This window comes from Paraglaciecola polaris LMG 21857 (assembly GCF_000315055.1).
GTDB classification, from domain to species: domain Bacteria; phylum Pseudomonadota; class Gammaproteobacteria; order Enterobacterales; family Alteromonadaceae; genus Paraglaciecola; species Paraglaciecola polaris.
In genome coordinates, this window is the sequence record NZ_BAER01000126.1 from 1 (window position 1) to 44,995 (window position 44,995).

General features: G+C 46.0%; 37 protein-coding genes. 24 read left to right on the forward strand and 13 right to left on the reverse strand.

The annotated features are described in order from the left end of the window. The first annotated feature begins 179 nt into the window (after positions 1–179). The 15 genes from GPLA_RS19990 to GPLA_RS20060 all read left to right on the forward strand — a co-directional run bounded on the left by GPLA_RS19990 (position 180) and on the right by GPLA_RS20060 (position 22,958). Positions 180–1,187 (forward strand): LacI family DNA-binding transcriptional regulator, encoded by a 1,008-nt coding sequence (locus GPLA_RS19990; RefSeq protein WP_007106824.1) that lies wholly within the window; start codon positions 180–182, stop codon positions 1,185–1,187. Between the two features lie 303 nt (positions 1,188–1,490). Next, entirely contained in the window at positions 1,491–4,385 is a 2,895-nt protein-coding gene (locus tag GPLA_RS19995) for a TonB-dependent receptor (protein WP_007106825.1), read from the forward strand. Between the two features lie 68 nt (positions 4,386–4,453). Further along, a complete protein-coding gene (locus GPLA_RS20000; RefSeq protein ID WP_007106826.1) occupies positions 4,454–7,288 on the forward strand; it encodes a discoidin domain-containing protein in 2,835 nt (944 codons plus the stop codon). Positions 7,289–7,378: 90 nt separating this feature from the next. After that, positions 7,379–8,248, forward strand: a complete 870-nt coding sequence (locus tag GPLA_RS20005) for a BadF/BadG/BcrA/BcrD ATPase family protein (RefSeq protein ID WP_007106827.1) — start codon at positions 7,379–7,381, stop codon at positions 8,246–8,248. Positions 8,249–8,279: 31 nt separating this feature from the next. Further along, positions 8,280–9,260 carry a N(4)-(beta-N-acetylglucosaminyl)-L-asparaginase gene (locus tag GPLA_RS20010; protein ID WP_007106828.1) on the forward strand — a complete coding sequence of 327 codons (981 nt, stop codon included), beginning with the start codon at positions 8,280–8,282 and terminating at the stop codon, positions 9,258–9,260. Further along, complete coding sequence (locus GPLA_RS20015; protein WP_007106829.1) at positions 9,260–11,014, forward strand: endo-beta-N-acetylglucosaminidase; 1,755 nt, start codon at positions 9,260–9,262, stop codon at positions 11,012–11,014. Before GPLA_RS20010 ends, GPLA_RS20015 begins: the two co-directional genes overlap by 1 nt. Continuing rightward, complete coding sequence (locus tag GPLA_RS20020) at positions 11,014–11,739, forward strand: copper homeostasis protein CutC (RefSeq protein ID WP_007106830.1); 726 nt, start codon at positions 11,014–11,016, stop codon at positions 11,737–11,739. The genes GPLA_RS20015 and GPLA_RS20020 overlap by 1 nt, the downstream gene beginning before the upstream one ends. A 97-nt stretch (positions 11,740–11,836) precedes the next feature. Further along, entirely contained in the window at positions 11,837–14,410 is a 2,574-nt protein-coding gene (locus GPLA_RS20025) for a beta-mannosidase (RefSeq protein ID WP_007106831.1), read from the forward strand. Further along, positions 14,407–16,197, forward strand: a complete 1,791-nt coding sequence (locus GPLA_RS20030) for a sodium:solute symporter family protein (protein WP_007106832.1) — start codon at positions 14,407–14,409, stop codon at positions 16,195–16,197. Before GPLA_RS20025 ends, GPLA_RS20030 begins: the two co-directional genes overlap by 4 nt. Before the next feature lie 8 nt (positions 16,198–16,205). After that, a complete protein-coding gene (locus GPLA_RS20035) occupies positions 16,206–18,434 on the forward strand; it encodes a GH92 family glycosyl hydrolase (RefSeq protein ID WP_007106833.1) in 2,229 nt (742 codons plus the stop codon). 78 nt (positions 18,435–18,512) lie between these two features. Next, positions 18,513–19,508, forward strand: a complete 996-nt coding sequence (gene nagB-II / locus GPLA_RS20040) for a glucosamine-6-phosphate deaminase NagB-II (protein WP_007106834.1) — start codon at positions 18,513–18,515, stop codon at positions 19,506–19,508. A gap of 376 nt (positions 19,509–19,884) precedes the next feature. Then, the gene (locus GPLA_RS20045; RefSeq protein WP_007106835.1) at positions 19,885–20,310 is read left to right on the forward strand and encodes a type 2 periplasmic-binding domain-containing protein; all 426 of its coding nucleotides are present in this window, start codon (positions 19,885–19,887) and stop codon (positions 20,308–20,310) included. 14 nt (positions 20,311–20,324) lie between these two features. Next, entirely contained in the window at positions 20,325–21,452 is a 1,128-nt protein-coding gene (locus GPLA_RS20050; protein WP_007106836.1) for a hypothetical protein, read from the forward strand. A gap of 188 nt (positions 21,453–21,640) precedes the next feature. Continuing rightward, on the forward strand, positions 21,641–22,708 hold the full coding sequence (locus tag GPLA_RS20055; RefSeq protein ID WP_007106837.1) for a hydrolase: 1,068 nt from the start codon (positions 21,641–21,643) through the stop codon (positions 22,706–22,708). Between the two features lie 13 nt (positions 22,709–22,721). Then, positions 22,722–22,958: a YheU family protein gene (locus tag GPLA_RS20060; RefSeq protein WP_007106838.1), complete on the forward strand. Its 237-nt coding sequence runs from the start codon at positions 22,722–22,724 to the stop codon at positions 22,956–22,958. A gap of 17 nt (positions 22,959–22,975) precedes the next feature. Here GPLA_RS20060 and GPLA_RS20065 read toward each other — a convergent pair whose 3' ends face one another. From GPLA_RS20065 to nudE, 3 genes are read right to left on the reverse strand one after another with little or no spacing between them, the layout of a single operon-like run. After that, positions 22,976–23,572: a YceI family protein gene (locus tag GPLA_RS20065; RefSeq protein WP_007106839.1), complete on the reverse strand. Its 597-nt coding sequence runs from the start codon at positions 23,570–23,572 to the stop codon at positions 22,976–22,978. Further along, entirely contained in the window at positions 23,569–24,405 is an 837-nt protein-coding gene (cysQ, locus tag GPLA_RS20070; protein WP_007106840.1) for a 3'(2'),5'-bisphosphate nucleotidase CysQ, read from the reverse strand. Before cysQ ends, GPLA_RS20065 begins: the two co-directional genes overlap by 4 nt. Then, on the reverse strand, positions 24,405–24,968 hold the full coding sequence (nudE, locus tag GPLA_RS20075; RefSeq protein ID WP_007106841.1) for an ADP compounds hydrolase NudE: 564 nt from the start codon (positions 24,966–24,968) through the stop codon (positions 24,405–24,407). Before nudE ends, cysQ begins: the two co-directional genes overlap by 1 nt. 94 nt (positions 24,969–25,062) lie before the next feature. Here nudE and yrfG point away from each other — a divergent pair, with 94 nt between their 5' ends. From yrfG to GPLA_RS20100, 5 genes are all read left to right on the forward strand, one after another. Continuing rightward, on the forward strand, positions 25,063–25,746 hold the full coding sequence (gene yrfG, locus GPLA_RS20080) for a GMP/IMP nucleotidase (RefSeq protein WP_007106842.1): 684 nt from the start codon (positions 25,063–25,065) through the stop codon (positions 25,744–25,746). A 165-nt stretch (positions 25,747–25,911) separates the two neighbouring features. Continuing rightward, on the forward strand, positions 25,912–26,445 hold the full coding sequence (ppa, locus tag GPLA_RS20085) for an inorganic diphosphatase (RefSeq protein ID WP_007106843.1): 534 nt from the start codon (positions 25,912–25,914) through the stop codon (positions 26,443–26,445). 117 nt (positions 26,446–26,562) lie between these two features. Beyond that, positions 26,563–27,786, forward strand: coding sequence for an MFS transporter (locus GPLA_RS20090; protein WP_007106844.1), 1,224 nt, complete (start codon positions 26,563–26,565; stop codon positions 27,784–27,786). Beyond that, a complete protein-coding gene (locus GPLA_RS20095; protein ID WP_007106845.1) occupies positions 27,783–28,244 on the forward strand; it encodes a DUF3299 domain-containing protein in 462 nt (153 codons plus the stop codon). The genes GPLA_RS20090 and GPLA_RS20095 overlap by 4 nt, the downstream gene beginning before the upstream one ends. Before the next feature lie 94 nt (positions 28,245–28,338). Further along, complete coding sequence (locus tag GPLA_RS20100; protein ID WP_007106846.1) at positions 28,339–29,958, forward strand: methyl-accepting chemotaxis protein; 1,620 nt, start codon at positions 28,339–28,341, stop codon at positions 29,956–29,958. Between the two features lie 19 nt (positions 29,959–29,977). Here the strand turns inward: GPLA_RS20100 and GPLA_RS20105 are convergent, their stop codons facing one another. Genes GPLA_RS20105 through uvrA form a run of 3 tightly spaced genes read right to left on the reverse strand, consistent with a single transcriptional unit; the run spans position 29,978 to position 33,924 of the window. Further along, the gene (locus GPLA_RS20105) at positions 29,978–30,679 is read right to left on the reverse strand and encodes a 2OG-Fe(II) oxygenase (RefSeq protein ID WP_007106847.1); all 702 of its coding nucleotides are present in this window, start codon (positions 30,677–30,679) and stop codon (positions 29,978–29,980) included. Then, entirely contained in the window at positions 30,672–31,079 is a 408-nt protein-coding gene (locus GPLA_RS20110; protein WP_007106848.1) for an acyl-CoA thioesterase, read from the reverse strand. The genes GPLA_RS20105 and GPLA_RS20110 overlap by 8 nt, the downstream gene beginning before the upstream one ends. Further along, entirely contained in the window at positions 31,069–33,924 is a 2,856-nt protein-coding gene (uvrA, locus tag GPLA_RS20115) for an excinuclease ABC subunit UvrA (protein ID WP_007106849.1), read from the reverse strand. The genes GPLA_RS20110 and uvrA overlap by 11 nt, the downstream gene beginning before the upstream one ends. Positions 33,925–34,205: 281 nt before the next feature. On the opposite strand from uvrA, the gene GPLA_RS20120 reads away from it, so the two are divergent. The 4 genes from GPLA_RS20120 to GPLA_RS23340 all read left to right on the forward strand — a co-directional run bounded on the left by GPLA_RS20120 (position 34,206) and on the right by GPLA_RS23340 (position 37,108). After that, entirely contained in the window at positions 34,206–35,549 is a 1,344-nt protein-coding gene (locus GPLA_RS20120) for an MFS transporter (RefSeq protein WP_040515524.1), read from the forward strand. Positions 35,550–35,823: 274 nt separating this feature from the next. Next, positions 35,824–36,417, forward strand: a complete 594-nt coding sequence (ssb, locus tag GPLA_RS20125; protein WP_007106852.1) for a single-stranded DNA-binding protein — start codon at positions 35,824–35,826, stop codon at positions 36,415–36,417. A gap of 197 nt (positions 36,418–36,614) precedes the next feature. After that, the gene (locus GPLA_RS20130) at positions 36,615–36,818 is read left to right on the forward strand and encodes a hypothetical protein (protein WP_007106853.1); all 204 of its coding nucleotides are present in this window, start codon (positions 36,615–36,617) and stop codon (positions 36,816–36,818) included. A gap of 140 nt (positions 36,819–36,958) precedes the next feature. Beyond that, a complete protein-coding gene (locus tag GPLA_RS23340) occupies positions 36,959–37,108 on the forward strand; it encodes a DUF2256 domain-containing protein (RefSeq protein ID WP_007106854.1) in 150 nt (49 codons plus the stop codon). Positions 37,109–37,332: 224 nt separating this feature from the next. Here the strand turns inward: GPLA_RS23340 and GPLA_RS20135 are convergent, their stop codons facing one another. From GPLA_RS20135 to GPLA_RS20165, 7 genes are read right to left on the reverse strand one after another with little or no spacing between them, the layout of a single operon-like run. Next, entirely contained in the window at positions 37,333–38,745 is a 1,413-nt protein-coding gene (locus GPLA_RS20135; RefSeq protein WP_007106855.1) for an aldehyde dehydrogenase family protein, read from the reverse strand. A gap of 10 nt (positions 38,746–38,755) precedes the next feature. Next, complete coding sequence (locus tag GPLA_RS20140) at positions 38,756–40,444, reverse strand: AMP-binding protein (protein ID WP_007106856.1); 1,689 nt, start codon at positions 40,442–40,444, stop codon at positions 38,756–38,758. A gap of 26 nt (positions 40,445–40,470) precedes the next feature. Beyond that, the gene (locus tag GPLA_RS20145; protein ID WP_007106857.1) at positions 40,471–42,777 is read right to left on the reverse strand and encodes a TonB-dependent receptor; all 2,307 of its coding nucleotides are present in this window, start codon (positions 42,775–42,777) and stop codon (positions 40,471–40,473) included. Between the two features lie 30 nt (positions 42,778–42,807). Further along, positions 42,808–43,263, reverse strand: coding sequence for a c-type cytochrome (locus GPLA_RS20150; RefSeq protein ID WP_007106858.1), 456 nt, complete (start codon positions 43,261–43,263; stop codon positions 42,808–42,810). A gap of 14 nt (positions 43,264–43,277) precedes the next feature. Then, entirely contained in the window at positions 43,278–43,835 is a 558-nt protein-coding gene (locus GPLA_RS20155; protein WP_007106859.1) for a methylamine dehydrogenase light chain, read from the reverse strand. Positions 43,836–43,849: 14 nt separating this feature from the next. Further along, positions 43,850–44,470 carry a redoxin family protein gene (locus GPLA_RS20160; RefSeq protein WP_007106860.1) on the reverse strand — a complete coding sequence of 207 codons (621 nt, stop codon included), beginning with the start codon at positions 44,468–44,470 and terminating at the stop codon, positions 43,850–43,852. A 5-nt stretch (positions 44,471–44,475) separates the two neighbouring features. Then, positions 44,476–44,994, reverse strand: a complete 519-nt coding sequence (locus GPLA_RS20165; protein ID WP_040515530.1) for a MauE/DoxX family redox-associated membrane protein — start codon at positions 44,992–44,994, stop codon at positions 44,476–44,478. Between the last annotated feature and the right edge of the window lies 1 nt (position 44,995).

Below are 44,995 nucleotides of genomic sequence, written 5' to 3' on the forward strand. Positions count from 1 at the left end.
ATGGTCACTTTAAGTGCTATTTCTGGTATATTTGTTATCGATTACAATAATTACTTTTGCTACTTTATTGATATTATTTACATATTCAGGTATTTAAATTAAGTAAGACTGTTGGTATGGCAGTGTCATAAAATAACCTCGGGCATGGATCAGCCTGTTTCTTGGAAGTGAAGTCGTAGATGACGAATATAAAAAAAGTAAGTGAACTCGCTGGAGTATCAACAGCAACGGTATCACGCACACTTAAAATGCCCGATATGGTCACTGCTCGCACCAAAGAAAAAGTAATGAAAGCCGTGCGAGAAGCTGGCTACAGACCAAGTTGGCTAGCAACTAGTGTGAAAACTGGACGCACAAACACCATAGTGGTTTTAGTGCCTAATTTGGTCAACCCGTTTTTTATGCGCATCATTGGAGGGATCGAGCAGGCTGCTCAAGAGCGCGGCTTTACGGTACTGCTTTGTGATACCCAAGGCGACAGCAAGCGCGAAAGTGATTACGCTTCTATGGTATTGACCAATCGTGCAGATGGACTGATTCAACTCGACCATTCGTTTCCCTTTTCTGACGACGACGCCAAATTGGCTGAAACCATTCCCATGGTCAGTGTCTGTGAGCGTATCCATTCTGAAAAAAAATATCCTGTAGTATCCCTTGATAACTATGCTGCCAGCCGAGCTTTGGTTCATCATTTGGTCAGTTACGGGCATACTCGGTTTGCCGTCATTGTGGGTCAAGTGGTCAGTCAAATACATAAAGATCGTCTCTCTGGGCTACGCAGTGTCTTGGCTGAAGAGGATATTGAGTTTGACGAAGACATGATCGTGGGACAGAGTTATAGCATTGAAAATGGCATTGAGAGTATGCGTCAACTACTGGCAAAACCGACTCGCCCTACCGCTGTGATTTGCTTTAATGATGATATTGCGATTGGTGCGATGCATGAAATCCACCGTCAAGGATTACATGTTCCTAATGATATTTCGGTGGTCGGTTTTGACAATGTTAAAGTCTCGGCATTCATGAATCCGCCATTAACAACTATAGATCAACCCGCATACGAAATGGGACGCAGAGGCATGGAAGTGCTTAGCGACCTCATTAATAGCATTCCCCTTACCCGAAGCAGCGAAATGTTGCCTTTTCAATTACTTGAACGTCAAAGTAGCGGTCCCGCCCCCGTTTAAATAAGGTTTAAGCTGAGTTTTATGACTGAAATAGGTAAATATTAAAAAGCCTTTTCAGTGCATGGTTGTTAATTTTTTGTATATTTTTTAACTTGTGTTGTTGACATGTGAAGTGTGGGGCACTATATTTTTCCAGTAAATTGTAATCGATTACATTTTGTTGGTGAGAAAATTACCAATGAAATGACCTATAGATAGCGTGAATAAAGAAAAAATAAGCAGTTACTGAAGTAGGCCGTGACTTATGTTCACGGTTACATTTAGTTAAAGCGGAAATATCCGATGGCGATTAGGAAAACACATATGAACAACACCAGTGACAAAATATTTGGTAAATCCATGCTGAGTTTAGCAGTTGTGTGTGCATTGGGCGTCGCGCCCTCGCATGCATTTGCGCAACAAGCAGATGATAACTCCAGCACAAGTGATGCAGAAACCGAAGTGATTCAGGTTCGTGGTATTCGCGCATCAGCAGCGGAAAACTTAGCCATTAAACGCTTATCGAATGCAGTGGTCGATGCGATTACGGCCGAAGACATAGGTAAGTTCCCAGATAAGAACGTTGCAGACTCTTTGCAGCGCGTCCCTGGTGTGGTCATTCAACGCAACGGCGGTGAAGGCTCAAGTGTGAGTATTCGTGGTCTATCCCCTAACCTAACGTTTACTCAGTTAAACGGAAACTTCATCGCGGCCTCTTCGGGTGACCCTTCTCGTTCGTTTTCTTATGAATTATTGCCGTCGAATTTAGTGGGCAAAGTAGAATTATTTAAATCGTCAGAAGCGCGTCTCGATGAAGGGGGTGTTGGTGGTACGGTTATCGTACATAGCCGCAAGCCACTGGATATGGAGAAAAATTCTGGTGTGGTCAGCCTAGAGTATACCTACGCAGATATTACCGATAAGTATGAGCCCCAGTTAAGTGGCATTTATTCGTGGAAAACAGATGAGGAAGACTTCGGCTTTTTGGTGGGTTTCACGCAACAAGACAGAACCAACCGTACGCAAACGTCTCGGGTTAACATTATTAACCAGAACTTCCAGTATACCGAGCGTCGAAATGGACAAGACGTAGAGGGCGGTGCCCAAGGCTATGCTCGTCAGAGTTTTGTACAAGAAGTACTAGAAGAAGACAGACAACGTACCGGTGTGCAATTCACCGCACAGTGGCGCCCTACTGATAACCTTGAAGTGGGTTTTAACTACTTTCAGTTTAAGTTGGGACTTGATTCCATTTTACATCAACTTGAATACCCTGAGTGGCACGATACCAACCAATATTGGACTGACATCTTTGTGGATGCGGATGCCGAATATGTTACTGGTATCGACTACAGTCGAGCGGTCTCAGGAGAAGCACTGGATACTCAAATTCCTCGGATGAACGGTGAATATATAGTGGAAGAATCCACTTCTGATACTTTCGATTTTTTCATGGAGTATGAAGGTAGCGATTTCAATGTGAAGTTTGTAGCCGGCCATACTGAAGCGGAAGGTGGACCGAGTGAAAAATACCGTGCAGCTTACTATTCTGGCGGTACAGCAGATTATTGGGGCTGGCGCTTTGAAGACAAAAACTTGATCACCAATATCGACCCTGAAATATTCAATCGCTTAAAAGCGGGTGAAGGCGGCCAAGCAGATATTGGTGCCACAGATTCTAGTTTTGTTGGTGGCACACAAGAAGAAGATTACGCTCAAATTGACACAGATTGGTTTGTGGACTGGGGCATAGTTGAGACCTTACGTTTTGGACTGAAATATCGTAAAGGCTCTATTCACCGTGATACACGTAACACTTACTATTTAGATAAAGACTTTGATGTAGCCGCGGGCGAAGCGCGCCCTGGTGGCATTACATTGGATGATGATTACTCTAGAAACGGCGGTATTCCGCTGTTAACGACCGTTATTGCTGATCAACCTTTAGGTAATCTTGGTGGTTCGATCAATACCAATATCTTCCCTGTGGTGAATTGGAATAAATACCAAAGCGAATTACAGAATAATTTTCAACGTTATACCCGTTTTGAGCCTGATTTCGTTTACGAAGTCGAAGAAGAAGTCAAAGTGGCCTATGTCCAAGCTGACTACAAATGGGAAAAATTCCGGGGTAACTTCGGGGTACGCTTTGTTGACACAGTGAATACCAATACCGCCAGTGATCGTCTCGTTTTTGCCTTAGACCGCGTTAATTTGGAAGGCGAAGACGTAGCGCAAGTGAATGGCATTGTGCGCGATATCATAGTCAATCCTAAAGAAAATTCTTATAGCCATGTATTGCCAAGCTTTAACATTGCTTGGGATTTAAATGATGATTGGGTATTACGCGGTGCGGCGGCAAAAGTGATTTCTCGTCCTGATTATGCCGATCTTGGTCAATTCCAAACGCTAACTTACCGTTCAAGTGAATGGGAGGCGGACTCTAGCGACCGTCCTGACTTTGATCCTATTCGTGACCGTGAAGGTTGGACCGGTGGCGGAGGTAATGCATCTTTACGTCCTCTTGAGTCCGTGCAATATGACTTGTCTTTAGAGTATTACTACGGCGAAGGCTCAGGCGTTAGCTTGGCGGTATTCTTGAAAAATATCGATAACTTTGTTGTGCCATTCGTACTGGATGTTAACACCAGTGTGCCAGACCAGACTTTCACCTTGGTCGAATCAGGTGGCGGCACGGTCAGTGTTGGTGGCGATATTGTGGTGCGCGATTTTGATACCTCTGCAAACGGCACAGACGCTGAATCTAAGGGTGTCGAGTTCTCATTCCAGCACTTCTTTGACAATGGTTTTGGTGTGTCGGGTAACTACACGCGCAATATCACGAGTGCTGCGACCGTTGAAGCTGACGGGCAAATTGTGGGTGAGTCACCCTTAACGGGCAGCTCTAAATATCAAGGTAACTTATCTGCCTTCTATGAAAACGATGACTATAGCGTTCGTATTTCGTATAACCGCAGAGGTCCGACTATTGGTGCCTTGGCTGAAGATTGGGATATAAACCGTTTCAGCGATACCTATGATCAGATAGACGTGAACGCCAGCTACAGCATTACCGAAGATATTACGCTGAGTGCATCGGTCATCAATCTGACCAAGTCAGAAGACTACGTCCATTTAGGGGATGACACGAAAGTACGATTTTTAACTAACTCGTACAGTGGTCGTCGACTCTTCGCCGGCATCAACTACAGATTTTAATGCGTGCAGCCAGTCCTAAAGGGCTGGTGCAATGGAACGTAATAGACAGATTGAATTGAGGAATAATAATGAAAAAGCTCACAATGAATAAAACCACAGCGGCTATGCTGATGGCAATGAGCACCTTGTACGGTTGCGGTGGCAGTGCTGATGACCCGAACCCTAATGACGCAGTAGACACTCGTGTTACGACTGCGGCTACCCTGACAGGTACTGCGGTAAAAGGCAGCTTAGACAGTGCTCAAATCAGCGTTGCCCAAATGAACAATTCTCCCATTAGCATCACCAGTGGTGAACTCACTGATGCCTCGGGAAACGTAAACGTGGTCGTTCAAAGCGACCTTGGTTTCGGCATCAACAGTCCTTTTAAGGTGTCGGTTACAGCCACGGATGCCACAAGTATGATGTGTGATGCTATCGATTGCGCCGGAGTTGATATGGGGCAAGAATTAAGTGGTGAGCCGTTAACTGGCACCGTGCTTAAATCTTTATCTTTTGTCAATGTGCCTTATGGTGCACAAGCCAATAGCAGTAACTTACCTTTTCAAGCCAACGCGCTGACGACCATAGCGACGCCGCTAGTTGAAAACGCGGTTGCCAATGGCGCGAATATCAGCCAAAAAGTATTGTTTGACTTGCAAGCGGTGACCGCCTCTGAACTGGCACTACGTGCCTTAGGCGTATCAGTTGCCAGTACTAACTTGTTCGAAACTAAATTAATTAGCGGTGAGTCTTACGCTAATTTTGTGGTGGGTGAAGACTGCACAACAGTGACCACTACTGATGCTGACGGTAACGATGTTGCGCTAGAAGAATGTACTGATGTACTTGCCTCGCCTGCCATTATCACAATGTCGCTAGCGAATGCAGCTTTTGCCAATATTGCCCAAACCGAGAGTTTTAACGAACGGTTTGACGCAGTCAATGTGGCTATTACGGCTGCTATCGAAGGCGACACGTTAGCCTTGACGCCAATCCGAGAGCGCCTGTTTGCTTCTGTCAGCGCAGTGCCGTTTTTGTCTGAGTTGGGTATTTCCCCTGAAAGCATTATCGATGTGGGGTTATCTTTTGCTATCGCAGATGAAAATAGCGGTCCGGTGCAAGAAGTCACGACCTTAGCTAATTTAGCCGGCGCGACTATTACTGGACGAGCCCGTATCAGTGATGGTGAAGCAGAAATCATGGCTTTCGATAAAGATCTGGACAGCAAGTGGTTGGATAACGGTGGTGTACCTAGCGTCGAAGAGCCATCTTGGGTTCAACTTGAATTTACCCAAGGACATGCTGTCAGCAGTTTGTTTATTACCAGTGCTAACGATGCGCCTGAACGCGACCCTGAAAACTTTGATTTACTCGCCTCAAATGACGGTGAAAATTGGGTTACCTTGGCCAGCTTTTTAGGTGAGTCATTTGATGAACGCTTTGAACGTAAAGAGTTTTCATTTTCTAATGGTTTAGAGTATTCCTTCTATCGCTTAAATATCAACAAAAATAAGGGTGATACTAGCTTAATGCAGTTGTCCGAAATTCAGTTGGTTGGCCCAATTTATGCGAGTACAGATCATACTGATCCTGTGGGAACCGGCGCGATAACAGGTCGAGCCCGTATCAGCGATAACGAAGCTGAAACCATGGCATTTGATAATGATGCGCAAAGTAAATGGTTGGATAACGGCGGGGTACCGAGTGTTGAAGAACCATCATGGGTCCAAGTGGATTTCCCTGAAGCAGTAGCGGTTAACGTATTAGCCATTACCAGTGCTAACGATGGTCCAGAGCGGGATCCTGAAAATTTCACCTTAGTGGGTTCTAACGATGGTGGTGTCACTTGGACAACGATCGGTGATTGGTTAGGCGAGTCGTTTGATGAGCGTTTTGAACGTAAATTATTTAGTGCCGATAACGCTTTGGCTTATAGCACCTACCGCCTAAATATTACCAAAAACAAAGGCGACAGCAACTTAATGCAATTAGGCGAGATTGAACTGATTGGGCCTAAAATCCCAAGTGTTCAACACAGCCATAGTGCAGGAGCGACTTACACTGAGCGCGCGCGCATCAGTGACGGTGAAGCAGGGGCAATGGCCTTTGACAATGACGTTCAAACCAAATGGTTAGATAATGGTGGTGCACCTTCTGTTGAAGAGCCATCATGGGTTGTGGTCAGCTTGCCTGAAGCGGCTGCAGTCAACACACTGGCCGTTACTAGCGCAAATGATGCTCCTGAGCGTGATCCTGAAAACTTCGCGGTGTGGGCGTCAAACGACAATGAAAATTGGACTGAACTCGCCAGCTGGTTAGGTGAGAGCTTCGACGAGCGCTTCGAGCGCAAGCAATACACCTTTGCCAATGACATTGGCTTTAACTTCTATCGTTTCAATATCACTAAAAATAAAGGTGATAACAGCTTGATGCAAATAGCTGAAATTGAATTGATTGGACCTCAGTTCACGTCTGTTGATGTTTCATCAACTGCCGGTACGACAATTACAGGTCGAGCACGTATCAGTGACAACGAAGCTGAAACCATGGCCTTTGATGACCTGCTTACGACTAAGTGGTTAGATAATGGCGGTGTGCCCTCTGTTGAGGAACCATCTTGGGTGCAACTTGACTTTGCTACCGCCAAAATCGTCAATAGTATTGCTATCACCAGTGCCAATGACGCACCAGAACGCGATCCAGAAAACTTCACGGTTGTAGGGTCAAATGACGGCGGAGCAACTTGGCAAGAAGTTGAGTCTTGGGTTGGCGAAAGCTTCGATAGCCGCTTTGAGCGTAAGTTGTTCGAAATGCAAAACGGTTTTGCGTATTCCAGCTATCGAATCAATATCACCAAAAACAAAGGTGACAGTAATTTAATGCAAATTACCGAAATTGAGTTGATTGGTCCCGCTGAGTAAACGTAAGTGAAACTCAAAAGCCCACTGACTATTTGGTGGGCTTTTTATTACCCTTAATATATTTCCAATAGACACATATAAATATTTACTATGCATGATGATTATTACCTTGGAATTGATGGCGGCGGTACGCAGTGCCGAGCCGCTATATACAGCTCAGACTCCATATTGCTTGGTTCTGGCATTGGCGGGCCAGCAAATCCCGTTAACGGTTTATCGTTAGCGCAAGACGCCATTTTACAGGCTGCTACGCAGGCGCTGGATGATGCTAAATTAAAGCATGTGGCGCTTAGCCAACTAAACGTGGGTGCCGGCATTGCTGGCTTGCACTTGCCCAGTATGCAGTTAGCCATGGAACTGTGGCAGCATCCGTTTAAATCATTTTACTGCACCACAGATTTGCATGCAGCGGTAACCGGCATGCATCAAGGTAAAGATGGCGGTGTCATTATTCTCGGTACGGGTTTCAGTGCCCTAGGTATGGTCAATGGTGTCCAGCATTCAATCGGTGGCTATGGGTTTCCAATTAATGCCGAAGGCAGTGGATCGTGGTTAGGTTTACAAGCGGTGAAGGCCGCCTTACTGGCTTATGATGACATAGGGCCAGCAACCAGCATGCTAAAGGCTATGACTCAGCAGGAAGACATATTATCCCTTGCTACCCGCTTAAATCAGGGCAGTTCAACGGAATTTGCTACCTTTGCGCCATTAGTGTTCGAGCATGCCGCTCAAGGCGATCTGCTTGCTAAGGCAATCGTTGAACAGGCAACAGAGTTTCTACAGCGAGTGATCCGAAAATTAAATGCAATGGGTGTCAGTGACATTGTGCTGGTTGGCAGCGTCGCCCATCGTCTGCAAAGCCGCCTAAAAGAGAATTTTTCCCACAGTATTGTTGCAGGTAAGGCGTCGGCTGAATTTGGTGCCATGCTGCTAGCTAAAACGAGTTTAACCGGTGTCTAGCCTACATAAGCAGCACAATAAAGGATAAAAAATGACAGCCACACGTAGAAGCTTTTTAAGATTTTCGTTTTTGAGCGGTATTTTTGCAACGCTAACCGCAAGTAGTCAATCGGTTCTGGCAGCTCAGAAGACAAACAAGCCAATAGTGATCTCGACTTGGGAACACGGGCTGGCAGCCAATAAAATCGCATGGCAGGTGCTCAATAACAGTGGCCGTGCCTTAGATGCTGTCGAGCAAGGTGTGCGTGTACCCGAAGCGGATCCTAACGTGCGCACAGTGGGTTACGGCGGTTACCCAGACAGTGAAGGTAATGTGACATTAGACGCCTGTATCATGGATGAGAACATGAATTGTGGCTCGGTGGCTTATCTACAGGGCATCAAGCATCCCATCTCTGTGGCACGAAAGGTGATGGAGGAAACCCCTCACGTCATGTTAGTGGGCCAAGGCGCCCAAGACTTCGCATTACAACAAGGCTTTGATATACAAGATTTATTAACACCACAAGCCAAAAAAGATTGGCAAGACTGGCGTGCATCCGGTCAGGGTAAAAAACAGATAAATATTGAAAATCACGACACCATTGGCATGTTAGCCCTCGACTCACAGGGGAATTTAAGTGGCGCCTGCACCACAAGCGGTGCGGCATACAAGTTACCTGGACGAGTCGGTGACTCTCCTATCATAGGTGCCGGTTTATATGTGGATAACGAAGTCGGTGGTGCCACCGCAACGGGGATGGGCGAACTGATGATGAAAACGGTCGGTTGTCATCTGGTCGTCGAATTAATGCGCCAAGGGGCATCTCCTCAAGAAGCGTGCAAAAAGGCGGTAGAGCGCATCGCTACCCGATTAGATAATTTTGCTGAGTTTCAGGTCGGATTTATTGCGCTTAATAAAGCCGGTGAGTACGGCGCATACTGCATTCAACCTGGCTTTAACTACGCGGTGCAGGACAGTAACGGTACACGTTTAAACGACGGCAAAAACTTATTAGGAGAGGTTTTGTAATGGGCAAAATTGCTGGGTTGTTATTGGTATTGTGCGCCCTTGCGGTTAATGCTGATGAGCTGACGATTCGGGCGAATGAAGCCCCGTTCGCGTTAACATTAGAGCAAGCAATGAACTGGGCACCTGAGCGTGAGTTTACCTCGCCGGCTAATATTTCTACTGTGCCATTAGCCAGACGTTACCCCGCTCAGCTTGACGACACCCGAGGGAGTTTAGATACCCGGGCCAAGGTGCTATATGCCCCAGATGGCATGAATAACTTCGCAAACTACTTAGTTACCCAGCCTAAATTTAATTTGTACAACTTTACTCACTGGTCACAAATCGACGTATTGAACTGGTTTGCGGGCACGGCGGACCATGTGGTGCAACTTCCGGCTAAACCCTGGGTTGATACTGCCCATAAAAATGGGGTGAAGGTTATAGGGTCAATTTTCTTGGCTATTGCTAAATATGGCGGTAGTCCAGACACTGCTGAGAAACTGCTCAAACAGGATGAACAAGGCCGTTTTGTCATGGCCCATCGTTTGGTGGATATTGCTCAGTATTATGGTTTTGATGGTTGGCTGATGAATCAAGAAACCAATCTCACTGCCATTAAAGATGCAAACAATGAGTTGGTTGAAGGTCAGCGAGACCCTGAGCGTGGCGCGGCCTTAGGCAAAAAAATACTGGCATTTATGCAATACCTAACCGCTATCGCCCCCCAAGGAATGGAAATCCATTGGTATGATTCCATGCTTGAAAATGGTGAGGTGCGCTGGCAAAACGAGCTGAATGACAAAAATAAGGCATTCCTCAGTCAAGGTGTTCACAGTGCCGATGCCATGTTTATGAATTACTGGTGGAATAAGCCCATGGTGGAGAGCTCTGTAGAGATTGCTCAGCAACTGGGGCGCTCGCGCTATGATCTATATTTCGGAGCCGACTTATGGCCCAGCCGTAATGCCCAGCGTGCATTTAGCCGCAGCCAGTGGCTAAATGATTTATTCGATACCGAATCGGGTCACGGGCTTACGTCCATTGCTTTGTTCGCACCGAACTTTAATTTCAATTTTGCGGGTGAAGACCACACTCCTATTTTTAGCCATTTTAAAGATAATGCCCAAGATCCCCTTAGCTTCTACCAGACAGAGCAACGCCTGTTTACTGGCGATGATTTGAATCTTGCCGTCAACGATGAAAAAAGTTGGCCTGGGATTGGCCGCTATTTGCCTGCTAAAACAACGATTTCAAACCTGCCGTTTATCACTCACTTTAATACTGGCCAAGGTAAGGTACTGATCGAGGATGGGCAAAAAACCGCCGATGGATGGACAGACATGAGCAAGCAAGACTTGCTACCCACTTGGCAATTTGCGGTATATGGCAGTCAGAACTTAGATCCACATTACGATTTTGAGCACGTTTATTCAGGTGGCAGTTCATTGGCTTTTGAGGGGAAATTGCAATCACAAGATGCGCGTATTCCTTTGTATCAAACCAATTTTGTTCTCGGTGACGAGCAGGTCGCTACGTTAACCATAAAAGGTGGTAGCCAAAGCATGTCTTTTTATCTGCAGGCGGCGAGCGGTGAACGCACTATATACGCCTTGTCGGACTATAGCCCTAAGAGTGAGCACCAAGGAGAATGGTACCGTTATTCCATTCCCCTTAATAAGCTAGCAGCACAGCATATTGTGCAATTAGGGGTGTCTTTCTCCGCTCAGTCGTCAGATGTTTCGGTTAATTTGGGCGAGCTGGCGATTAAGTGATGGTCGAAATTGAAATCTGCTTAGGTTGTGATGATAGCGCGCATATTGCCCAGCAAGTTAAGGCGGCATATTCGGGCGGTGCGACTCGGGTGGAGCTGTGCAGTTCAATGGAGCATGAGGGACTAACCCCCAGCACAGATGCTTTGCACAAAGCAAAAATAGCGGCGCCTGAAGGATTGCTTCTGCTGGCGATGATACGTCCCAGAGCCGGTGATTTTTGTTATTCGATGGGCGAAATAGAACAGATGAAGCGCGAAATCACCCTTGCTAGCCAAGCCGGTATGCATGGCGTTGTGCTCGGCGCCCTGACCAGGGCCAACGCGTTGGATATTCCAGCCCTTGAGCAACTGTTAGCGGTTGCCAGCGAAGCAAAGCTACAGGTGACATTTCACCGGGCATTTGATGCATTACGGACACCCGTTGCATCCATTATGGCCTTAGCCGAACTAGGCGTGCAGCGAATTTTAAGCGCTGGCGCACCTTGGGGGGCTGAGAGTAACGCGGCACAGCATGTGGGCTCCTTACAAAGCTATTTAGATGGTGCAAACGGATGCTTGGAGTTGGTTATTGCGGGCAGTGTCAATGCCACTAACGCGACGACCATAGCCGGAAAACTGACCTCGAGTGTTGGCTACTCTTTTCATGCTTATTCATCTGTGTTGTCCCATGGTCTAGTGGACGAAAGCAAAGTTAGGCAACTGTACCAAGCGGTGAACTACGCGTAGTGACAAACCGTTAATAAACAAACATTTTTATCGCGGGCGATTATTCATTGGGCGGGCCCGCGTTAGACATCTCGCCCCACTTTAAATACTGGTTTATATGATTAACAAACAAGATAAGACACAAATGACGACGCTGGCACTCAATGGGCAATGGCAATTTTGCCAGGCTGATGAACAGCAATGGCGAAGTGCCACCGTTCCAGGTTGCAACTTTACCGATCTATTAGCGCACCAATTAATTGATGATCCCTTCGTCCAAGATAATGAGTCTCATCTGCAGTGGATAGAAAAAAAGGACTGGCATTACCGTCGCGCATTTAATATTACGGCGGCGCAATTGGCGCACAGTGAAGTCAAGCTGGTGGCGTTAGGGCTAGATACATTTTGCGATATTTATCTTAATGGTCAGCCTTTAGCCAGCGGTCAGAATATGTTCGTGGGTCAACATTTGGCATGCAGATCTTTGTTAATCGTAGGACAAAATGAAATAGAAGTGCGTTTCCGCTCGCCCATGAACGAAGTGTATCCACAGTTTGTCGCCAATGGCTTTACCTACCCAGCCGAAAATGACAAAAGTGATGAGAAGCTCAGTGTTTTTTGTCGTAAGGCCCCTTGTCACTTTGGCTGGGACTGGGGACCAAAGTTTGTTACTTCGGGTATTTGGCGTGATATTTATTTGGCTTTTATTGATACGCTAGAAATAAAAGATGTGCATTTTGTGCAGCAATCTTTATCTGCTGAGCGTGCTCAATTCCGCTTCGATCTAGATGTTTCTGCAATGGCTGACTTTAGTGGTCAGGTCAGGGTAACCTGCGCCCAAGCGCCACAGTTAAATCAAACTCAGTCGATTAACGTTTTAGCGGCGTCGGCTGGGCAAACGATATCGCTGGATTTCTCATTAACAGATCCTCAGCGCTGGTGGCCAAATGGTGTGGGCGATGCTTTCATATATGATTTTAACTTTGAGCTGATAACCGACGAGAAGGTGCTTGCCGAGCACTCTTTAGCTATCGGCTTAAGGGAGATAGAAGTCGTCAATCAAACTGACGACATGGGTGAATCGTTTTATTTTAAAGTAAATGGCCATCCGGTGTTTATGAAGGGATCAAACTATATCCCTGATGACAGCTTTATTCATAGAGTGACAGCTGAGCGCCATCAGCAACTATTTGACGGGGTTGTTGCTGGCAACATGAATATGTTGCGAGTGTGGGGCGGTGGTATCTATCAAGACGATAAATTCTATGAGTTAGCCGATCGTAACGGCATTTTAATCTGGCAAGATTTTATGTTTGCCTGCACCTTGTATCCTGCCAATGAAGCCTTTTTACACAATGTAAAACAGGAAGCTGAATATAACGTTAAACGCCTACGGAACCACCCGTGTATCGCTATGTGGTGTGGCAATAATGAAGTGGATATGGCCATTGAAAAATGGCAGTGGGCAGAAAAATTCGCCTATTCAGATGAGCTTTACACCCGCTTGAAACAAGATTATATGTCGCTCTTTGATGACTGCTTGCCTAGTGTGGTGAGCGAGCTGGATAGTCAGCGTTTTTATCTGCGTTCTTCCCCCATAGGCTTTTGGGAAAATGATGAAGACAACAAGGCTAATCATCATTATTGGGGCGTGTGGCATGGGGAAGAGCCCTTCAGTGAATACAAAAAGCGTATTCCACGTTTTATGAGTGAATATGGCTTTCAATCGTTCCCCATTGCTGAGTCTACCCATCGCTTTACGCGTCCAGAGGACCGAGAGTTGGAGTCGACCGTGATGCAAGTGCATCAAAAGCACCCTAGGGGCAACAAGCTAATTCGTAGCTATATGGATGAAGAGTTTAATCCGCCAAAAGATTTTGAACAGTTGCTTTACCTCAGTCAGGTGCAACAAGCATTAGGGCTGAAAATGGCCTTTGAAGCCCACCGCGCGGCGATGCCTTTTTGCATGGGCACTTTATATTGGCAGTTGAATGACACATGGCCAGCGGCATCTTGGTCTGGTATTGACTATTACGGGCGCTGGAAGGCGTTACATTATCAGGCCAAACGCAGTTTTGCTCAGCAGTTGTTGGTGATTGAGCAAAACGATGACAGCCTAGATATTACCCTGATATCTGACCGCTTAACGTCCTTTTCGGCGCAATTGCACGTTAGTTTATATCAGTTTAATGGTGAGGTTCTGTGGTCCCATGAGCAAAGTGTCAAGGTAGCAGCCAATGCTTCTCAAGAGATCTTCAGTCTTGAATTTGCCAAGCTCGTTACAGCTCAGCAGCTTAGCCGCTCTGTGATGACTGCTAGTCTGGTTGATGTGAAAAGCGCACAAACTTTAGCGCAAAATACGCACTTTTTCGCACCGAACAAAGACTTGGCTTTGCAGTCAGCCAATATTGTATGCACAAAGGTGATAGCGCATGAGCAGTTAACGCTGACGTTTGACACGGATACCTTTGTTCGCCAGTTGTATGTCAGCGTCAGTGGGCATGATGGTAACTTTAACGATAACTTCTTTGATCTTATACCTATGCAGCCTAAGACCATTTGTTTGTCTTTGCCTAGAATGAATAACAAGGACATTACAGCATTAGTCGAGAAGCTGAGCTGGAGTTCGTTAATCGATAGTTTTGCGTCGCAACAGTCCGAGATTGAAAGTTCGGTTGGAATAAAACCATGATTTTAAGTTGGATCGATATTGTTGTCATCCTGGCCTATCTAGTGTCGGTTTTGTTGATCGGTTTATATATTTCTAAGCGTGCCAGTCGCGACATGGACTCCTATTTCTTAGGTGGAAAAACCATTCCTTGGTGGGCACTTGGGGTATCAAACGCATCTGGTATGTTCGATATAGCCGGCACTATGTGGCTAGTATCCATGTGTTTTGTATATGGTTTAAAGAGTGCTTGGCTACCCTGGATCTGGCCGATATTTAATCAAATATTTTTAATGATATATCTGTCAGTTTGGCTGCGTCGTTCAAATGTGATGACTGGCGCTCAGTGGATGGAGACCCGTTTCGGCACTGGCAAAGGCGCACAATTGAGCCAGATGGTGGTAGTGGTGTTTGCATTAGTCAGTGCAATTGGCTTTATCGCTTATGCTTTTAAAGGCATAGGTAAGTTTGCTGCGATCTTTTTTCCCTGGGAGATATCTCCGGATATCTACGCCTTGATTATATTTTCGGTAACGACCGTGTATGTGGTTAAAGGTGGTATGTACAGCGTCGTATTTACCGAAATTTTGCAATTTATCATTATGACTATTGCGGCGGTTTCGGTGGGGGTGATTGCCATGTATATGGTGTCACCTGAGCAATTAGCAGCTGCGACACCAGAAGGCTGGGACAGTCTGCTCTTTAGTTGGCAACTTGACCTAAACTGGCAAGGGCTAATCGATAGCGTCAATGTGAAGGTCGAAGAGGATGGTCTTGAACTATTCGGGTTGATGATCATGATGATGTTATTCAAAGGCGTGTTATCTAGCATGGCAGGGCCGGTGCCCAACTATGATATGCAACGTATTTTGGCGACTAAAAGCCCGAAAGATGCCGCCAAAATGAGTGGTTTGGTGTCTTTGGTGATGTTTTTCCCTCGCTACATGATGGTGGCGGGCCTGTCGATTCTGGCCATTGTATATATGGGGCCTGACATTCAAGCCCAAGGTAAGCAATTCGATTTTGAGCAGATACTGCCCTTTGCAATCAATAATTTTGTTCCTGTGGGGCTAACCGGTTTGCTCATTGCGGGGCTATTGGCCGCGTTTATGTCGACCTTTGCGGCGTCGGTTAACGCCGCCCCCGCTTATTTTGTCAATGATATCTATCGCCGTTATTTTCGCCCTGACGCCGACAGTCGCGCTTATGTGCGCATGAGCTACATCGTATCGGTGCTTCTGGTTGTGCTTGGTATGGGGTTAGGCCTGATGCTAGGCAGTATTAACGCCATTATGCAGTGGATTTTTGCTGCTTTATTCGGTGGGTACGCCGCAGCAAATCTATTGAAGTGGCATTGGTGGCGATTCAACGCCTACGGCTATTTTTGGGGCATGCTGGCTGGTCTCATTGGGGCCTTGGTGCTGCCCATTGCATTACCTGATACTCAGCCACTTATGGCATTCCCACTACTGTTACTTTTCGGCCTAATCGGCTCGATTGCCGGCACTTTGTTAACACCGGTGGAATCTGATGAGGTGCTCTGTGAATTCTACCGTACCGTTAAACCCTGGGGGTTCTGGGGGCCGATCCGGGACAAAGTGATGGAGCAAGATCCTGATTTTGTGCCAAACAAGGAGTTCTCACGGGATCTGGTTAACGTAGTGGTCGGTATTGTTTGGCAGCTCGCCCTAGTGGTGATGCCTATTTATTTGGTGATCCAGCAGTGGTGGTCAATGTTGGCCGCCTTTGCTGTCATTGCTGTCACAAGCTGGGTCTTGAAAAAGAACTGGTTAGATAAACTTCCTGAGTGAGTTGTAGTATGAAAAAACATATTTTAGCAGGCGCATTCTCTGTATGCGCATTTGGTGGACTAACAAGTTGTGCTACCAGTACGGTTGACGATAACAATCTTGAGCCGGTTGTTAGCTCGTTTGATATTCAAACATTGGGTTATGTGGACCCTTTCATTGGCACGGGTGGACACGGGCATACCTTCCCGGGGGCCGTTGTGCCTTTTGGTATGGTGCAACTTAGCCCAGATAACCCATCTAAAGGTTGGGATTGGACTTCAGGTTATAACTACAGCGATAACCAGTTATTAGGTTTTAGTCATACCCATTTGTCAGGCACGGGTGTAGGTGATCTACTCGATGTATTGGTCATGCCGTTTCGTGGTGAATATAACCAGCGAGCAGATAATGACTTAGGTCGAATTGTCAGTGAGTACTCACACGAGAACGAGTCGGCGTCTCCTGGTTTTTATCAGGTTTCGTTACCTGATGAGCAAGTTGAAGCTGAATTAACGGCTACCGAGCGCAGCGGTGTGCATCGCTATACGTTTTCAGGCCATGACGATGCTAAGGTATTAATCGATTTGGGCTATGCCCAGAATTTTGATAAATCTGTTGCCACGTTTATGCGCGTGTTAGATGACCATACTCTAGTGGGGTATCGCATATCTACCGGTTGGTCAGACTTTCAGCCTACCTATTTTATTGCCCAGTTTAATCAGCCTTTCAGCTATCAGTTTTATCGGGAAGGAGAGCCCCAAGCTGGCCCTTTTATTAATACTGAAAAGAGTGAAGTGGTATTAAATTTCGGTGATATCGCCAATCAACCCTTAGTTGCTAAAGTAGCGTTGTCCTACGTGAGTATTGATGGTGCTAAACAGAATTTAGCGGCTGAAGTACCTCATTTCGACTTTGATAACATCAAACAAAAAGCCCAACAACTGTGGGCTGTTCAATTGGCTAAATTTAAGGTAACGGATAATGATGAGCAGGCGAAGCGTAAGTTCTACACGGCTTTATATCATTCATTTTTAGCACCACAAACGTTCAACGATATAGATGGTAGCTATTTTGGAGCCGATGGCAGTGCCCATAATAGCCAAGAGTTTAAGCGTTACTCGTTATTTTCATTGTGGGACACATTCCGTGCGTTACACCCCTTGTTAACCATTTCAAATGGCGAGCGGGTGAACGATATGGTGAGCTCCATGATGGCTTTTTACGACGAAACAGGCTTATTACCCTCATGGGATCTGATGGCTAACGAAACCGACGTAATGATCGGTTATCACGCCGTTCCTGTCATTGTTGACGCATACTTTAAAGGCTTGACCAAGGTTGCGCCTGAACAGCTTTTTCAAGCATTAAAAGCCTCAGCTATGCAAGAGCGCTTCGGTATCGATTTGTTTGCTAAATATGGCTACGTACCGTCAGATTTAGAGGTTGAGGCGGTATCAAAGACCCTCGAATACGCGTTTGACGACTGGGCGATTGCCCGTCTAGCAAAGGCGCTGAACAAAGAAAAAGATTATCAGTATTTCAGCCAGCGAGCACAGTCGTTTAAAACACTTTTTGATAAACAAACAGGCTTTATGCGCGGTAAAACTAAAACCGGCGATTGGGTGCAAAACTTCAGCCCAACGCACGTGGATCATCGAACCACTGATTACACCGAAGCTAACGCATGGCAGTACACTTGGTTTGTGCCCCATGATGTTAATGGATTAATGGCGTTATTTGGTGGCGAAGCACCATTCTTGGAAAAATTAGATACCTTGTTTAGCACAGATTCATTTATGGAAGGTGACGTATCTCCTGATATATCTGGTTTGATTGGCCAATATGCTCATGGAAATGAGCCTGTGCATCATGTGCCTTATATGTACTCACTGACATCGCAAAAATGGAAAGGCGAACAACGTATCAAAGAAATTCGCGACACCATGTACCGGGATGATCCTGATGGGCTTTCGGGTAATGATGATGTAGGCCAGATGTCAGCTTGGTACGTGTTTAGTGCCTTGGGATTTTATCCTTTAAATCCGGCCGATGGCCAATACGTATTAGGCACGCCTCAATTTGAGCAAGTGGATATTCAACTTCCGAAGAATAAAACGTTTACAGTAAAAAGCGTGTTATCAGGCGAAACCTCAGATGGTTATGTCAAGCAGGCGACACTAAACGGCAAGCCGGTAAATATGAATACAATTAGCCATAACGATGTGATGCAGGGCGGTGAGCTAGTCTTCACTTTCTAACCCCCAGGCTATACTTTTAAGGTGGCCATCCGTGCCACCTTCCTTTCTTTCTCAAAGACCACTTTTTTGGAGAAGTCGATGACCAGTATTATGGCAACCGAAGCCGCGTCTGCGCCTGCGTTACTCGCAGAGCAACTCAAGCTGAATAAAGTTATTTGTCAGCGTCTTGCTGATAAAATACGCCAGTTTAATCCAAGCGTCGTATACATAGTAGCAAGGGGGTCTTCGGACCATGCGGGTGTCTTTGCCAAGTACCTGATTGAAATTGAATTAGGCATACCAGTGGTTGCTGCTGCGCCTTCTGTGGTGACTATTTTTCATAAGCAACTCAAGCTGAGCAATGCCTTGGTGATTGGTATTTCGCAGTCAGGACGCAGTCCAGACATAGTGCAACATATGCAGATGGCAAAAGATGCGGGCGCCTTGTGCGTAGGCTTGGTTAATGATGAAAGCTCCCCGCTGGCGGCATTGGTTGATGAGCTATTGCCTTTGCGTGTTGGGCAAGAGATCGCGGTTGCTGCGACCAAAAGTTATCTAGCGTGTTTGAGTGCATTATTGCAATTGGTGGCTTACTGCAAAGATGATGCAGGATTAATCGCAGGAGTTGAAAATATACCTCAAGCTCTGGCCGAGGCCGTTGATGGGCCAGCGCAGCTCAAGGTGTCAATGTTTAGAGATACGGACAAGTGTATCGTGTTGGGGCGCGGTTTTGGCTATGCGATTGCCAAAGAGATAGCCTTAAAACTTAAAGAAGTGTGCGCCATACAAGCCGAAGCGTTTAGCAGTGCTGAATTCGTGCATGGCCCAGTTGCCTTAGCGCAAAAGCCGTTACAGGTATTAAGCCTTATGTTAAGGGATGAGTCCTTTGAGGCTCATCAACAACAAGTCGATGATCTAGTTCAGCGCGGAGCGGGTGTGGTGACACTGAGACAATTTCCTAACAGATTACATCCGCGCATTGCCGCCTTAGTATTAATGCAGCGTTTCTATCTAGATATTGCGGATATTTCACTGCAGTTGGGCTGTGATCCTGACACGCCTAAAGGTTTAAATAAGGTCACTCTCACCGTTTAATTTACGGGAAATTTGTTATGCCTATTTCGGGTTACCTGTTAGGCATAACAAAACAGCGCAAAATTTTTCACTTTTCTTACTGGCATTCGACGTTTTCTGTGTTTCCTCAAAGCGCTTGTTGTACACCTGCTTATTGCAAATTCGCGGGTGAAATCAAGATTGCAACTTACTGATAGTCAGTGATATTTGAATTTCACGTGTCATTTAATTATCTTTTTACGATGCAGTTTTTTGCTAAAGATAATGATCATAAGGGATTAAATAATATACCTAGGTGTGCCCAGTGATACGGCTTAGGGCTGGATATTTGTTACAAAATCTATACCGTACGCGCTCCGAAAATTTACCTTCGTAAACATCACTTACCGGACACACCATGTTGAAACACACAGTTAAAAAAATTGCGCTAACAGCCGCATTTTTGTTAGGCAGTACTTCAGTTTTTGCTGAGGTTGTTGTTATCGTGCATCCATCTAATAGCGCTAGCATTGATGCCAAATCTACCCAACGAATTTTTCTAGGCAAAGAGAAGAAATTTTCTACTGGCAAAGAAGCCATTCCAATCAATCAGGCTGCGGGTACTGCTAGCCGTAATAGCTTTGATAATGACACCCTTGGCAGAAATTCTGCCCAGGTGTCTGCTTATTGGTCCAAGCTGGTTTTTACCGGAAAAGGTATACCACCAAAGGAAGTGGCTGATGACGCCGAAGTTATCGCTATGGTAGCGGCTAATCCAGATGCGATTGGTTACGTGGACAGTGGTTCAGTTACCGCTTCAGTTAAAGCAATTGCACTAAATTAGTTAAGGATTCGATAATGAACAATTTCAGCAAAACAGTGGTATTGCTAACATCTTTGGGTTTCGCAGCGGCAACCAATGCGGAAGTCAGAATCAATGGATTCGCTAATTTAGTGGGCGGGATCACCAGCAGCGACGATGCATTGTATGGTTATGATGATTCATTCTCGTTTAAGTCAGAAAGCTCGTTTGCTTTACAAGTTAGTGCTGACATTAACGATAAAATGACGGCGACCGGCCAAATCATCGCCCGTGGTGAAGACGATTATGACGCCGAATTTGAATGGGCATACTTTACCTTTAACGCGACTGATCATGTGAGTATTTCTGCGGGGCGTTTACGCCTGCCCTTATTCAAATACTCGGCATCTCGGGATGTTGGTTACTCCTATCATTGGGTGAATACCCCTCGGGCAGTTTACGCTGTGCCCTTTAATAACCTAGATGGTGTGCGTGTTGATTATGCTAACTATGCAGGCGACTGGGAGTACAACTTACAACTTGCGGTCGGTACCTTCAGTGGTGACAACGATCTCGGTGATGTTGAAGGGAAAAACGTTATCGTGGGCACGGCAGAAGTACAAAAAGACTGGTTTAAAGCGCGAGTGGTTGCTGGACGTGGTAAAACAACAATCGATGCGGATGCGGTGAGCAATATCATCAATGCGTTGGCGCAAATATCTCCTGAGCTGGCAAACGACTTAGACCTTCGTGATGACAGCGGTTTATTCTTAGGTGTCGGTTTAGAAGCCGATTTCTACGACTGGTTCATCAGTGGTGAATTTACCTCTATTAATGCTGAGGATTCGTTTTCTCCTGAAGATAAAGCCTTTTATATCACGGCCGGCCTGCGCTTTGGCGCATTTACGCCATCGGTGACTTATGAAAAACTCGATGGTCGTGGTGAGATCCGCTTCCTAGACAAGGTTGCTGCATTGCCAGTGGCGTTCCAACCTGCGGCGACCGCCGCTGTGGTGGGATTACAACAGGCCGTGGCGGACGAGTATGAGGTGTTAACACTGGGCGTACGTTACGACTACGACACCAATATTGCCCTTAAGGCTGATATTAGCTCATACACCAGTGATATTGACGATAGCTTAGATTCCGGCTTATTGCGCTTTGCGGTCAACTACATTTTCTAAGTGGATAGCACTCTATAAACGCTCCGCAAGGGGCGTTTTTTGTTTTAACCCTGACGGCTAATACACTCGTTTGGTATTCTGCATACATGAGTCAGAACAAGGGTAAAAGTAGCTTGCTTACATATATCTAAGTACTTGGTATACTCAGGGTAATGACACTTTGCAAACTGGAATGCATACTTTACTCAATGCCTCAGCCTTCGTCTTCTTCCTGCTCGCCAGAGCAATTGATACCCGCTACTGAAAATCACCTATGTGGCGAGATTATTAAAAGCGCTTTCTCGCCGCTTTGGTGGGCTAAAAATCGGCATGTTCAAACGATTTGGCCGCGCTTCTTCCAGCGTCGCTTAAAGGTACATTGGCAAAAAGAACGTTTGATCTTGCCTGACAGTGACTTCGTGAATTTAGCGTGGAGCGGTGAGCGTAATAATATTAAGGAAAGTAAAGGCTTGGTGGTTATCTTTCACGGTTTGGAAGGTTCGAATAAATCCCACTATGCAAACGACATGACCGCCAACCTGGTTGCCCAGGGCTATGTGGTGGTGTTAATGCACTTTCGTGGTTGCGGTGGTGAGCATAATACCCTGCCCCGAGCGTATCATTCAGGTGAAACTCAAGATGCATGGTACTTACTAAATTGGTTAGCCGAACTCTACCCAAATGTAGCAAAGGTGGCGATGGGTTTTTCGTTAGGCGCCAACATGCTGCTAAAGCTATTAGGTGAAAAGCCACAACAAAGCATTTTACGTGGGGCAATTGCTATTTCACCCCCCTTTAAGTTGGCTGAATGCTCGTTGAGTATTAATCAAGGCATGTCGCGCATGTATCAGTCTTATTTGCTCAAAAGTATGGTGAATAATCTGGTGGATAAAATGCGCACGGTAGATTATTCCGACCACCTAGAAATCGATGATGTCAAAGCACGAAAAATAAAGAGCTTTAAAGATTTTGATCAGCACGTAACAGCTCCTCTACATGGCTTTGTTAGCGCTGATGACTATTATGAAAAATGTAGCGCGATTAATTTTATGCACAGTATTGCCGCGCCTACCCTCATTATTCACGCTAAAGATGATCCGTTTATGAGCGAGTCTGTGTTACCAAAAGCCCATGACCTATCGCCAGCGGTGCGTCTTGAACTCAGCGACAAAGGCGGTCACGTTGGCTTTATGCAAGGTACACCATGGCAGCCGCGTATTTGGACACATGAGCGTGTTAACCAGTATTTCCAGGAGATTTTGCGCGAGAAAGCGTGAGACACAATAATTTATGATCATACCTATTAACGAAATCAGCACTGATGCTTTAAGTAATTTGATTGAGGGCTTTGTACTACGTGAGGGTACTGAGTATGGTGAAGCTGACTGCAGTTTAGCGGATAAAGTTGAGCAGGTGCGGGGGCAGTTGCTATCAGGTGAGGCGTTGCTGGTGTATTCGGAGTTACATGAAACGGTCAATATCATCCCCAAAGATCAGCTTTCGCTGACCGATGAGGCAATGGAGTAAAGACGTCTTTGCGCGAGTTACATTAATTCGATGAAGGTTAGATTAAAGGTAACGGGAACTGTTGGGCTGATGTTCGACAACTTAGCGACATTTTGTAACCAGTCGATGCCGGATTGTAAGCCGTAATCTCCGGCACTTATGAGCACAGGTTTCACACTCGTTGCCACAAAGCGGTTGTGATCCGTTTTGGTTACTTGCACTGCTACCTGCACGTCGTTTTCTTGTCCTAAGAGTGTCAGCTTGGCGGGAATAGTAAACGTACCAGACTGGCCTTTAGTAAAGTTAACCATCTCTTTGGGCAGGCTGGCTGTTAAGGTCGCTTTGGGGAAGTTATCCACCATAAATAATTTATCACGCATGCGCGTGTTACGAATATCAATGCCCGTTTCTACTGATGACAAATCAATATCTACCGTTAACTGCCCAGCACTGGTCAGTGAGCCATTCAGCTGGGAAAAATGATGAATTTCGCTGACATTGACGTTTTTAGTCGAGATGAAATTTAACTGTGAGTCTTTGTTAAGCAGTTGCCAATCGGCAGATGCATTTGCACATAATAGTAAGCCTGACAGTGCGGCTAATTTGAGTAACTTGGCATGCTTGATCAGTTTCATTTGTTCTCTCCTGTGGTGTATTTCACTATGGTTTGCCAATTTACGCTTTGATCGCCCATGACGATAAAATCAGGGTTGGTCACAGAGTTGCGTTGGTTGTAACTCAGGGGCGAAAAATCGTGGGCTAATATACTGCCACCGGCTTCCGTTACAATACATTGGGACGCCCCAGTATCCCATTCTCCGGTAAGACCTACCCGTAAAAAGACGTCCGCTTTGCCCTCAGCAATAAAACACGATTTAAGCGAGCAACTGCCGGTCGGATAGGTTTGGTACGTGCGGTGATTACTCATACTTTGCATGACTTTTTCCCGAGCTTGTCGTCGGCTGATGGCGATCATGACTGCATCATTCTCAAGGTCATCAAATTTGCGCACAAAAATCTGTTTACTCTCCGACAGACTTTCTTTAAACGCGCCATTGCCTTTTGAGGCAAAATACAAGGTTTCCCCCGGAGGCCAATAAATCACCCCTATGATAGGTTGATTGTTTTCAACAAGGGCGATATTGACCGCAAAATCACCACTTCTGGCGATAAACTCTTGTGTGCCATCAATGGGGTCAATCAGCCAGTATCGATGCCAGTCTTTGCGTTGGGCTAATTCACCGTTTTCAGACTCTTCCGACATGATAGGAATATGCGGTGTTTCACGCTGCAAGATCGCCAGGATAATTTCATTGGCCTTGTAGTCAGCAGATGTCACCGGGGAGTCATCTTCTTTCTGATAGCTTTGAAAGTCACCACTTTCATAGATTTCCATGACAACTTTACCGGCTTCCTTAGCAGCAGTTTTGGCTATTTCGAGTAACGCAGATATTTGGTCGGTGGGCATTATTGTTCCTTTAACCACTTTTGGGCCAGAAAAAGCGCTGTTATACAGCGAGCTTCGATAAAGTCATCCCGAGCAAGTAGCGCATCAAGATCGTGTATCGACCATGGAATGACATCTAACGGCTCGGGTTCATCGCCGGGTAAGGTTTGTTCATAGAGATCTTTGGCAATGAATATATCCATGTGGGCGTTAAAAAATGCTGGAGCCATACTGACATTGTGTAAAAAATGCAGTTGCTTTGCACCGTAACCCACTTCTTCTTTTAGCTCACGGTTTGCTGCCTCAATTGATTCTTCACCAGCATCGATCAGGCCTTTGGGGAAACCCAGTTGGTAAGAATGCATTCCAGCGGCATATTCACGGACCAATAAGAATTCATGTTCATTGATAAAAGGGACTATCATCACTGCGCCGCGTCCGCCGCCAGCCATACGCTCGAAAGTGCGCAATTCGCCGTTAGAAAACTCAAGGTCAACTTGTTCAACGGTAAATAACCCGCTTTTGGCAACGGTACGTCGTTGATGAATTTGTGGGAGTGGTTTGTTGGGGTCTATTTTGATCATCTTCCTATCACGTTATCATAGCCTCACTAATTGCACCAATGACGCGTAAACTACTGTAACTACGAATATAACGCTTAACTTAAGGACATGCCACTTGCCTGACTTACCTTGGAACAAAATTAAAACCGTTTTACTCGATATGGACGGTACTCTGCTCGATTTACACTTCGATAGTCACTTTTGGTTAGAGCATTTACCGCGAAAATATGCCCGGGCTCAGGGGATAAGCGAAGCCCAAGGCAAAGAATATATGATGGCTGAATATCGCCAAGTGTTTGGCACCATAGATTGGTATTGTTTGGACTACTGGGCTGACAAATTGAAGTTAGATATTATGCAAGCTAAACGCGAGGTCGAGCACTTGATTAGTCTGCGTGATGACAGTATCCCATTCATGGATGCCCTTAAAGCATCTGGGCGAGAGGTCATTTTAGTGACAAACGCCCACCCAGATAGTTTGTCATTGAAAATAGAGCACACCGCTCTTGATAGTCATATCGACACGCTTATTTCGACCCATGAATTTGGTGTAACTAAGGAATCTCAGGTGTTATGGCAGAAGCTTCAACAGCGTCTTGGTTTTGTTTCTAAGCATACTTTGTTTGTGGATGACAGCATGCCTATTTTGCAGTCAGCCAAAGATTTTGGTATCGCTCACTTACTTGCGGTGAGTAATCCTGATAGTCAATTACCGATAAAAAATGTTACACAATTTTTGGCAACCCATGATTATCGCACCATGCTCAGTGATATTGAAAATAATCCGTTCACTGGATAACGTTCTTGAGTGAAAGTTAATGATCAGTCGCAATTATTTAGACTTTTTGCATGTTTTTGCGGAATAACGAGTAAAAGCGGTGCTTAATTGCCTTTGTGGCGTTTCATATTGCGGTTGATCACCCTATAATTCGTGCCAATTTTCATCAATCTATAGGTCAAGTCTATGAGTCTTAACGATGTTCCCGCTGGTAAAAACTTACCAGAAGAAATTAATGTAATCATTGAAATCCCTGCACATTCAGATCCCGTTAAATATGAAGTGGATAAAGACACAGGTGCTATCTTTGTCGACCGCTTTATGGCGACGTGTATGCATTACCCTACTAACTATGGGTATGTGAACAAGACCTTGTCTGAAGATGGCGATCCTGCTGACGTATTGGTCATGGCTCCGTTCCCATTGTTAGCGGGTTCAGTGATTAAATGTCGTCCTGTTGGTGTATTGAAAATGACCGATGAGTCAGGTACGGATGCGAAAATTTTAGCGGTGCCGGTTGATAAATTATCGACCATTTATCGTGGTATCAAGGATATTGACCAAGTCGATGAATTGACCTTGAATCAAATTGAGCATTTTTTCTCACATTACAAAGATTTAGAGCCAGGTAAATGGGTAAAAATCGATGGTTGGGAAAATGCAGAGTCAGCTAAAGCTGAACTTGTAAGCAGCGTAGAACGTTACAATAACGAAGGCTAATTCTCCTATTTTACAAACTGCGAGTTTATCTCTGAAAGCCGACTGTCTGTCGGCTTTTTTATTTGTCCTCAGTGACGTCTATGAGACACTAAGCCTCTTTTGAGCCGACTACATCCCATGAAATCCAATCGTTCCTTTAGCGCTAATCCACAATCTTTCTTACTGGCTATGGCCTTTGTTATGCCCTTGGTTTTTTCGGTGTGGAATGCGCTATTGAATAACTTTGTGGTAGAAAAAGCGCACTTTGATGGAGCGCAAATAGGCATGCTGCAAAGCTTGCGCGAAGTGCCCGGTTTTTTGGCGTTTAGCGCGGTATTTTTGTTGTTGGTATTAAAAGAACAAACCCTGGCGTTAGTCTCGTTGGCGGTGATGTGTATTGGTGTTGCCATCACGGGATGGCTGCCTTTTGAGCTTGGCTTGTATTGCACTACTGTGTTGATGTCTATTGGGTTTCATTACTTCGAGACGATCAATCAATCACTCACCTTACAGTGGTTAGATAAGGATAAAAGCGCCCATTTTATGGGGCAGCAGTTGGCCGTGAAGAGCTTCGCCTCGTTACTCGCCTATGGTGCTATTTGGCTATTGATGGAATGGGCAGGGCTAGCCTACGCTGCCATGTACATGTTGGCGGGCGGTGTTGGTTTGGTCGTTGTAATCTTCCTGTGGTTTGGATTTGACAAATTTACCCAATCTTCGGTACAGCATAAGCATATGTTTTTGCGCAAGCGTTACTGGCTTTATTACGGATTAGTATTTTTTAGCGGCGCTAGGCGGCAAATTTTTATGGTTTTCGCCTCATTTATGATGGTGGAAAAGTTTGGCTATTCAGTGGGGGATATCAGCCTGTTGTATATGCTCAATTATGTGTTTAATTTATTTTTCGCCCCGAAAATAGGCCGCTGGATCCATAAAATTGGTGAGCGCCGTGCTTTGTGTATCGAATATTCGGGTTTAATCGCGGTATTTAGTGGTTATGCATGGGTTGAGAATAGTCAGCTAGCAGCTGGGCTGTACGTTATCGATCACTTGTTTTTTGCAATGGCGATTGCGGTTAAAACCTATTTCCAAAAAATTGCGGATCATAAAGATATTGCCTCTACAGCTGGGGTCAGTTTTACCATTAATCATATTGCGGCCGTGGTGATCCCTGCATTCTTGGGGGTCGTATGGTTAACCTCACCTTCTTCAGTATTCTATATTGGGGCGGGGTTTGCAGTATGCTCTTTGATTCTGGCGTTGAATATTCCTGTGATGCCAACGAATGGGAATGAAGTGAGAGTAAATATGTTACGTTGGGCAAATTCGCCCGTTGAGATAGCTGTTAAGGAGCGTTCATGAAGTATGTAGTGTTATTGTTGGCAATAAGTTCGTTTGCCGCTTTGGGCCAACAGCCGCAAGAGTTATTTTGGGAAGATATGATCCCTAAAAACTATATAGCTCCCCAAGAAGATGTGAACCACGATGGCAGCATGATCCAGCAAAGTTTAGATGCACCTGTGGTGAATGAACTGGATGGTAAATTGGTTAAAATCCCGGGTTTTGTGGTACCGCTAGAAGGCAGTAGTGACACCACCACTGAGTTCTTGTTGGTTCCGTATTTTGGTGCCTGTATCCATGTTCCACCCCCGCCACCCAATCAAATTGTTTATGTGAAGTTTTCTACCGGTGTGCCGATAGATAACATATACGATGCGGTCTGGGTTACTGGCACTCTGGCCACACAAGTTTGGCAAGGTGACTTAGCAACGGTCGGTTATACACTGCAAGGCATTGAAGTGACACCTTACGATGGCTAGCCCGAATAAACCGAGTCTGCGCGGCTAAGCGTCATTTTTTAACTACACTTGCAATGACAATCCAAAATATTCCTTGGAATTAAAGGCCAATTAAATGAGTTTCCTAACAAAAATGTCGATTGCACAAAAGCTGTATTTGATTCCGATCATTGGCTCAATTGGTTTTTTGGTTTATTTATGGGTCACCACTCACACAGCAATGAATAATATTGAATTGCTTGAAGATGCTGAAAAGGTGCAATATCCAGCACTAGAGGCCACCAGTAGCGCGCTGGTTAAGATGGAAAAGGTAAAAGACATCCTTAGCAGTGCGGTGACCACCGGCGATGAGGAGGGCTTGGCCGCTGCGAAACAGCAGGCCGCGGAAACCAAAATATTGCTGGATAAAATTATCGCAATCGAGCCCAGTCTGAGTACTGAAGCCAATCGTATTCGCCAATCGTTTAATGCCTACTTCGACCTAGCTTATAAGGTGTCTGAATCCATGGTAAACAATACCGCTGACTTTTCTAAAATCGGCGATTTATCTACCAGAATGAATAACAATTATGACGATGCTACGTCTGCCCTGAGTGCCTTCCGAGATGCTCGTGTGAACGGTTTTAAGCAAGCGATTACCGAATCAAATGAAGCGCTAAAAAATATGTTGTCTGTGGGGGCGATCATGGCGGGTGTAACCATAGTTTTGTTATTTGCTACCGCGGTACCCATTGTGACTGGTATTCGCAGCAGCATAGATCAGGTGGTTAGTTCACTCAAAGATATCGCGCAAGAAGACGGAGACTTAACCGTACGTATTCAAAGCCGGAATCAAGACGAAATAGGAGATCTGGTACATTGGTTTAATCAGTTTATGGAAAAGCTGCAAGGGGTGGTAAAAGACATAGTGAATGCGTCTTTGCCCTTGTCCCAGTTAGCGCAAAACTTAAATCAGTTAACCGATGACACCAACCGTACTATCGATATTCAGCAAAGTGCAGCCAATCAAGCCAAGTCAGCAGTAGACGACATGGCACGCAGCGTCAATGCGGTAGCAGAAAGCGCAGCGGAAGCTGCGAATGCCGCAGGCGATGCCTCTTCCGCCGCTGATGATGGCCAAGCTGTGGTTAATCATACGGTGCAAAGTATTCGTGAGTTGGCCGCCAACGTGGACAGTTCTGCCGAGGTTATCAAGCAGTTAGAGGCGGATTCTAAACAGGTTGGTGTTGTGCTAGACGTGATCAAAGGAATTGCTGAGCAGACCAACTTGTTGGCACTCAATGCTGCAATTGAAGCCGCTCGGGCAGGTGAACATGGACGTGGATTTGCCGTGGTAGCCGATGAGGTGCGAACCCTTGCTTCTCGCACCCAGCAATCAACGGAGCAAATTCAGAAGACGATTGAGCAACTGCAAAACGCATCCCGTTCGGCCGTTAGTGTTATGGCTAAAGGAACCGAGCAAGCTACGAGCAGTGTTGAAACGGCGAATAAAGCCGGTGCAAGTTTGACGGTTATCACGCAAACCATCAGCCGTATTACGCAAATGAATGACCAAATCGCCCATGCGACCGGCGAGCAGCAAAATGTTGCTGGGGTGATTAGCCACAACGTCGATGAAATTCATCAACGTACTGAGGAAACAGCACAAAGTTCAGGTCGGTTAGCATCCGTGAGTAGTGAGCTTGCTCAGTTGGCTAAGCATCTTGAAGGGATCACGCAGCAGTTTAAGGTGTAAAGGCTTCTAGCACGCCATTTTAGTTGAAAATGGCGCTTGCCTGATTGAACAACACCCATGACGTGAGTATGTATTTATCATTTGAAATGGGCACTTGCCCTCTGTGGGTGTGGGTAAAGTATGCGGGTGCTATGACCATAGTGCCTTTGCGTGGCTGAATACTCAGGTCCTGATAATAAAAATCCGTTGTGCCACCTTCTTCCACATCATTTAAATAAAACATAAACAACAAGATACGATGCAAGGCGTCTGTACTGTTGGTTTGCGGGAAGACCTCGGAATGCCAATAAGGATAACCACCTTGCTGACGCTGGTACTTTTGGGCGTTTATGTCACCTAATCGAAATAAGTAGGTCATCAAATTGGCTAGATTTGGCAGCCCCACCTCGTTAAAATTTTCTTGGGTGAGCTTAACGGGTTGGCCGGTTTCTGGGTGTTTAACGGTCAGGCCAATGGGGCCGATTAAGGCGAAGAAGTATTGCTCGAAATAGCGCAATATATGTTGCCCAACTACGGGCAATAACGCCTGACACGGTGCTTCGAATTCAGGATGCTGAATGATTGAAACATCGACACTGCGTTTTTTATCAATATCTATGCCCCCGCCCGTGCGACCAGGTTGAGTGTGTTTGCTGGCGTCAAACTGAGTGACGAACTGATCACACAGCTCGTCACTGATGGCATGCTCGATAACCTGAATAAAGGTCTCGGGCTTAGCCATTCACGCCTCTAGGAATGGCATGTTCGGTAAGTTGCGCGCGAATATCATCGCTGATTACCACAGATCGTTTATCTGCATAGTTATACTGAACCATGGTTGTTGTGCCAGTGGCGCGCTTGGTTCCGCTTTGCCACAGTTCTTGATACGCATCAAACGAGCTACCACCGATACGGCTGATATAGGTGCGAACCTGAACAGGATGGCCGTAATGCATTTGATCGAGAAAGTCGACTTTATAACTGGCTAAAATAAGTGGCCAGTTTTGTAGATCTAGATTTGGACTAAAGATCTTAAAAATGGGCTCCCGAGCCATTTCGAACCAATCAACCAACACTGTGTTACTCACATGGGCTAAGGCATCCGTTTCGCAAAAGCGTACATTAAATTCTTCAAGTAACATGGTTCAATTCCTTGTTTTTGGTTGATAGCAAAGGTTTAAGAAAGCGTGCTGTGTGAGACACCTCAACTTCGCAGACTTGTTCTGGTGTGCCTTGAGCAATAATTTGGCCCCCGCCTGAGCCGCCTTCTGGACCAAGATCGATGACCCAGTCAGCCGTCTTAATGACATCTAGGTTATGCTCAATAACCACTACTGTGTTGCCGTGGTCACGCAGACGATGCAATACCTGTAACAGTTGTTTAATATCGTGAAAATGCAAGCCTGTTGTGGGCTCATCTAATATATATAAGGTTTGACCCGTATCGCGTTTTGATAGCTCTTTGGCGAGCTTTACACGCTGAGCTTCACCACCAGAAAGTGTGGTTGCGGCTTGGCCAAGACGCACATAAGACAAACCGACTTCTTTTAATGTTTGCAGTTTGCGGGCAATGGCTGGGATAACGTCAAAAAATTCCCGGGCATCTTCTACGGTTAAATCTAAAACTTGATGAATATTCAAGCCTTTATATTGGATTTCCAAGGTTTCTCGATTGTAGCGCTTGCCTTTACATACATCACAGGGCACGTAAACATCAGGTAAAAAGTGCATTTCAACTTTTATGACCCCATCACCCTGGCAGGCTTCGCAGCGCCCGCCCTTTACGTTGAAGCTGAAACGACCGGGTTTATAACCACGGGAGCGTGCTTCTTGGGTGCCTGCAAATAGTTCACGTACTGGGGTGAAAATCCCCGCATAGGTTGCTGGGTTTGAGCGCGGTGTGCGGCCGATGGGACTTTGATCGATATCGACCACCTTGTCGAGCATTTCCATACCGGTAATCGTTTTGTACGGAGCGGGTTCGCCTGTGGTGGCACCGTTTAGTTCGCGGTGGGCAATACGATAAAAGGTATCGTTGATCAGGGTTGATTTACCTGAGCCAGAGACACCTGTCACGCAGGTCATCAAACCAAATGGAATACGCAAGTCTACATCTTGCAAGTTATTACCGGACGCACCGCACAGTTCAATCCACTTGTCTTGGTCAATCTCGGTGCGTTTAGCAGGTATGGCAATACATTCACGACCCGATAAGTATTTACCCGTCAGTGAATGCTCACTTTTCATTATATCTTCAATGGTACCTTGGGCGACTATTTCGCCCCCATGCACACCCGCACCAGGGCCGATATCTAGCACGAAGTCAGCAGCACGAATGGCGTCTTCATCGTGTTCAACCACTATTACAGTGTTACCCAAATCTCGTAAATGCTCCAAGGTGGTCAGCAAACGTTCGTTATCTCTTTGATGCAAACCGATAGACGGTTCATCAAGAACATACATGACCCCGACCAAACCCGCACCGATTTGACTGGCAAGGCGAATACGTTGTGCTTCACCGCCAGATAATGTGTCGGCGCTACGTGATAAAGACAGGTAGTTTAAACCTACGTTGACTAAGAAATTCAAACGGTCATTAATTTCTTTAAAAATTTTATCCGCAATCTTTTCGCGTTTGCCGGTCAGTTCTATTTCGCTGAAAAACTGCAAGGTTTCTGCAATAGACATGGCGGTGATCGTAGGTAGCGCGGTTTTACCAATAAAGACGTTACGGGCTTCGAGCCGTAATCGGGTACCGTTGCAGCTAGTACAATGTTGTTGGCTGAGGTATTTGGCTAGTTCATCTCGCACTGCGTTTGATTCAGTTTCTCGGTAACGGCGCTCCATATTGGGGATGATCCCCTCAAAAGGATGCTTGCGTTCCATGATGTCGCCGCGATCATTGATGTACTTAAAGTTAATTGACGTGCCTTTGCTGCCGTTTAACACTAAATCTTTGGCTTCGTCATCCAATTCAGCGAAGGGCTTGGCTAAATCAAACTTGTAATGATCGGCCACGGCTTGCAACATCTGGAAATAATAATAGCTGCGTTTATCCCAGCCACGAATGGCACCACCAGACAAACTTAGCTCGTCATTAGCAATAATACGTTGGGGGTCGAAAAACTGTCGTGTACCTAAGCCATCACAGGTTTGGCACGCACCTGCAGGGTTATTAAAAGAGAATAGTCTTGGCTCGAGTTCTGCCATTGAATAACCACAATGGGGGCATGCGAAATTAGATGAAAAGACCACTTCTTCTTTTTGCGGATCATCCATATAGGCAATTTTGGCGGTACCAGCGGATAGATTGAGCGCTGTTTCAAATGACTCTGATAAACGAAGCGCTAAGTCATCCCGTACTTTGAAACGGTCAATGACCACTTCTATATTGTGTTTTTTATGTAAGTCTAGCTCAGGGGGATCGGATAAATCACACACTTCGCCATCGATACGTGCGCGAATAAAGCCTTGTGCCGCAAGACTTTCTAAGGTTTTAACGTGCTCACCTTTACGATCTTGTACCACAGGGGCCAATAACATAAGTTTTTCGTCAGGCGGCATCGCCATTACACGGTCGACCATTTGACTGACCGTTTGCGCGTCTAAAGGTACATGGTGAGTGGGGCAACGAGGTTCACCGACGCGGGCATAGAGCAAACGCAGATAATCGTATATTTCAGTAATGGTGCCCACAGTTGAGCGTGGATTATGGGACGTGGATTTTTGCTCAATTGAAATAGCAGGTGACAAGCCTTCGATGTGATCCACATCGGGCTTTTCCATCATGGATAAAAATTGTCTAGCGTAGGCTGATAAAGACTCAACATAGCGACGTTGCCCCTCGGCGTAAAGGGTGTCGAATGCCAGTGATGACTTACCTGAGCCAGACAAGCCAGTGATCACGGTAAGTTTGTCTCTCGGAATATCTAAATCGATGTTTTTTAGATTGTGAGTGCGCGCGCCACGTACAGCTATTTTATCCATTATTGACCAAAGTCGACCTCAAAAGAGTGAGTATTACATACTTGATATAAGAGCTCTATGTGGTTGAACAATTATACTTTCAATACTCAGATGATTATTGGCTAAAAGATACGGACTTGGGCTTGAATAAGATCGCTTGTTAAATTTGTAAGTTCTTGTTTGTAACAGGTGCATATCCCTGAACTTATGTTATTTTCACGCCTCATAGTTGCGGTCGTTGCACGAGATATAATTATGCTAAACTTCAGCGCCTTTTAATCCTCAATTGAATAGTTACTGATTTGAACAGAACAGAAATTCGCGCTTCTTTGGCTTTGGCTGCCGTTTACGTCCTGCGTATGTTGGGATTATTTATGGTAATGCCAGTTCTCGCCATTCTAGCGATTCATTACCCAGATTACTCTGCCTTAATGCTTGGCCTCGCCATTGGTGGCTATGGGCTGACTCAAGCTATTTTGCAAATCCCCATGGGAGTGCTGTCCGATAAAATTGGTCGCAAGCCAGTGATCATAGGTGGTTTGCTGATGTTCGCCATCGGCAGCGGGGTTGCAGCGAATGCTGACAGCATGCTGTGGATAGTGATAGGTCGATTTTTACAAGGTGCCGGGGCTATTGCCGGCGCGATCATGGCCCTAGCAGGAGACGTGAGTCGAGAGCAACAGCGGCCAAAAGTAATGGCGATCATCGGTATTGCTATTGGCTTTTCCTTCTATATAGCCTTATTGATTGGACCTGTGATTGCCGATCGTTATGGGCTGCATGGTATTTTTGCTATTACAGGCGTACTGGCTATTTTATGTATTCCTCTGGTGATTTGGGTTGTGCCCAGCGCCATTAATTATGCCCCTAAAGGCGATACCTTACCGGTATTGACCGACGTCAAAACATTATTTTTTGACCCACAATTACGTCGTTTGAATATTAGTGTGTTGTTGCTACACATGATGATCACTGTGTTATTTGTACAAATGCCCATATTGCTCAGTGCCTTAGGTTGGCAACTAGAACGCCATTGGCAGTTGTATTTACCCATACTCAGCGCATCGGTAGTCGGTTTGATCGCGCTCATGGTGCTGACCAAAAAAATGAGTCAGGCAGCCGTTATTCGATTATGCATATTACTGTTAGGCGGGGCGTTGATTGGACTGCATTTTGCGCATGGTACTGTGTTGGCCGTCATGATATTTGGCTGGTTATTTTTTACCGGCTTTAATTTTCTCGAAGCAAGTTTTCCAGCATTGGTGTCAAGTATTGCCCCTGCGGGTAAAAAAGGCTCTGCTATGGGTATTTATGCCAGCTTTCAGTTTTTAGGTGCCTTTTTAGGCGGCACCCTATCAGGCTTGGCCAGTGAGTTCATAGGCGCCCAGTGGGTGTTTGTGATTGCCGGGGGCGTGTGCGCAGTGTGGTGGTTTGGTTTACGTAAACTCGATGGACGTGAGCGAATGAAGCGCTATACCCTCAAACCTGACTTTACTCGTTATTCGGCGCAGACCATAGGCGAACAGCTCGCGACCCTAGAAGGGGTTGTTGATGTGACTGTAGTACCAGATGAAGGGGTAGTTTACATCAAAGCAGATGGTAAAGTATTTGTGTTAGATAAGGCGCAAATCTTAGTCAACGGCTGACAATAAATGAACATGGATCAAGGGCAAATTTCCAAGGAACTATCTTATAAATAACGTTATAATGTGTCCCACAGTGAAAATCATTTTTGTTCGATATGACATTGAGATTTTGCGCTAAGTGGTGATGTAAAAAGCACATTTGGCCAATTTGGCAGTACGTTTAAATGATCACTAATTAATTGAAAAATAGACATATCCATATATAAAATCAGGCTGTTATCGAAGCAATACATGTTTTGAAACCTGATCTTTAGGACAGAAAATAGGAGTTAAAATGGCGAGCAAAGGCGTAAACAAAGTCATATTGGTGGGCAATTTGGGACAAGATCCCGAAGTACGTTATATGCCAAATGGTAATGCGGTAGCGAATTTAAGCATCGCGACCAGCGAGAGCTGGAAAGACCAACAAGGGCAGATGCAAGAGCGCACCGAATGGCATCGCCTAACTATGTATCGCCGTTTAGCCGAAGTTGCTGGTGAATACTTGCGCAAAGGGTCACAAATTTACGTTGAAGGTAAATTGCAAACCCGTAAATGGCAAGACCAACAAGGTCAAGACAAGTACACCACTGAAATCATTGTTGACCAAATGCAAATGCTAGGCGGCAAAGGCGGCGGTCAGTCTGAAGGTGGTTTCCAAGGACAGCAACGTCCTGCAGCGGCTCCTCAGCAACGCCCGAATCAAGGTGCACAGAGTTCAGGTGGTCAACAGCCAGGATATCAACAGACCCCTAATCAAGGTTACAATCAAGCGCCTCAAGGCGGTCAGCCAAATCAAGGTTTTAACCAAGCCCCTCAAGGTGGCCAAAACAAACCAGCACCCATGGCTGAACCTGACTTTGATTTTGATGATGATATTCCCTTCTAGGCTCCGGGTTGTCTTTTTTGTAAAGACGTTTTGAATGTGTTTATATAAAGCCTCGTATTTACGGGGCTTTTTTTCGCCTATTATCTGGGCTGGTGCGTCATTTTGTCGCATGACTTAACGACTGACATTGCACTACACTTGCTGCCGTTTTAGACACTTTTGGCTGCTCTGGTGGTTATATCTTTGGAATACACACCATGTCCCAGTTGAATTCAGGCTCACCTTTTAACGTAAGGCAGCTTTATTTAGCCCGTGAAGCGTACTTTAATCCGTTTTTTACCATGGTTGATGTGAACCCATATACTGGTGCATTGCTTGACGCGCAAGACTTGCCTTCACGACTAACCAACCAAGAACGATTGGTGCGACATTCCGTTACTTCTTTGAATAACATTCATTAATCACATACCCCGAGAAAATAACTGGCTACCTGAATGTCGTAGTGGGCGTTCAGGTACCCAGTTTCATTTCAAATGTCGAACTGACGTTTTTCGTTTGAGCTAGAAGGTATGTATTAACGGCTTTTTAGCAGGCAATCACCATGAAAAAAATAAATTTACCCAGCAAAATGTGCCCTGTTTGTCAGCGGCCATTTGCATGGCGCAAAAAATGGCAAAAGGACTGGGAGCAAGTAAAGTATTGCTCGAAGCGTTGTGCAGGGAATCGAAAGCAGCTCAATGAAAATGAGTAATCATGTAGACCATTATTTTCATCAATTGAGGCTCAGCTTTGTCTGGGACGACTTGGCAGCGTGTGTTGCTTGAGGATCCGTTTACTTTCTTGTTGGGCATAATCACGTTTTTGAAACGCCTAAAGGGTGTCACTCGCTAAGATGGGATCAGCTTAATCAAGGCAAGCTGAATAAGCCGCCCCTATTGGTATAGGGCGGCGGCAGTACGAGTTATGTTTTAGGTATTAAAATGTTTGCTTGGCCATATTAATGACATGCACTTGGGTGTATTCCAGCAGGCCTTCTTGAGCAAACTCCACGCCTATTCCTGATTCTTTGGAGCCTCCAAATGGTACAGTGGGGCCAAAGGCTAAATGTTGGTTTATCCAAGTTGTGCCGCATTCGAGGCGTTTGGCTACTTCGTAGGCCTTATCTAAATCGTTAGACCACACCGAACCGCCTAAGCCAAATACTGAATTGTTAGCGCGCTCGACTGCTTCGTCGATGGTTTTGTATTTGATCACAGGCAGAATAGGACCGAAAGGTTCTTCATCAACCACTTTGCAGCCATCGGTGATATCGCGCACTATGGTGGGGCGCATAAAAAATCCTGGGCCGTTTAGCACTTCTCCGCCAGCGGCAATCACGCCGTTTTCTTTGGCATCGGCTAAGTATTCTTGCACCTTGCTAAACTGCGCTTTGTTTTGAATAGGGCCAAAGGTCACGCCTTCATCTAAGCCATTACCGACAACGGCACTGTTAGCGAGTGCGCTGAGCTCGTTGACCACAGCATCGTATATATCTTCGTGTACATATAAGCGTTTAAGGGCGATGCACACTTGACCACAATTCATAAACGCCGTGGCGAATATAGCGGGTGCGACTTTCTTCGGATCCACGTCAGGTAAGACGATACCTGCATCATTGCCACCTAGCTCAAGTGTCAGGCGTTTAAGCGTATTTGCTGACGCTGCCATGATTTTTTTACCTGTTGGTGTTGAACCGGTAAAGGCCACTTTATTAACATCGGGGTGAGAGCTCAGTATGTGTCCTAAGTCATTGTTATCCGTGATGATATTAACGACACCCTTAGGGAATATCTGCTGGCAGATTTCAGACAACTTAAGCACACACAAAGGGGTGGATGCCGGGGGCTTTAATATAAAGGTATTTCCCGCCAATACCGCAGGTGCGAGTTTGAAACTGCCTATCATTAACGGGAAGTTCCAAGGCACCACGCCAGCCACCACACCGAGGGGTTTACGGTGTAATTCGACTTTAGCGGTGGCATCATCTTGATAGGTTTCAACCGGCAACTCACTTTGGGCAAAATAGCGAATAAAGGCGCAACTAAAACCCACTTCAGCGGTGGATTCAGCAAGAGGCTTGCCTTGCTCTTGGGTCAATATTTCAGCAAATTCCTGGGTTCGTTGCTCAAGGGCATCGGCCAGTTTAAGTAAGCAGTCTTTGCGGGTCTGCATATCGGTTTTTTGCCATTGTGGGAAAGCCGCTTTTGCCGCTGCGATAGCTTGTTCAAATTGGCCTTCATCGGCACAGGTGACGCACTGAAAAACTTCTTCAGTGGCTGGATTGATTACCTCTAATGGACGGTTACCTTGCACTAATTCGCCGTTTATTAGCATTGAAAATGATTGCATAACTGATCCTCTAACGTGTAGGGGAAGCCTGGGAGATTTCAAGCTCCATGACTTCGCGCATTTTGAATTTTTGAACTTTGCCGGTGACGGTTAAAGGAAACTCTTCGACAAAACGTATGTGTTTAGGAATTTTAAAATGGGCAATTTGATTCTTACAGTAGGCGGTAATTTCACTTACACAGGCACTGCTGCCAGGCTTAAGACATATCCAAGCGCATACTTCTTCGCCGTAATCACTGTGGGCAATGCCAAACACTTGGATGTCTTGCACCGCTGGATGAGTATATAAAAACTCTTCAATTTCCTTGGGATAGATGTTTTCACCGCCACGGATGATCATGTCTTTGCTTCGCCCCACGATAGTGACGTAACCGTCTGCATCCATGACACCGATATCCCCAGAGTGTAACCATCCACCTGGGTCTATGGTTTCGGCAGTGCGCACCGGATCGTTCCAGTAGCCGCGCATGACTGAGTAGCCGCGTGTGCACACTTCGCCACGTTCACCGACCGGGATAACCCGATTCTGTTCATCGACTAGTTTGACCTCAATACGTGCCATCACTCGGCCTACGGTTTCAACACGTTTCTCGATGGGATCCTCTGGTAGGGTAAGGTGATTTAACGGGCTTAACTCCGTTTGGCCGTAGCCAATTAATACATGCTCCATATGCATTTCATTGATCACGCGCTTCATTACTTCCGCTGGGCATAGTGAGCCCGCCATGATGCCGGTGCGTAAGCTAGACAGGTCAAAGTCTTTAAATTTTGGGTGATCCAACTCTGAAATAAACATGGTCGGCACCCCATGCAGTGCGGTGCAGCGTTCTTTTTCAACCACTTGAAGCGTGGTTAACGGATCAAAGGCGTCATTGGGGTACACCATAGTTGCCCCATGCGCGATGCAAGACAAATTACCTAATACCATACCGAAGCAGTGGTACAGAGGGACCGGAATACATACCTTGTCCGGTGGTGTCAGGCGCATACCCTCGCCGGCTAAAAAGCCGTTATTTAAAATATTACAGTGGGTCAGTGTGGCGCCTTTGGGCTGACCTGTGGTGCCACTGGTAAATTGAATATTGATAGGGTCGTCAGGCAATAACAGACCGACAATACTTTTAAGCTTTTCCTGTTCTGCTGGTCCGCCCATTTTTGTGACCTGGGCATAATTAAGCATGCCTGGCACTGCGTTGTCGCCCATTTTTATGATGTTGCGTAAATGGGGAAAAGCGTCGCTTTGGATGTTATCTGCCGGGCATTGCGCTAGTTCAGGCAACAATTCTTGCAGCATGTCTGGATAACAACTGCTTTTAAATTGCTCTGCGCAGACTATGGCTTTGCATTCTACTTTGTTCAGGGCATATTCCAGTTCACGTATGCGATAAGCAGGATTAAGACACACCATAATCGCGCCGATTTTCGCCGTGGCGAATTGGGTCACCGTCCATTCGTAGGAATTCGGTCCCCAAATACCGACGCGGTCGCCGGTATTAATCCCCAGTGCAAGTAACCCAGCGGCTAACTCATTCACTTTTTGCTGCAGCGTTGCGTACGTCCAGCGAATACCTTGATGGGCGACCACCAGGGCTTCGTTATCAGGCTGGGCGTGGCTAATGTGATCGAAATATTCGCCAATGGTTTGGTAAATCAGTTGTGAGTCGGATTTACCACATATATAGCTTTGTTTAAGCGCCATAAAATTTTCCTAATTTATCGTGTTCTTTATTCAAATTTGTAGGTAGCGCTTACACCCCACCACCTTGGTTTACCGTAATAATTTTCGACCATTCCGAAGCCGCCTGCTTCAGGGCCGCCAGCCAGGTCAAAGGCCATAACGCGGTATTCTTTATCCAATAAATTGTCTACAAAGCCTGCTAGAACCAATTTGCCGTCGTCTGAGGTATATGAAACCCGAGCGTTGAACAGGGCATAACCACTTTGCTCACCCACAGGTGAGTTCTTTAATTGAAAAAAGTGTTCGCTCATATATACGAAGTCAATTTGCGCAGCAAGTTCACCGTCAGCCAGTTGCCAGCAGTATCGAGCGAGGCCGTTAATGTTCCACTCTGGGGTCACCACTGCGCGGCGATCGACCAGTTCACCACTGGGTAGTTGGTAAGCATCTTCTACGTTGTTGTCTATGTAACTTACGCCCAATAGCAGGTCGAGGTTGTCTACTGGGTTTGAGGTAATTTCTAGCTCTGCACCACTAATACTGGCGTCGGTGTTAAATACAAAGGTGGTAAGGCCTTCTAAACGAAAAGCTTGATAATCGTCGTAGTCGTAGTAATACATCGCCCCATTTACACGGGTGGTTGAGTTAAGCTGATGTTTGATGCCGAACTCATAGGCATGCAGGGTTTCTTTATCAAACTTCATTTCTTCAGGCCCGCCCGTTGCTGGGTTGCCATCAAGAAAATCAGAGATATCTAGCGGAGCATTGTAACCACCACTTTTAATGCCGCGGTTGTAACTTAAATAGAATAAAGTGCCCCTCGCCGGACTGAAATCGACTTCGGCTTTGGCCGTTACGTAATCGTCGTCTAGGCTGGCGAAATCAAACGTGTCATCGTTAAATACAAATAAGGGGCCGCCAAAACCCAGTGGATCAGCATCAACAATGTTGGCTGCGGAAGGATTTAAACCATTGGCTATTTCAACGTAGTTTTGCGAGTAGTCCATGGACTTTTCTTCGTTAGCCCAGCGTAAGCCACCAATGACAGTCCATTGGTCATTCAAGTCATATTCTACTTGGGCGAAGACCGAATAGGTTTCGGTCGTGGTATCAAAGGGTGTCCAAATCGTGACAGGGCCCCCTGTTACGGGTCCCGTTCCTGCACCCGGGCCAGCCAATTGATCTACAAAGCCGCGTACTTGGCCACCATTTGCAAAGGTACCGTCAATGTCGAGATAATATAGACCCGTCACCCAACGGGTGTTGTCACTTTGCCCGTTCAAACGTAACTCTTGTGAAAACTGATCCACGTCGGATTGCAGAAAAAAGTTGTAGTAGTCTAAAGGGGAAGCATCAGAATCTTCGATATAATCTTTTTCTAGGCTCCAAACATCTGTGATGGCGGTGAACAGAATGTCACCAAAATCCCATTGCAGATTACTGGTGATGCCCTGACTTTCCACTTTGTTAAAGCCGATTTTATCGTAAGAGCCCGTGTATACCCCGTTATCTGGCTCTTGGTAGCCTGAAGTGGTCAAGTTTGGCCCATCGAAGTGCTCACCTAACCCAGTAGCAGGATTGACTCTGGCACTGGTGTGCTCGAAAAATCCACTGTCTATGTCTTGCTCACCACTTCTGGCGCTGATCAACCATTCGATGTCGTCGGTGACTTCAAGTAAAAATTGCAAGCGTGCAGCCCAATCGTCACCGTTGTTAAGATCTTTGCCTAGGGTGTTGTTGATATAGGGGTCGTGATTGTTGGTGGTGAATGAGAAGCGGGAGAAAAGGGTGTCGGTGAGTGCGCCGCCTACGGCACCTTCGGTGAGGACTTGGTTGTAGCTACCTAATGTGAGCTTACCGTATCCCTCGAAGGTATCTGTGGGCTTGCGTGATATGTAATGAACCAAGCCCCCCGTCGCATTTCTGCCAAATAAGGTGCCTTGAGGGCCTTTTAATATTTCCACTCGTTCGATATCGAACAATTGAAACCCTGCCCCAGAAGAGGCGCTAATGTAGGCTTCATCTAAATAAACGGCCACCGGAGATTCCTGATGATCACCTGAAAAATCATTCTGTGCTACGCCTCGAATATTGATGTAAAACGCAGATGGGCCATTGGGTTGAATAGCCGTTACGCCGGGTGCCATCGCAGTGACTTCTTGGGCGTTGTCATAACCCAAAGCGTCAATTTGCTCGCCACTAAAAGCGGTGATCGAAATCCCTACTTCCTGAACGCTTTGTGTGCGCTTTTGTGCGGTCACTTCAATGACCTCTAATACGTCAGCATATGCACCGACGCTTGCGAGGCCAAGCATGACCGCGGTCGATATTGTTGAGTAGCTCAGTGTTTTCATTGTGTCTCCTAGGTGCGAATCCAGTTGTGTTTAATTATTTTTTTTATACTCTTGTATTCGGGCAACCAGCGCTTTACGCGTGTCGCCCAATTCGCTACGTAGAACGTACTGTCGTAATCGTTCCACCTCTTTTTCATCGAACTCTTTAAAGTCATCCGGTAGCTGATCCCCACTAAAGGTGCGTAGCATCCAGTTGACGATTTTGGCTAACTCTTTACTTTTTATTGGCGCGGTAGATACCCCTGGCACTTGAATGAGGAACTCTCGCCCGCCTTCGACTGCAGCAAAATAGCCCAGGGCATTGCGCATATCTGGTATCCGTGGATCTCCGCTGCCACGGCCGTCCGCTGTATGACAGCCACTACAAAACAAGGTGTATTTCATTTTGGTTTGCGCGTCATTGGCGTGACTGGTAACAGGCAGCAACATAAACAGGCACAGCGTCAAAACTGATTTCACTGCCTTGAGTCGGGACGTTTTAAGCATGGTTGTTCTCCCGACTAGGGCTCAATCGATGTGCCGAGGATCACTGCCGTTGAGCACACGTATGTTTCACTCGATGCGCCCACGCACCAGTTGGTATCGTTGTTGGTGAATGCTCGGTACATAGGGGTGTCATCTTCGTTGCGGTTACAGAAACAACGACCGCAGGCTGCTTTACCACAACAGTCGTTATACGAAATGATGTAGTGCTTGTTATCGGCTGGATTGAGGCAAGTACCTATCCACGTGATTGGTGACATTTCAGTGCCTGGCGGGCAGGCTGATTGTGAGCCGCCACAGCAAGAACATAAAAACCCGTCGATCCCACAGTAGCGCCAGTATTCACATGTGGTTGGGTCGCCAGGATCTGCCGCATTATCATTCGACTGAGGCGCGACACCAGGGTAGTGCGCCCCAGCTGAGGCTCCGCCTCCGGCCGCTTTAGCAACCGGTAATGCTGGGATCACCGAAACGCCTACTACCGCTTTACCCACATTAGATAAGAAGCTACGTCTTGAGCTGGTGCGAGCAATATTTCGTGTTCTTTTTTCAAAAAATTTATCAAACCATTTCATAGTGAATACTCTCGTTAAGCCTGTTTATAAAGGGTGCGTTCGGGGTTGCTTTGCTTTTCAAGAAACTCTTGAATCGACGCGACATTTAAGTCTTGGGCATTGAGTAGGCTTTCGATGTGCTCTCTGGAATTGACCAACCCCATTGACGAAATAATGCCGCTTTTGTTGATTAGCGTGGCGTAAGGTAAGCGGCTGACACCATACTTTTTGCCTACTTCTTCAGACAATACATAAGGGAAGCTCTGTAACTTTTTCTCTTTGATAAAGGCTTGATGATCTGGGCCTTCGCCGTCGCTGACCAGTACCACGTCTAAATGAGAACGCTCAGCGTGGGACAACGAAGTGATAACAGGCAGGTACTCTTTGCACACAGGGCAGTCTGGCGATAAGAAGAACAGCAAAGTGTTTTTCAGGGCAGGTTTACCTAGGTTTAACTTTTGCTTGCTCAGGGTTTTGACTGAAATTTCTGGTGCTTTATCACCGGCCTTCAATTGTTGATTCATTGCCAAGGCACCAGCGGGAGCTATACGTTCATACAACACGCCGACCTGACGGGCCAAGGCGTAAACGACTACGCCAAGCGCGATAACCAGTACCCATAAAAGGGCGAAAGTGAATAGGAATAAATTTGACATAGTAGTTACCTCTTAAGGGCGTTGATGTGGGATTGATTACGAATTAACTGATGTGCAATCACACCGACCAGTAACACGACAGCGCCAAACAACAAGCTGATGAGTACATCTGAGGTGTGGGTGAGTGCGCCAGCTTGTAGGCTTAGCGCGGCAGTAAGGTGCAGCAATAAAATGCCAGCGTTGCGCCATAAAAGACTGGCGCTCAGGCCTTGTTCTTGGCTACCGAATAAACAACCACAGTCGAGGTCTCGATTACCGCTGACAATATTGAGTCCAATAAGGGCGGTATATGCCGTTAACAAAAGACCGGCAAGTGCTAACGCAAGCAGTTGATAGCCTGAGAGTAACAGCAAGATCGCCGCTACCACTTCGGCTAAAATTACGCCTGCTACCAATAGCTCAGGTTTGATGGGTATGACCCATTTGTATTGACCTAAGGTGTGGGTAAAGCGTTGTACATCAGCCAGTTTGTGTCCTGCACTGGCCAGCCAAAATACACTGAGTAAACCGAGTAATAGGTTGATT

Excerpts from the sequence above, each read along its gene's own strand:
- GPLA_RS19990 (WP_007106824.1), top strand. The coding sequence starts at position 180 with ATGACGAATATAAAAAAAGTAAGTGAACTCGCTGGAGTATCAACAGCA.
- GPLA_RS19995 (WP_007106825.1), top strand. The coding sequence starts at position 1,491 with ATGAACAACACCAGTGACAAAATATTTGGTAAATCCATGCTGAGTTTA.
- GPLA_RS20000 (WP_007106826.1), top strand. The coding sequence starts at position 4,454 with ATGAAAAAGCTCACAATGAATAAAACCACAGCGGCTATGCTGATGGCA.
- GPLA_RS20005 (WP_007106827.1), top strand. The coding sequence starts at position 7,379 with ATGCATGATGATTATTACCTTGGAATTGATGGCGGCGGTACGCAGTGC.
- GPLA_RS20010 (WP_007106828.1), top strand. The coding sequence starts at position 8,280 with ATGACAGCCACACGTAGAAGCTTTTTAAGATTTTCGTTTTTGAGCGGT.
- GPLA_RS20015 (WP_007106829.1), top strand. The coding sequence starts at position 9,260 with ATGGGCAAAATTGCTGGGTTGTTATTGGTATTGTGCGCCCTTGCGGTT.
- GPLA_RS20020 (WP_007106830.1), top strand. The coding sequence starts at position 11,014 with ATGGTCGAAATTGAAATCTGCTTAGGTTGTGATGATAGCGCGCATATT.
- GPLA_RS20025 (WP_007106831.1), top strand. The coding sequence starts at position 11,837 with ATGATTAACAAACAAGATAAGACACAAATGACGACGCTGGCACTCAAT.
- GPLA_RS20030 (WP_007106832.1), top strand. The coding sequence starts at position 14,407 with ATGATTTTAAGTTGGATCGATATTGTTGTCATCCTGGCCTATCTAGTG.
- GPLA_RS20035 (WP_007106833.1), top strand. The coding sequence starts at position 16,206 with ATGAAAAAACATATTTTAGCAGGCGCATTCTCTGTATGCGCATTTGGT.
- nagB-II (WP_007106834.1), top strand. The coding sequence starts at position 18,513 with ATGACCAGTATTATGGCAACCGAAGCCGCGTCTGCGCCTGCGTTACTC.
- GPLA_RS20045 (WP_007106835.1), top strand. The coding sequence starts at position 19,885 with ATGTTGAAACACACAGTTAAAAAAATTGCGCTAACAGCCGCATTTTTG.
- GPLA_RS20050 (WP_007106836.1), top strand. The coding sequence starts at position 20,325 with ATGAACAATTTCAGCAAAACAGTGGTATTGCTAACATCTTTGGGTTTC.
- GPLA_RS20055 (WP_007106837.1), top strand. The coding sequence starts at position 21,641 with ATGCCTCAGCCTTCGTCTTCTTCCTGCTCGCCAGAGCAATTGATACCC.
- GPLA_RS20060 (WP_007106838.1), top strand. The coding sequence starts at position 22,722 with ATGATCATACCTATTAACGAAATCAGCACTGATGCTTTAAGTAATTTG.
- GPLA_RS20065 (WP_007106839.1), bottom strand. The coding sequence starts at position 23,572 with ATGAAACTGATCAAGCATGCCAAGTTACTCAAATTAGCCGCACTGTCA.
- cysQ (WP_007106840.1), bottom strand. The coding sequence starts at position 24,405 with ATGCCCACCGACCAAATATCTGCGTTACTCGAAATAGCCAAAACTGCT.
- nudE (WP_007106841.1), bottom strand. The coding sequence starts at position 24,968 with ATGATCAAAATAGACCCCAACAAACCACTCCCACAAATTCATCAACGA.
- ppa (WP_007106843.1), top strand. The coding sequence starts at position 25,912 with ATGAGTCTTAACGATGTTCCCGCTGGTAAAAACTTACCAGAAGAAATT.
- GPLA_RS20090 (WP_007106844.1), top strand. The coding sequence starts at position 26,563 with ATGAAATCCAATCGTTCCTTTAGCGCTAATCCACAATCTTTCTTACTG.
- GPLA_RS20095 (WP_007106845.1), top strand. The coding sequence starts at position 27,783 with ATGAAGTATGTAGTGTTATTGTTGGCAATAAGTTCGTTTGCCGCTTTG.
- GPLA_RS20100 (WP_007106846.1), top strand. The coding sequence starts at position 28,339 with ATGAGTTTCCTAACAAAAATGTCGATTGCACAAAAGCTGTATTTGATT.
- GPLA_RS20105 (WP_007106847.1), bottom strand. The coding sequence starts at position 30,679 with ATGGCTAAGCCCGAGACCTTTATTCAGGTTATCGAGCATGCCATCAGT.
- GPLA_RS20110 (WP_007106848.1), bottom strand. The coding sequence starts at position 31,079 with ATGTTACTTGAAGAATTTAATGTACGCTTTTGCGAAACGGATGCCTTA.
- uvrA (WP_007106849.1), bottom strand. The coding sequence starts at position 33,924 with ATGGATAAAATAGCTGTACGTGGCGCGCGCACTCACAATCTAAAAAAC.
- ssb (WP_007106852.1), top strand. The coding sequence starts at position 35,824 with ATGGCGAGCAAAGGCGTAAACAAAGTCATATTGGTGGGCAATTTGGGA.
- GPLA_RS20130 (WP_007106853.1), top strand. The coding sequence starts at position 36,615 with ATGTCCCAGTTGAATTCAGGCTCACCTTTTAACGTAAGGCAGCTTTAT.
- GPLA_RS23340 (WP_007106854.1), top strand. The coding sequence starts at position 36,959 with ATGAAAAAAATAAATTTACCCAGCAAAATGTGCCCTGTTTGTCAGCGG.
- GPLA_RS20135 (WP_007106855.1), bottom strand. The coding sequence starts at position 38,745 with ATGCAATCATTTTCAATGCTAATAAACGGCGAATTAGTGCAAGGTAAC.
- GPLA_RS20140 (WP_007106856.1), bottom strand. The coding sequence starts at position 40,444 with ATGGCGCTTAAACAAAGCTATATATGTGGTAAATCCGACTCACAACTG.
- GPLA_RS20145 (WP_007106857.1), bottom strand. The coding sequence starts at position 42,777 with ATGAAAACACTGAGCTACTCAACAATATCGACCGCGGTCATGCTTGGC.
- GPLA_RS20150 (WP_007106858.1), bottom strand. The coding sequence starts at position 43,263 with ATGCTTAAAACGTCCCGACTCAAGGCAGTGAAATCAGTTTTGACGCTG.
- GPLA_RS20155 (WP_007106859.1), bottom strand. The coding sequence starts at position 43,835 with ATGAAATGGTTTGATAAATTTTTTGAAAAAAGAACACGAAATATTGCT.
- GPLA_RS20160 (WP_007106860.1), bottom strand. The coding sequence starts at position 44,470 with ATGTCAAATTTATTCCTATTCACTTTCGCCCTTTTATGGGTACTGGTT.